Raw genomic sequence first — 57,671 nt, forward strand, 5'->3', positions numbered from 1 at the left:
TGTGGCAGCCTTCCGACTGCGTCGGGACCACCGGCACGCCAGCGACGTTGTTCAGGGTCCAGCAGTTGCGGCTCCAATCGGCGCCGCCATTGATGCCGAGATAGAAGCCGGCCCAGCTCGGCAGCGGCGTCACATAGGCCGGCGGCGGGGCCTTGTTGTAGGTGCGGGCCGCGAAGTCGGCAGCCGAGGCGTGTGCCACGCCAAGCGCGACAGCGCTGGCGGTCAAGATCAAGGTCGTCTTTTGCATGTGTCTCTCCCCAGTCCAAATCATCCCTTGCGCCGGATCCCTCCGATCCGGATCCACGCGGACGTGGCCTGGGGCTGGTTGTAGGGAAGACTGTTTTCTAAAAGTTGTGACCGCGGGCGTTGGCGCCACGGATCTGACGCAGATGCTTAAAAGTTGATTAAAAATGTCTTCATGCCCTCGCGCCGACGGCAACCGCCGTGCCCGCCAGAGACGGGTCTCCCGGCTTGTCAATAGGCTGTGTACTCAGGCGCTCAGTGCTTGGAGACGACCGGGCCGCCCCAGCGATAGTTGACGCGCACCGTGGCCATGTCGACGTCCTGGCCGACCTGGTCGGTCCGGCTCGGCGCGCCGCCGGGGACTCCCGAGAAGCCGAGGGTGCGGTTGCCCATGAACAGGTGCTCGTATTCGGCAGCCACCGACCAGTTCTTGGCGAAGCCGACCTCGACGCCGGTGCCGACGGCCGCGCCCCAGCGCGTGGCGCTGGACTGGTCGATCAGCGCACCGGTGGCGGTGCCCAGGCCGTTGTACTTCTCACCCGCGACCGCGGCGCCGCCCTTCACGTACCAGAGCACGTTGTTCCAGGTGTAGCCGATCTGGCCGGTGAACACGCCGATGCCGTTGATCTTGGTCTGGTTGGTCACGGCCGGGGCGAGCTGGCTGACATTGCTGCCCTTGAGGTTGGCCCAATTGCCCTGGGCCTCGACCCCGAACACCCAGCCGCCTGCCTGCCAGCGATAGCCGATCTGGCCACCGGCCAATGCTCCGGTCGCGTCGTGGCAACCCTCCGCGTTGGTGGCGGCCACGCCGCCGAAGGTGACGTTGTTGGTCCAGCAGGTGCGGGCGAAGCCGCCGCCGGCATTGAGGCCGACGTAGAAGCCGCTCCAATCATAGATCGCAGCGATCATCGCAGGCGCCTTGGTGAAGGTGCGCGCGGGCAAGTCGGCAGCGATGGCCGGCGCAAGCCCCAGCGCCAGCGAAGTTGTCGCCCCCAGCAACAGACTTCTCATCGCATTCCCCAAACCTAGTCCGACGCCCGCACGCACGCTCTCACCAACGCCCACCCGCGACGCCTTGATAGCCCCTCTGACCGGAAAAAGCCGTCACCCAAACGACACAGCCGGCTAGCAAGTGTCGGGACCAGCACACAAAAAAAGGCCGGCGCGAGGCCGGCCTTTCGACAAATTCAAGTTCAGGTTGCGATCAGTAGCGCGACAGGGCCGGGCCGCCGAAGTGATAGGAGATGCCAGCCTTGACGGTGTGGATGGTGTCGTTCCACTCCGAGCGGTTGGCGGCGACCGGCGGGTTGTTGTACTGCAGCGTGCTGCGGCCGAAGTCGATGTAATTGTACTCGACCTTGGCCGACCAGTTCGCCGCGAACATGTACTCGGCGCCAGCGCCGACGGTCCAACCCCAACGCCAATCGTTGACGGAGCCGCCGAACGCCGGTCCGAGCAGGCCACGGTCGTAGCGATGCTGGAAGTCTCCGACCGAGGCACCGCCGCTGACGAAGAGCAAAGCGGGGCCTGCAGCCCAGCCGAGACGGCCCTTGATGTCGCCGAAGCCGCGCAGGTGCGTGAAGTAGGAATCGCCGAAGCCGGCGTTGATCTCGGCCGAACGGCCGTTGATGTCGGCCCAGTGGTAGTCGCCTTCGAGGCCGAACACGATGTTGTCGACCTGCCAATTGTAGCCGACCACGCCGCCGACGAAGCCGCCGTTGAAGTCGTAACGCTGCGTCGGGGTGAAGCCGACGACGTTCGGTCCACCGAAGTAGGTCTCGTCGCTGCGGCCCCAGCCGCCGCCGCCCTGCACACCGAGATAGAAGCCGGTCCAGGTCGGGAGCGGCGCGGGCGCGGCCATCGGCGCCTTCGTGTAGGGGCGGGCGGCGAGATCAGCGGCGCTCGCGGGGGTCAGCGACCCCAACACCATCAAGCTGACTGCTCCAAGAAAAATTCGTTTCATCCCAAGGTTCATCCCAAGTCTCCCGCTTTGGCGTCTCCACAGGGTCCCCGGAGGCGCACATTCTGTGAGTGGGTGCGACCGCGGATGCGGCCTCAATCCATCCGAAAATATACGCGATTCAACCCCCAATACCGTCTCCCAAAAGCCACAGGAGGGGAGGAAGTGAGGCGATCTAAGTTTATGTAAGTTAAAGAATTTTTGACCATTCACGGGAACTTTTCAGGGTTCCATTTCTCGGCCGTCCGGTTCCATCGGGTTCCATGGAACTCCACGCATGGTTGCATACACAGTCGCGCGAACAAAACTGGAACAATCGGCGCTGGCCTGCTATATGTGGATAAGCGACGAGAAGGCAGGTGGCCGGCGCGGCAACCGTATAGGGTCCGCCGCGAGAGGAAGGGGTGAGCCACCGTGGGCCGAGAGGCCGGTGGGCCACAGCCGGCCCGGTGATCTGAAAACCGCGGGAGAGTGTGATGGCGGGTAGTGTGAACAAGGTGATTCTGGTCGGAAATCTGGGCAAGGACCCCGAGATCCGGCGGACGCAGGATGGGCGGCCGATCGCCAATCTGAGCATCGCGACGTCGGAGACGTGGCGCGACAAGAACACCGGCGAGCGCAAGGAAAAGACCGAGTGGCACCGGGTGGTGATCTTCAACGAAGGTCTCTGCAAGGTCGCCGAGCAGTATCTCAAGAAGGGCTCCACGGTGTACATCGAGGGCGCGCTGCAGACCCGCAAATGGACCGACCAGAGCGGCGTCGAGAAGTACTCGACCGAGGTGGTGCTGCAGGGCTTCAACTCGACCTTGACGATGCTCGGTGGCCGTGGCGGCGGAGGCGGGGGCAACTTCGCCGACGACACGGGCGGCGGTGATTTCGGCATGAGCAGCCCATCCTCCGCGCCTGCGCCGCGCCGCCCGATGGCAGCCGCCAGCCGCAACAGCGACATGGACGACGACATTCCGTTCTGAGGTGAAAACGCGCGCGGGAAACCCGGCTCCGGCCGGGCCGCGCGCGACGCCCGCGGCCACCGTCGACCGCAACGTAAGATCTCGTTAAGTCGCTGGAAATGCGGCTATAAAAACCTTCGCGCGGGAACGTGGAGGGGTGGCCTGCCGCGACGCGATGCGCTATATGATTCCAAGCGATTTTCGCGTGTCAAAACCGACCGGTATCCCCTTTGTCCGATAAAGAAGATGAGAAGCCCGGCGAGCCGGGCGGACCTTCCGACATTCGTCCCGTCTCCATCCTCGATGAGATGAAGCGCTCCTACCTCGATTACGCGATGAGCGTGATCGTAGCGCGGGCGCTGCCCGATGCGCGCGACGGCCTGAAGCCCGTGCACCGGCGCATCCTCTACGGCATGTACGAGAACGGCTTCGAGTGGAACAAGCCGTACCGCAAGTCGGCGCGCACCGTCGGCGACGTCATCGGTAAATACCATCCGCACGGCGACCAGTCGGTCTATGACGCGCTGGTGCGCATGGCGCAGGACTTCTCGATGCGCGTGCCGCTGATCGACGGTCAGGGCAATTTCGGCTCGGTCGACGGCGACATGCCGGCGGCGATGCGCTACACGGAATCGCGCCTGACCAAGATCGCGCAGTCGCTGCTCGACGATCTCGACAAGGACACCGTCGACTTCCAGCCGAACTACGACAATTCGGAACGCGAGCCGTCGGTGCTGCCGGCGAAGTTTCCGAACCTGCTCGTCAACGGCGCCGGCGGCATCGCCGTGGGCATGGCGACCAACATCCCGCCGCACAATCTCGGCGAGGTCATCGACGCCTGCATCGCGCTGACCGACAATCCGGCGCTGTCGATCGACGAGCTCAACCAGATCATCCCCGGACCGGACTTCCCGACCGGCGGCATCATCCTCGGCCGGGCCGGCATCCGCTCAGCCTATCACACCGGCCGCGGCTCGATCGTGATGCGCGGCAAGGTGACGATCGACACCATCCGCAAGGATCGCGAGGCGATCCTGATCACGGAGATCCCGTACCAGGTCAACAAGGCCTCGATGGTCGAGCGCATCGCCGAGCTGGTGCGCGAGAAGAAGATCGAGGGCATCTCGGACCTGCGCGACGAATCCGACCGCGACGGCTTCCGCGTCGTCGTCGAGCTCAAGCGCGACGCCGTGCCGGACGTGGTGCTGAACCAGCTCTACAAGTTCACGCCGCTGCAGACCAATTTCGGCGCCAACATGGTGGCGCTCGATGGTGGTCGTCCGCAGACGATGAACCTCAAGGATCTGCTGACCGTGTTCGTGGCGTTCCGCGAACAGGTGGTGACGCGGCGGACCAAGTTCCTGCTCAACAAGGCGCGCGACCGCGCCCACATCCTGGTCGGCCTCGCCATTGCGGTCGCCAATATCGACGAGATCATCCGCGTTATCAGAACCTCGCCCGATCCCAACACCGCGCGCGAAACCCTGATGTCGCGCGACTGGCCGGCGCAGGACGTGGCGGCAATGATCACCCTGATCGACGATCCGCGCCACCGCATCAATCCGGACGGCACCGCGCGGCTGTCGCTCGAGCAGGCCAAGGCCATTCTCGATCTGCGCCTGCAGCGCCTCACCGCGCTCGGCCGCGAGGAGATCTCCGACGAGCTCGACAAGCTCGCGCTGGAGATCGCCGACTATCTGGACATCCTGCGCTCGCGCGCCCGCGTCCAGGACATCGTCAAGACCGAGCTGTCGGCGATCAAGGCCGAGTTTGCCACCCCGCGCCGCACCGTCATCGCCGAGCAGGAAGGCGAGATGGAGGACGAGGACCTGATCCAGCGCGAGGACATGGTCGTGACCGTGTCGCACGCCGGCTACACCAAGCGCGTGCCGCTGTCGGCCTATCGTGCGCAGCGCCGCGGCGGCAAGGGCCGCACGGGCATGCAGACCCGCGAGGAGGATTTCGTCAGCCGGCTGTTCGTGGCCTCCACGCATACGCCGGTGCTGTTCTTCTCGTCGCGCGGCCAGGTCTACAAGGAGAAGGTCTGGCGGCTGCCGATCGCAGCCCCCAACGGCCGCGGCAAGGCGCTGATCAACATCCTGCCGCTCGAGCAGGGCGAGCGCATCACCACGATCATGCCGCTGCCGGAGGATGAATCCTCCTGGGCCAATCTCGACGTGATGTTCGCCACGACCGGCGGCAATGTCCGGCGCAACAAGCTGTCGGATTTCGTCGACGTGCGCCGCTCCGGCATTATCGCGATGAAGCTCGACGAGGGCGAGGAGATCGTCAACGTCCAGATCTGCACCGAGCGCGACGACGTGCTGCTGACGGCGGCCGGCGGCCAGTGCATCCGCTTCCCCGTCACCGACGTGCGCGTCTTCACGGGCCGCACCTCGATGGGCGTGCGCGGCATCGCGCTCGCCGAGGGCGACAAGGTGATCTCGCTGTGCATCCTGCGCCATGTCGAGACCACCTCGGACGAGCGCACGGCCTATTTGAAGATGCGCCGGGCGATGTCGGGCGAGGCGACCGCCGAGGAGCCGGCCGAGACCGAAAGCGAGGAGGCGGCCGCGGGTGCGATCCAGCTGTCGCAGGAGCGCTATGTCGAGATGTCGGCACAGGAGCAGGTGGTGCTCACCGTGTCGGTCAATGGCTATGGCAAGCGCACTTCGTCCTACGAGTACCGGACGACCGGTCGCGGCGGCAAAGGCATCGTCGCGATGTCCGTCAACAACCGCAACGGCAAGCTGGTCGCATCGTTCCCGGTCGAGGACAGCGACCAGATCATGCTGGTCACCGACAAGGGCCAGCTGATCCGCTGCCCGGTCGACGGCATCCGCATCGCCGGACGCTCCACCCAGGGCGTCATCGTGTTCAACACGGCTGACGATGAGCACGTCGTCTCGGTCGAGCACATCGGCGAGGAGACGGAGAACGGCAACGGGGCGGCTGAGCCGGCGAATGGCGAATGAGGTGCGAGTGGCGAATAGGGCGTAGCGAGTAGGGGACGAATCATTTCCCCGCCTATTCGCTATTCGCTATTCGCTATTCGCTATTCGCTATTCGCTATTCGCTTCACTGCGCCCGCTCGACGCCGACGACGCGGGCCTCGCGGATCGCGGTCTTGGTGCCGGCGGTGCGCAGGCAGGCGGCCTCGAAATTCGGCCAGGCCTGCTGCGAGCAGTCGCGGCCGATGGGGCGGATGTCCAGACGGTCAGCCTTGGCCAGCGGACGCGGCACGCTCGCTTCGACCTGCGGGGCAAAGCCCGGCAGGAGGGTGAGGGCGGCAGCCACGGAGCCGGCCGCTGCAATCGCAGAAAGCGCTTTGATCATGACGGTCCCCTGTCCTGGTCTCGATGTCGGGCCGTTCGCGGCCCGTCGTTCGTTAAGGATTTGATAACCATTCCGGGTTTCGGGATGCTTTCGCGCGCCGGCCGAAATGATTTCATGGCGCCGCGGCTGTGTTTCGCGGCCCAAGTTCCGACGAAACAATCGCGGTAAGCGGCTGCAGTTCCGGCCGGCCCGTGCGAGACGCTGCCGCGGCCATCACAGCTGCGCCAGCCGGCGGCCCGCGCAGCTTGCCCGGCTGTTCCGGCCGGTATAGGACGGACGCATGCAACGCATTGCGCTCTATCCAGGCTCGTTCGATCCCGTCACCAACGGCCATCTCGACGTGGTCCGGCAGGCCGTCCATCTCTGTGACAAGCTGATCGTCGCGGTCGGCGTGCACCACGGCAAGAAGCCGCTGTTCTCCACAGAAGAGCGGCTGGCCATGGCGCACGAGGTGTTCGGGCCGGTCGCCGCCGCCGCGGGCTGCGAATTCGAGGCCTCGACCTACGACAATCTCACGGTGACGGCGGCGCAGAAGACCGGCGCGATCCTGATGATCCGGGGCCTGCGCGACGTCAAAGATTTCGATTATGAGATGCAATTGGCGGGCATGAACCAGACCATGGCACCGTCGATCCAGACGGTGTTCGTGCCGGCCTCGGTATCGGTTCGCCCGATCAACGCCAGCCTCGTCCGTCAGATCGCCGCGATGGGCGGCGAGATCTCGCACTTCGTGCCGCCGTCGGTGGTGGCTCCCCTGAAAGCCAAGTTCGTCTGACGATCCGTCGGCCGGCGCCCGCCTATCTCGGGTTGTCGACTTTCGCGTTCCCCTCTCATCCTTTCGGAGTTTCCATGATCCGAGCTATCGCTTTCGTCTTCGCTCTCGTGTTCGCGCTGCCGGCGCTGGCGCAATCGCTGCCCGCCGGTCTCGATAAGCAGAACGCGCTGGTCATCGACACCACCAAGGGCCGCATCGTCATCAAGCTGCGCACCGACCTGGCGCCGCAGCACGCCGAGCGGCTGAAGACCTTGGCGCGCGAGGGCTACTACAACAACGTGCCGTTCCACCGGGTGATGGAAGGCTTCATGGCGCAGACCGGCGACGGCCAGAAATTCGACGGCACCGGCGGCTCGAAATATCCGAACCTGAAGCAGGAGTTTTCGCAGACGCCGTTCAAGCGCGGTACCGTCGGCATGGCCCGCCGCGGCGACAGCGTCGATTCCGCCAACTCGCAGTTCTTCATCTGCTTCGGCGATGCGTCCTTCCTGAACGGCCAGTACACGGTGATCGGCGAGGTCGTGCAGGGCATGGACGTGGTCGACAAGCTCAAGAAGGCGCCTCCGGGCTCGGCGGGCGGCGCCGTGACCGATCCGGACAAGATGGTCAAGGTCCAGGTCGCCTCGGATATCAAGTAACCGCCCTCGAGACGCGGGCGGAGCAGGGCACCCGGCGCTCACGGCCGGGTTCCCGCCGCTTAAGGAACCCTTTGCCACGCGCCGTCCACCGGGTCGACAGCCGGGGCGGCTTCAGCTTTAAGCGCGTTGGGTCTATTCTGGACCCGCATCGCCCGGGCCTCGTTGTGCTCGGATTGCCGTCAGGAGGGGTGGCGGCCGCACAAGAGAAGGCGCCGCGACATTTCAGACCCCCGGACCGGACTGTCCGTTGTCCTGCCCCCCTCATTAATTCAACCAGAACCTGAGAGACCAGAATGGCTGCGACCGAAAATACCTTGATCCTCGAAACCACCCAGGGCCCCGTCACCATCGAGATGCGTCCCGACCTCGCGCCCGGCCATGTCGCGCGCATCAAGGAGCTCGTCCGCGAGGGCTTCTATGACGGCATCGTGTTCCACCGCGTGATCGACGGCTTCATGGCGCAGACCGGCTGTCCGCAGGGCACCGGCACGGGCGGCTCCGGCAAGAAGCTGAAGGCCGAGTTCAACGCCGAGCCGCATGTCCGCGGCACCGCCTCGATGGCCCGCGCCGCCAGCCCGGATTCCGGCGACAGCCAGTTCTTCATCTGCTTCGACGACGCCCGCTTCCTCGACAAGCAGTACACCGTCTGGGGCAAGGTCACCGAGGGCATGGAGAACGTCGACAAGATCAAGCGCGGCGAGCCGGTGCAGAATCCGGACAAGATCGTGAAGGCCTACATGGCCGCCGACGCGGCATAGGCTTCGAGACGCTCGCCATGAACACGCCTCTCGGCGTGTTCATGGTCCCATCTGCAGCGTCGCTCGCGGCGCTCGACCCTCATGGTGAGGAGCGTGCGCAGCACGCGTCTCGAACCATGGGGCCAACAGTCGGGCCTTATCCTTCGAGACGCGTGCTCCGCACGCTCCTCAGGATGAGGGCCGATGGTCGTCCCAGAACGACGATGCGCACCGACCTCTTCGATTTCCATCTCCCCCCCGAGAACATCGCGCTGCGCCCGGCGAGCCCGCGCGAATCCGCGCGCATGCTGGTGGTGCAGGGCGACGGCGTGCTGCGTGACCGCACCGTCGGCGGTCTGCCCGATTGGCTCGAGCCGGGCGACCAGCTCGTCGTCAACGACACCAAGGTGATCGCAGCCCAGCTCTCCGGCCGCCGCATCAGCCGCGAGACCGAGGCCAAGATCGAGGCCACCCTGATCAAGCGGCTCGACGGCTCGCACTGGCAAGCGCTGGTGCGGCCCGCCAAGAAGCTCGCGCCCGGCGATACGATCCGCTTCGGCAATGAGGGCAAGGTCTGCCTGCTCGGCCATCTCGACGCCACCGTCGAGGCCAAGGGCGAGGAGGGCGAGGTGACGCTGGCCTTCGTGTTTCACGGCCCGGCGCTCGACCAGGCCATCGCCGATCTCGGCCGGCCGCCGCTGCCGCCCTACATCGCCGGCAAACGGCCCGCGGACGAGCAGGACGCGGCCGACTACCAGACCATGTTCGCGGCCAAGGAGGGCGCCGTGGCTGCGCCCACCGCCGGCCTGCATTTCACGCCGGCTCTGGAACAGCGCTTGCGCGACCGCGGCGTCGGGCTGCAGCGCGTGACCCTGCATGTCGGCGCCGGCACGTTTCTGCCGGTGAAGGTCGAGGACACCGAGGGCCACCGCATGCATGCGGAGTGGGGCAGCCTCACCGCCGAAACGGCTCACGCGTTGAACGAGGCCCGCGCCAATGGCGGCCGCATCGTCGCCGTCGGCACCACATCGATGCGTCTGCTGGAGAGCGCGGCGCTGCCGGACGGCACTCTCGCGCCGTTCGAGGCGGAGACCTCGATCTTCATCACGCCCGGCTACCGATTCCGCGCCGTCGATATCCTGATGACCAACTTCCACCTGCCGCGCTCGACCCTGTTCATGCTGGTCTCGGCCTTCGCCGGCCTGGAGACGATGCAGGCGGCGTACAAACATGCGATCGAGAGCGGCTACCGCTTCTATTCGTATGGCGATGCGTGCTTGTTGTTCCGGCAGCCGGACGAACGCATCGTCGAGCCGTAAAATCTATCAGCGTCATTCCGGGGCATCGCGCAGCGATGAGCCCGGAATCCATAACCACGAGCAGGCGTTGTCGCGAAGACAAGCGCCACATCGATCTCCCGTCCCATGACCGCCTGTGGCTATGGATTCCGGGCTCGCGCTACGCGCGCCCCGGAATGACGCGAGGAGAGAGGCGCATTGATGCTCGTGAGAGTCGGCCTGTCACGGCAACCTCCGCTGTGATTCCCCGCGAAGGCGGGGAATCCAGTACGCCGTGGCGGATCAGCTGATCACAGGTGCCAGTGAGTACTGGATCACCCGCTTTCGCGGGTGATGACAGCGTGGGTGGAGATGCGGCCGGGCTAACTCACGCCATCGCCCGCTCCGGCAAGAGCTCCGCGATCTGCACCGCGTTCAGCGCGGCGCCCTTCAGCAACTGATCAGCGGCGACGAACATCGCGATGGAGTGGCCGGAGGGATCCGACAGGTCCTTTCTGATGCGGCCGACCAGCACGTCGTCCTGGCCGGAGGCGTCGACCGGCATCGGGAAGTAGTTCTTGGCGCGGTCGTCGACGATGCGCACGCCCGGTGCGGTGGCGAGGATGCGGCGGACTTCATCTTCCGTGATCGGCTTTTCGCACTCGAAGGTGATGGCTTCGCAATGGGCGCGCAGCACCGGCACGCGGACACAGGTCACGCCGATCGCGATGCCCTCGTCCTCGAAGATCTTGCGGGTCTCGTTGATGACCTTGGTCTCTTCGTCATTGTAGCCGGTGTCGGGGTCGATGGCGGTGTTGTGGCTGAACAGGTTGAAGGCGAACGGGTGAGGCATCACCTTGGGCGCGTAGACCTGGCCGTTGAGGTTGGCGCGGGTCGACTGCACCAGCTCGTCCATCGCCGCCGCACCGGCGCCGCTGGCGGCCTGGTAGGTCGAGATGATCACGCGCTTGATGCGGTTCTGCTGGTGGATCGGCCACAGCGGCACCAGAGCCGTGATGGCGGCGCAATTCGGATTGGCGATGATGCCCTTGTGGTCGCGGATGCGGCGGGCGTTGATCTCGGGGATCACCAGCGGCACGTTCGGGTCCATGCGGAACGCCGAGGAATTGTCGACCACGACGGCGCCGGAGCGGACCGCGATCGGCGCGAACTTCTTGGAGATGCCGCTGCCGGCCGAGAACAGCGCGATGTCGACGCCCTCGAACGAGCGCTCGTTGAGCTCCTCGATCACGATCGTCTGGCCGCGAAAGCTGAGGGTCTGGCCGGCCGAGCGGGCGCTCGCCAGCGCCTTCAGCTTGCCGACACGGACATTGCGGCGGTCCAGGGTGGCAATGAACTCGGCGCCGACGGCGCCGGTGACGCCGACGATGGCAATGGTGGGATCGTGAGGCACGTGGGGAGTCTCCGGTTGAAACTTGGGCATAAAAAAAGCCCCGGACCTTCATCAGGCGGGGCTTCGGTTCGAAGATGGTCGCGATCGAGGTCGATTACGCGCGCACGCCTCCCGAGGCCCGCAAGGGCTTGGTGGTTTTCGTCGTGCGTTTGGTCGAGGTCGACATGATCAGGGACCATAGGGGCGGTAGGAACCGCCGTCAACGCCGTTATCGGCCGAACGCCGCCGATGGCGGTTGAATCGGGGGCCGTCCTGACGCAATAAGCCGGCCATGAGCTCCCCCGGCGATCCACTCCCCAACCATTTCGAACTGCTCGGCACGGACGGCGCGGCCCGCACCGGCCGGTTGACGACGCCGCATGGCGTGGTCCGCACCCCCGCCTTCATGCCGGTGGGAACGGCCGGCGCGATGAAGGGCATTCACTGGCGCGACGTACGCGAGGCCGGTGCCGATATCGTGCTCGGCAACACCTATCATCTGATGCTGCGTCCCACGGCGGAGCGGATCGCGGCGCTGGGCGGCCTGCAGCGCTTCACCGGCTGGGGCGGACCGATGCTGACGGATTCCGGCGGCTTCCAGGTGATGTCACTGTCGGCCCTGCGCAAGGTCACCGAGCAGGCCGTGACGTTCCGCTCGCATATCGACGGCGCCAAGATCGAGCTGTCGCCGGAGCGCGCCATCGAGGTGCAGCGCCTGCTCAACTCCGACATTGCGATGCAGCTCGACGAATGCGTGCGGCTGCCAGCGGAGCCCGCCGACATCGAGCGGGCAATGCGGCTGTCGCTGCGCTGGGCCGAGCGCTGCCGCCGCGCCTTCGAGAGTGCGCCTCCCGGCTACATGCTGTTTGGCATCGTCCAGGGCGGCGATCTCCCGGCGTTGCGCCAGGCGAGCGCGCAGGCGCTGGTCGACATCGGCTTCCATGGCTATGCGATCGGCGGACTTGCGGTGGGCGAGCCACAGGCGGTGATGCTGGAGATGATCGAGGCCACCGTGCCGGCGCTGCCGGCCGACCGGCCGCGCTATCTGATGGGCGTCGGAACGCCCGACGATCTGTTGGAGTCGGTGAAGCGCGGCGTCGACATGTTCGACTGCGTGCTGCCGACCCGCAACGGCCGCCACGGCGTCGCCTATACGCGCTTCGGGCCGGTCAATTTGCGCAACGCCCGTCACGCCGATGACCCGCGTCCGCTGGACGAGGAAAGCCCATGGCCGCCGGCGCGCGGCTACGCGCGCGCCTACCTGCATCACCTGATCAAGGCCGGCGAGGCGTTGGGGGCGACGCTGCTGTCGGAGATCAACATCGCTTATTTCCAGCAACTGATGGCCGGAATGCGCGAAGCCATTGCCCAAGGGCGGTTCACGGAGTTCTACGACCGCACCAAGGCGGATTGGGCGCGGGGTGACATCGCGCCGCGCGTCAATTGATGGCGTGGTCGTTCGGGAGCCATGACGGCGCGGGACAACTGGTAGGGGTGGGCCTTGCGGAAACACCTGACGGCGCTCCGGCGCGATGGCTGCGGCATCGCGCCCTGGAACGGTCCATCGCCGCCTCAGTTGCAGACGAAGCGGCTCTTGACGGAATGCTTGGTGACGAAGCCGTAGCCGCAGGTGTCGCAGGTCCAGAGATAGCTGATCGCGTTGTCGGCCAGATACGCGGACGCCTCCGCGGCAATCATGGAATCGGCGCAGACCGGGCATGTCGGCAAATCGCAGCCGCGCGGATTTGGGCGGGGCGATGCGGTCGACACGAGATCAGCGAGTGCTGACATAGTGACCTCCTGGGCGATCTCTTTGTTATGAGCTGCGTTTGAATGACGTCAGCTTCGCATGTGGCAACTTCGAACGAGTCAGGTCCGACAGGTCGAACGTCCGCGGATATCAGGTCCGTCACACAAAGAGTTTGTCTGGTGGTCTGTTGTTTTTGTCTATGACTGCAGCGCCGTTCGGTGCGAACGTTCTGCTTGTATCATTCCAAAGATGACATCTTGCTGATGCCGTCTATTGATGCGGTCTTGTGATGCCGTCGCGCCGATTCCGCTCAAGCCTCTGCCACCGCCGAATCAGTACCGTAAATCTTCGTCCTACTGAAGTCTAACCTACACCGCGTTCATTGACCTTGTCGCAACACAAATGCGTTGGTTTTGCGCAATTTTGCGACGACTTGTTGTGCAATGCCGCGATGGCGAGGTCGCGTAAACGTGCTTGCGCAGCGCAGCAGGCTCGCTGAAGATGGTCAGTGTCATTGTCGATATCGCGCGCCCGATGCGCGCAAGGAGTGATTTCATGGACTCGCAAGCTGCGACACAGCGTCCCGGACGCGGGCGTGTTTTCGATTCAATTGTCGAGGCTTTTGGCAATACGCCGATTGTGCGGTTGCGAAAGCTGCCTGAGCAGCATGGCGTGAAGGCGACCATCCTCGCCAAGTTGGAATATTTCAACCCGGCGGCGAGCGTGAAGGACCGCATCGGCGTCGGCATGATCCTGGCGATGGAGCAGGCCGGCGTGCTCAAGCCGGACTCCGTGCTCGTCGAGCCCACCTCGGGCAACACCGGCATCGCGCTGGCCTTCGTCGCGGCGGCCCGCGGCTACAAGCTGAAGCTGGTGATGCCGGAGTCGATGTCGGTGGAGCGGCGCAAGATGCTCGCCTTCCTCGGTGCGGAGATCGTGCTGACGCCGGCCGCGCAGGGCATGAAGGGCGCCATTGCGACCGCGGAGGAGCTGTTGCGGACAACGCCGAACGCGGTGATGCCGCACCAGTTCAAGAACCTCGCCAACCCCGACATCCATCGCCGCACCACGGCGGAGGAGATCTGGAACGACACGGCCGGCAATATCGACATCTTTGTCGCCGGCGTCGGCACCGGCGGCACCATCACCGGCGTGGGCCAGGTGCTCAAGTCGCGCAAGCCGGGCCTCAAGGTGGTTGCGGTCGAACCGGAGGAGAGTCCGGTCTTGTCGGGCGGCCAGCATTCGCCGCACAAGATCCAGGGCATCGGCGCCGGCTTCGTGCCCGATATTCTCGACCGCGCCGTGATCGACGAGATCGTCAAGATCAACAGCGCGACGGCGATCGAGACCTCGCGCGCGCTGGCGCGCAACGAGGGCATCCCCGGGGGCATCTCCTCCGGCGCGGCGATTGCGGCCGCGCTCGAACTCGGCAAGCGGCCGGAGAATGCGGGCAAGACGATCCTGGCGATCGTGCCGTCATTCTCCGAGCGCTATCTGTCCACGGCGCTGTTCGAGGGGATCTGATCATGGCCGATCAGCCGCGGCGTCCCCGCACCCTGGCCGACGCCCGCACCGAAGCGGAAGCGGCATTCAAGAAGGTCACCACCAAGCCGGTCGAGGCGCCGCCGAAGAAGGCGGCTATCCCGGGGGTGCGGGAGCAGGTGACGTTGCGGATCGATCAGGACGTGCTCGAGCATTTCCAATCCGAAGGTCCTGGCTGGCAGGACCGCATCAACGCGGCTTTGCGCAAGGCGGCGGGTCTGTAGCTGAACAACGATGTGCCGGGCCTGACGGCGGAGCGAGTCTCGGTCCGCGGGCTCGGCATTTGCCGAACTCATCGCTTGAATTTTTCGTTGCTGTCGACCGTGCTGTAAGCGCGGAGTCGTGCGTCGTCATCCCTGATTACCATTGACGTCGAGATGCCGCTGACGGTGTTTGCGAACCGTCCTTTCCCGTTGCGCAGTGGTAAATTGGCGCAGTGCACGTGATGATGGAACTTCTTCTTCTCATCGTCCCCATCCTGATCTATCGTCGCTGCAAATCGTCTTTCAAAGTTCTCTCGCGTTTCCCACCCGGCGAAGCGGCGATGTCGTGAAGAGCAGGCCTCTGCCGCGCGTCGTCTGACATGCTGGAATTGTCCCGACTGAGCCATTTCGACGCCTCTCCGGGAGCGTCTCATGAGTCCCGAGGCTGAGCTTCCAGTTCGTGTGCTGCTCGTTGAAAGTGGTCCGGCGAGCGGACAGATGATGCGGGATGCGATCACTGGCCACTTGATGATGGATGGCTGTGAATTGTTGTCCGTTGCAACAATTGCCGAAGCGCAGGTCATGATGGCGCAGCAGCCGATCGATGTGGTCGTGCTGGATCTGGGCGAGTCCGACGCGCACGGCGTCCTCGATGTCCAGGATCTCAGAGCGGCCGGTCAGGACATCCCGATCATTGTCGTCAATGGAGCGTCCGATATCGAGGCCATGAGAGCCTATGTGCAGGCTGGCGCGCGCGACTACCTCCCGACGGCGGACGCCGGACCTTCGTCGTTGCGGCGCGCAGTGATCCATGCCACCGGGCGGCGCCGCCAGGATCGCATCGACGACAACCGGCGCTCGCTTGCCAACGATCGAGGCATGTCATCGGCCGGCCGCGCCACCAGCGTCACGGCGCAGTTCGCCGGACACGGTTCGATCCGGGAGCGCAACCCGCGAGCCTTCGACAGCCTGGTCGAGCAATATCTGGCGCTGTTCAAGGAGTATCTGGACCCGCGTGCCGACCACCATGTCCGTCCGCTGCCCACGATGGAGAGGCTTGCGACAGGGATCGGCGATGAAGGCGGTGGTCCGCGCGATCTGCTCGACCTCCACGTCGTCGCACTCGAGAAGGCGATCGGCGGGACGACGGTCGAGCGAACGAGCACGCTGGTGTTCGAAGGCCGGTTGCTCGCCATCGAGATGATGGGGCTGCTCGTCGACTACTACCGGCTCGGACACCGACGTCGCATTGCACCGGGAGATAGGGGATGACCCTGCAGCTCGGATTGTTCGTGACCGGCCAGACCTCGAATTCGCTGCGGGCGATGGAGAACCTGCGCAGAATCGTTCAGCAGGAGCTGAACATCCCTTGCGAGATCGACATCATCGATGTGCTGGAACATCCGCAGATCGCCGAAGACGAGAAGATCGTTGCGACACCCACGCTGGTGAAGCGCCATCCGGGTCCGGTGCGAAAAATCATCGGCGATCTCAGCGACACCAGGAAGGTCCTGCTGGGACTCGGGATCCTCCAGAATTCGTCGACGGTGCAGCTTGGAAAGGAGGAGGGGACAAGGAATGAGCGGGGGTAAGGCTGTCGAACTCGAGAAGTTGCGGACGGGAATTGCCGGATTCGACCAGATTTCGAACGGTGGACTACCGCTCAATCGAAGCACATTGATCGCCGGCACGGCCGGCAGCGGAAAAACCGTGCTTGCGCTGCAGTTTCTCGTCATGGGCGTGAGGACCTGCGGCGAGCATGGCGTCTGTGTCACCTTCGAGGAGGCTCCGGAAGACCTGATGCGCAACGTCGCGTCGTTCGGCTGGGATTTCGAGAAGATGAACCGCGACGGCCAGATCGCGATCGTCGATGCCACCCCGGAGCAGGGCGAAGAGGTGCTCGAGGCTGGCAACTACGACCTCTCGGCGCTGATGGCGCGGATCGAGAATGCGATCCGCAGGGTCAACGCCAAGCGGGTGGTGTTCGATTCCGTCGGGGCGCTGTTTCCTCAGTTCTCGGACTCCAACGTCGTGCGTCGAGAACTGCACCGGATCGCCAGCGCGCTGCGACTTCTTGGCGTCACCACCATCATCACCATGGAGCGTCTCAACGAGGACGGCGGGCTGGGGCGTTTTGGCGTCGAGGAGTTCGTCGCCGACAACGTTCTGCTGCTGCGCAACCGGCTCGAGCAGGAGAAGCGCCGGCGGACGATCGAGATCCTCAAATTCCGCGGCGCTACCCATCAGAAGGGCGAATATCCGTTCACGGTCGACCACGCCGAGGGAGTCGCGATCATTCCGCTGTCGTCGATCGAGTTGAAACAGCGTTCGAGCGACCTCCGGGTGTCCTCCGGCGTGCCCGAGCTGGATCAGATGTGCGGCGGCGGCTTCTATCGCGATTCCATCATCCTGGTGAGCGGTGCCACCGGCACCGGCAAGACATTGATGGTCACGCACTATCTCAAGGCCGCCATCGAACGCGGAGAGCGTGCGTTGCTGATCGCGGCCGAGGAGAGCCGCGAGCAGTTGACGCGCAATGCCTCCAACTGGAACGTCGACTTCGATTCAGCCGAGAAGGAAGGCCTTCTCCGCATCATCGCAAGATATCCCGAGACCATGGGGCTGGAGGATCACCAGCTCTACATCCAGCGGGAGATCAACGAGTTTCAGCCGAGCCGGCTGGCGGTCGACAGCCTGTCGGCGTTCGAACGTGCAGGCTCGCCGAAGTCCTACAGGGAATTCGTCATCGCTCTGACGAGCCATATCAAGAAGGTCGGCATCACCGGTCTCTTCACCAACACGACATCGATGCTGATGGGCGGCGAGTCGATCACGGAGACCCATATTTCGACCATCACCGACATGATCTTGCTGCTGCGCTACGTCGAGCTCTACGGCATGATGCGGAGGGGACTGGCGATCTTGAAGATGCGCGGCACGCAGCATGACAAGGACATCCGCGAATATGTCATCGACGGCCACGGCATGCATCTGGTCGCAACCTTCCGCGATGTGCATGGCATTCTGACCGGGGCTCCCACCTACATGTTCACGCGGGAGCGCGACCATCTTGCTGAGATGTTTGCCAGCCCGCAACGTGAGTCCTAGGCAGGGACGTTCCTCATGCACGCATCACACTACCGAGTGCTGGTGATTGGTGGCGAGTCCGCGCCAGTCTTGCCCGCGTCGGTAGGAGGTGATGGCGAGAACGGATCCGTGATCGACATGAGCCGGGTGGCGACGATCGCGGAGGCGCGTCGCAGGCTCGAGACCACCTCCTACGACACCATCCTGATGAACCTGGCCTTCGCGCAGGCGATCGATGCTCTCCCGGACGATCTGCAAGCCCTGGCCTCCGCGAGCCCAGTCCTGCTCTACAATCAGCCCGCGGATGCGCGCGCCGGCGGCCCGGCGGAGCTCGGGTTGCCACTCATCGGGTCGGCGAAGCAGGCCTTGCCGCGCGACTACCGCCACTTCGGCCAGTTGTTGGAGGCCGTGCCGGACGCGCTGATCGTCACCAATCAGGACAACGAAGTCGCGTTCGTCAACCGGGCGGCCCGCGAGCTGTTCGGCAAGGCGCGTGACGACTTCATCGGTGAGAGAGTGAGCTTTGCGGTCCGAGAAGGTGAGATCTCGGAGATCGAGGTCTATCGCGGCAAGGTCGTCCGGCGCTGCGAGCTGCGCGCGTCGCGTTGCACATGGGAGGGGGCGCCGGCCCAGCTCCATCTCATTCAGGACGTGACCGAGCAGAAGCGGCTCAACGAAGAGCTTCGACAGTCTCAAAAGATGGAGGCGGTTGGCGTGCTGGCGGGCGGGATCGCGCACGACTTCAACAACCTTCTGGTCGTGATGATGGTCTATGCGGAGATGCTGCGCGAGGAATGTCAGGGCGACGACCCCCGCCTGCCGGACGTGATGGAGCTGATCAAGGCGGTCGATCGCGGGCGAGATCTGACGCGGCAACTGCTCGCGTTCTCGCGCAAGCAGCCGGCAACGCTCGCGCTCGTCGATCTCGGCGCCACCCTGTCGGATCTGCAGAAGATGTTCAGCCGGCTTCTGCCGAGCAACATCGACATCAGCACCGAGGTCGAGCAGCAGTGCTGGCCGGTGATCGCGGACCGCGTGCAGATCGAGCAGCTCATTATGAATCTTGCCCTCAATGCCCGCGATGCGATGCCCTCGGGCGGCCAGCTGACGATCGCGGTGGCCAACACGACCATCCAGCGCAGCGACGAGGGTGTCGAGCCTGGTGACTATGTCATGATGACGGTGAGGGACACCGGCATCGGCATTCCTGCCGATGATCTCGAGCGCATCTTCGATCCGTTCTTCACGACCAAGGTGCGCGGCGGCGGCACCGGCCTTGGGCTTGCGACCTGCTACGGCATCGTCAAGCAGGCGGGCGGCAGTATCGCCGTCAGGAGTGTGGTCGGCGAGGGGACCAGCTTCGTCGTGCTGTTGCCGCGCGCGAACGGAACGATCCAGACCGAGGCCGCGCCGGCTCCCTTGGTTCGGGAGACCCGGGGCGGCGAGCGGATCCTGCTGGTCGAGGACAATTCTCTCGCCCAACGCGCGACGGCCTCGATGCTGCAGCGCGCCGGATACTCGGTACAGTCCATGGCCAATGGCGAAGAGGCACTGCGTTTTCTTCGCGATCACGCCGATGCCGTTGACCTGGTCCTGAGCGACGTGGTCATGCCGCAGCTCAGCGGGCCGGAACTCGCCCGGCAGCTCTCGCTGTCTCATCCTGATCTGCCGGTCGTTTTCATGACAGGTTACTCGAACGATCCGATCATCGCCGATGCCGGCGAGAATCGGATCGGCGGCCGGCCGACGATCATGAAGCCGTTCAAGCGCGAGGAACTGCTCGCGTTCATCGGCGACGCCATCGAACGCAAGCGCCGCGTCGAGGACCGCCGCCTCGACCGACCGATCAACGGGCCCCCGACCGCAGGAGCTCCATCGTAGCGGGCGCTCTCAGCAAAGAGGATGTCATCCGGCGCCATGATGTCGCGGCTGGATGACGCGCCGATCGGCGTGGATCAGATCGGCTGTCGCGGCCGACCGGTGTCTTCTCACAGGCAGCAAAAAGCCCGTGCCTCGCGGCACGGGCTGACATGCAAGGTCGGGCGATCAGCGGCGCAGTGCGCTGCCGAGAACTCCGCCCATCATGCCGCCGATGAAGGCCGCGCCTGCGGCGTTGCCGGCGTTGTCCTGGGGCGGAGGATTGCGATAGACCGGCGCTCCCTGCGGCGGCGGGCTGCCGGCGGCGACATTGCCGGCCGGCTTTTGGCGGCGGGGCTTGGCTTCATCGCCCACGGCCGCGGTGGCCGGCGCCGGCTGCGGTTCGGCCAGCAGGGCCTTGTGCTGCAGCTTGGTGAGGAAGCCGGTCGACGGATAGCCGCGAGCGGCCTGCCAGCGCTTCATGACGCTGCGGGTCTCGTCGTCGAACACGCCCGTCATCTTGGTGTCGAAGCCCAGGCCCGTCAGGCGGCGCTGCACGTCGCGGCGCTTGGTCTTGTCGAGGCCGATCTGATCCTCGCTGACCTGGGTGCCTTCCTCGGTAAAGGTGGCGGGATCGACGCCCTTGCCGACATTGCGGGTCGCGGTGTTCACGGCGCCGCTTTCGATCGAGGCAATGCGGGCCATCGCCAGCGACTTGAACTGACCGTTCGGATAGGTCGCGAGATAGGCGTTGAGCTCCTCCGGCTTGTTGGAGTCCTTCACCGAGCGCCAGAACTCGAGCTCAGCCTCGCCAGAGCTCTGGCCGGCCGCCGCGGCCACCGGCGTGGTGCCGGCGGTAGCCGCCGTCGCGGCAGGCGCGGCCGCTGGATTGAGATAGACCGCGCCGATCAGGTTGGTGTGACCCCAGGGCAGCTGGCCCTTGCTGGTCTCCTCATTGACCTGGGCGCGGACCGCCGTCATCGCCTGCTGGATCTCGATGCCGGGCTGGGCGATGTGCGAGATCAGCGCGCGGGTGAACGGGCTGTTGCCGCCGGCGTCGCCGTCGAGCGCGGTCTGTCCGGGACCGGTCGCAAACGCGATCAACGTGCCTTCGCCGGATTTCATTTCGGCAAGGCCCGTCTGCACGGAGACGCTGCGCGTCGGCGAGTTCGACTTGATCTTGGCGGCAAACGGGTTGTCGCGGCAGGCGTCCAGGAACACCAGCTTGACCTTCGCATCGCCCATGGTCTGGTCGAGCGTGACATCGATGTTGATCGCCGAGCCGAGTTTGACGTCCATTTCGGACTTGAGGTCGGCGTCGACCGGCAACAGGTAGTTGGTACCGGCGATCGCGATGCCATGGCCGGCGTAATAGAACACCGCGATGTCGGCACCTTGCGCCTTGCGACCGAAATCCAGCAGCTTCTCGGTCATCTTGTCGCGCGTGAGGTTGGTGCCTTCGACGACGTCGAAGCCGACATTTCGCAGGGTTGCCGCCATGGCCTTGGCATCGACCGGCGGGTTCGGCAATTGGGCCACGCTCTTATAGGCGCCGTTGCCGACGACGAAGGCGACGCGGCGGTCGGCCTTGGCGGCTTGGGCGGTCAGCACCACGCAGAGCAGGGACAGGGCGATGGTGAAGTAGCGCATCAGGAGATCCCCCAACGATCAGGCGAAGCGTTCACTGCAGCATTTGTCGCTCAATGGCGCGAAAAGTCTTGTTCCCAAAGAAAAAATCACCGTTCTGCCACAAACGAGTTCGCGAGTGTTGCGCCTCACCCACGCCGATCGCGTGTAGGCCCTCGTGGTTCGTGACCTCGGTCACGCCCGAACGGTATCTATCGGCGCTCAGCGCCCCGCCGAACTGCCGACCGCGACGGGTCTAGTCTGCGGTGGCCGCAGGTTGACGAGGTTTGCCGCCAGAATCAGGGCGGCCCCGACCAGGGTCAATGCGTCCAGCCGTTCCGAGTACACCAGCCAGCCCACGGTCGCCGTCAACGGCACGCGCAGGAAATCCATCGGGATCACGATCGTCGCGTCGGCATAGAGCAGCGCGCGCGCCATGCAGAAGTGCGAGAACGTGCCGCACAGGGCGACCAGGACGATCCAGCCCCACGCCGTGGCGGACGGCCAGGTCCACAGCAGCAGCGTCGGAACCAGGCCAGCGACGGATTGCACGGCGAGCATCCAGAAGATGATCGAGACGGTCGGCTCGGTGCGTGTGAGGTATTTGACCAGCGCGATCGAGATGCCAAAGCCGACGGCGGCAGCCAGCGCGATGAGCTGGCCCGGATTGATCGCGCCCGTGTCGGGACGAACGATGACGACGACGCCGACCAGGCCCAGCACGATTGCCAGCAGCTTGAATAGCGTCAGGCGTTCGCCGAGAAAGGCGGCTGCGAGCAGCGCCGTCCAGATCGGCATCGTGAACTCGATGGCGACGACCTGGCCGATCGGGATCAATGTAAGCGCGAAGAACCAGCCGAGCTGCGCGCCGTAGTGCACGAGGTTGCGGCCGGCATGGAGCTTCAGCCGGGTCGTGCGCAAGGTCGCAAAACCGCCGCTCAGCGCGATCACGGGCCAGAGCATCACGAGGCCGATGAGGCAGCGCAGCTCCATCAGCTCGAAGACGTTCATCTCGCGCATGGCTTCGCGGCCGGCCACCGCCATCACCAGCATGAGGCTGAGCCATCCCGTCATCCACAGCGCGGCCATCAGTTTCGAAGCGGGACGGTGCATTAGCTCGCTGTCAGGAAGGGCTGGTAATGCCGGGCTGTATCACCTCGGCTGTCCGACATTGCAAACGAATTGAATGCCGCGCTGCATCAAGGCGCGCAGCGGAACTTGGCCGTCCGCAGCTTAGAAAATCGTGGAGTGTGGGCGCGTTTCGTCCTAAAGCCGCCGCCTCGAAACAACCAGGGCAGAGCTTCCGACATGACCGAACGCGCCGCTTCAGCCGACTTCGTCACCGCTTTCGCCACCGGCTGGCCGGAGCGCGAACCGCATCTCATGGTGCTGTCGCTGACCACTCACAAGGGCGTGCAGGACTTTGCGATGACCCGGGAACAGGCGCTTCTGGTCGCCAAGACGATCAAGCGGACCGCCGCGCAGTTGGCGCCGGCGCCCAACGCCGGTGCCAAGCGCGCCTGAGCGGGCCGCTATCGCGACAGCGAGATATTGGCGGCGCGGAACTGGCTGTCGGCCCGGATCGAAACCGACTGCTTGTTGCCGCGGGTGCTGAGCGCGATGTTGGCGTTGAAGCCCGCGGTGGTCGCGAGCAACTGGAAATTGCCGCCGCCGCCGCGGCCCTGCAGCACACCGCTGACGCCGCGGCTGGTCTCGGTCCAGCTGCCGGAGATGGCAGACCCTTCCGCGAGAACGTCGGCCTGCAGCCCGAACTTGTAGGCGTCGCTCGCGCAGGTCAGGACCAGGGTCATGCGCGCGCCGGATACGCCGTAGGTGGCCCGGCAGCGAATTCGCTCGGTCGATCCATCCTCGAGCGCCACGGTGCCGCTGCCGCCCCAGGTCCCGGCCAGGCCGGTGAACGGGCCGGGATCGGCCCGACCAGGCGAGGCGGCGAAAACGCCGGTTAAAACGAAGGCGGCGGCCATCAGCCGCCGCGCCATTCCCGAAGAAATGAAGTTGTCTTCAGAGCCGGGACGCCTGCCAGCGGCCGCTGCAGGGGATGCCTGCCGACGCGCCGTTCCACTTGCCCGAACCAGAATTGCCGTTGAGCTGCCCATTTGCATATGCGCCATTGATCGAGACCTTCACGAGGCCCTCGCGCCCGATCGATCCTGACACGTTGGCCCCCGCCGCGGAGATCTTACCGTCTGCCACGATCAGGGTCGAGCTAGCCGTCGGCTCGCAGCTGCCGCTATTCGTCACGATCGTGACTTGCCACTGGCCGTCATAGGGTGACTGAGCGAATGCGGGGGCGGCCGAGCTGCCCACCAGGATCGACGCGGCCAAGGCCATTCCAATGCGATCGAGACCCATGTCTCTTTGTCCCTCAATGTCTGTGATGCAAAGCTTATTTGGACGAATTGTGACGAAAATTTGCCGCGTCGCCGCAATGGATTTTTATTGAGGAGTTTCAGCTTGTTAAGGATTAATGCGGAACCCGGCCTTGAGTCATTCGGGCGGCCGTGTGGACGTTTTGTGCCTTCGCGTGCCGCATGAACATACCGCTGTCACAGCCTTGTGCCGACAGCGCTCAGGCGCGATTTCGCCCGCGCATACGTTGTGAGACCGTTCGAAAAGCGGGCCTCGGCGGCGTCGAGGATGTGATGCGAGGCCGCGATCGGCCGCTCAGTGCGGCGTCAGGCTGGGCGCCTTGGTGGCGAACTGCTCGTCCTGCGGCTTGGCCGGAATCGTCCCGGTCGCCTTGGCTGATTCGACGACGTCGCCGAGCAGCTTGAGGCCGAGCGGCGCCAGCGCGCGCTCCCACAGCTCACGCGCGGTTTCGCCCTTCTTGACGAAGCACCAATCCTGGGCGGCGATGGCGCCGGCGTCCATGCGGTCGGCCAGATGGTAGATCGTGCCGCCGGCGATCGCGTCGCCTTCCTTGATCGTCCACTCCACCGCCGCGATGCCGCGGTGGCGCGGCAGCAGCGACGGATGGTAGCCGATGCCGCCCAGCCGGGCGGCCGCAACCGCCTCCTGGGTGACGCGGGCATGGCTGTGCGCCGTGACGATCAGGTCCGTGCCGGGAGCGATCTCGCTGGCCGGGACGACCTTCGGATTGGCCTGGACCACCACCTCGATCCCGGCCGCGCGCGCTGCGGCTGCAAGCCGGTCCTCGCCGTCATGCACCACCACGCGGGCGATCTCGATGTCTCTCTCGCGCAGCATGTTCAGTGTGGCGACACCGAAATGGCGGGAGCCGACGAGGGTGATGCGCATGGCCAGGGATCTTCCACGGTTTGGGGCAGGGTCGTGCCGGTTGGGGGCACCAGACCGGCGACAATCGGGTCAAACCAAGCCTTGGCGTCCAGGTCAAGCACCTGCTGACGCTTCATCACAGCCCTGCTTTCCCGGCCCGATGGCAACGCCTCGATGCCGCGCGATCGCCGGTTCCCGCTGCGGTAGGCATGGAGAGGGCGACGAGACAAGGCCCGGTCCGAACCAGGGCGTTGTCGAAGATTGACCGAGCGCGCTGCAATCCCCGGGTTCCGTATGGCATCGTTTGGCCGGATGGTCAGGAGGCGAACGCGCATCACAAGGAGTGCGGTCAGGCGCCATGTCGGCGGGAGGCGCGGACAGCTCACGCCGAACTAACGAGACGAACTATCTGCTGATGAGAAGGGGGCGAGGTGGTTCGCTCGAAGCGCGATGTGCGTTTGGGCGAACTGCGAACGAGAATCGCCCAAAGACACCCGCTCTGCCATATAATCAACCTATGATTGTGTAATTAGTTTGTCGTCTGCGTAGTAAAACCGAGGCGACGGCATATGACGAAGATAATTTCTTAAAGAGCCTGACGCACAATGATCGAGCCGCTCCGCCGCGCGGCCGGATAGCCGGGTGCCGCGCCTGTCACCGATCCCTGGGCAACAGCACCCGGTTATTTGCCGGCGGTCATGCGCTCTCCGGCGCCGGCGTAGAGGCATCGAGTCCGAGCGCCTCGCGCAGCGGTCCGAGATGTTTCTCGTAGCGCCGCCAGCTGCCGATGGAGCGGCGATAGATCGGCTCACGGACCTGCATCAGGCTCGCGGTGCGCACGGTCCGCTCGGTCCGGTGGAAATCCAGGCAGGACTCCTCCCAGTCGAGCCCGCAATGCGCGAGCACGCGGCGGGAGACGCCTTCGAGGTCATCGACGAGATCCTCGTACTGGACGTCCATCAGGATTCCCGGCGGCAGCACCTTGTGCCAGTGCTCCATCACGCCCTCATAGCCCCGGAAGTAGTGACCGAGCTCGGTGAGGTCATAGGCGAAGGGCTGGGCGCCGGTGAACAGCAGCTGATAGCATGAGATGCAATTGTCCAGCGGGTCGCGCCTTGTGTTGATGATCCTGGCGCGCGGGAACGCGGCATGGATCAGGCCGACGAACAGGAAGTTCAGCGGCATCTTGTCGACGATATGCTGGGCCTCGGGCGCCAGCGGACGCACGCGGGCGGTGTACTGCTGTCCCAGCCGCGTCATCTCCTCCGGCGGCAGGAGTGCGATCAGATCGGGGTACTCCGGAGCCACCTTCTGCCGGCCGGCGCATTCGCCGACCAGTTCCTTGAAGGTCTCGAGCTCGCCCGCGCCGAAAACCTTGGAATGGCTCGCCAGCACCTGTTCCATCAGCGTGGTTCCGGAGCGCGGCATGCCGACGATGAAGATCGGCGCCCAGGAGTCGTCACCCTGACCGGCAACGGACCGGAAAAACTCGGGGGTGAAGCGCGCGGCGACGTTCTTCATCATGCCGAGCCGCTGATGGGAGTCGTAGTCGAAGCTCTTGCGCTTGAGCGTGTTCGCCTGCTGCAGATGCGAAAAGGCGGCGTCGTAGTCCTTCAGATCGGACAGCGCCTTGCCCATCGCGAAGTGCGCCGCAATCTGCTTCTCCTGGTCGAGCTGGTCGATGCGCTCGATCAGTCCCCGCAAGCCGGTCAGCCTGGGATCATCGGGCTTGAACTTGTTCATGTTCGCCAGGTTGAGATGGATCGAGGCGTCGTCGGGCGCCAGCTCGAGCGCCTTGGCGAACGCCGCGGTCGCCTCCTCGAAGCGCCCGAGCGCCTGATAGGCGACGCCGAGATTGTTGTAGGAGCCGAACCGCTCCGGCTTGATCTTGATGGCCAGGAGGTTCTGCTCGATCGACTCCTCCAGCCGGTTGAGCTCGAGGAAGGCGTTGCCGAGATTGCCATAGGCGTCGGCGTAGTCGGGCCGGCTCGCGATCGCGCGCTGGTAGTGCTCGACCGCGCGCTCGCGATGGCCCTGGCGCAGCAGCACGTTGGCGATGTTGTTGTGGGTCTCGGCGTGCTCGGGGCTGACGTCGAGAACCTTGAGATAATGCCGCGCGGCCTCGATGTCCTTACCTGCCGTGTAGAGCAGGTTGCCGAGCGCGAAATGCGCATCGAGGTGCTGCGGCTTGTTGTCGATTGCGCGGCGGAGCAGGGCCATCGCTTCATCGACGAGACCCTGGCTCTGCCGGACCATCGCAAAGGCATAGAGAATGCCGGGATGACTCGGCGACAGCGCGAGGGCCGTCTCGTAGTGCTGCACCGCAACGTCATAGCGGCCGGCGGAGGCCTCGACGGCGCCGATGCTGCCATGGGCCTCGGCGGACTTGTCGTTGACCGCGACCGCGCGCTCGAAAAGCTCCTTGGCCTCATCCAGGCGATTGGCAGTGGTGCAGATCATGCCGAGGCCTATCAACGCGCCGAAATGGTTCGGCTGGCCTGCGCGGATCAACCGGAAGATTGCTTCGGCATCCTTGTGGTCGCCACGGCCCTGGAGCTTCTTGGCGACGACAGCGGCGTCATCTGCGAGCGATTGCTGCGTTCCGGTTGTCTCGAACGACAGAGGCGGGGCCTCCGCAGGCGACGTCACCACGGGCGGGGCCGCCTTTGCCGGCTGAGACTGCGTCGTCCCGGCAATGGCCTCCGCGATTGCTGGCCGCAGAGCCTCGGTTCCGAGCGCGTCGAGCAAAGGCCGCAGTCCATCGCCATACATCCGCCAGCGGCCCACCGATCCGGTGAACAGCGGTTTGCGGACCTGGACGAGGCTCGCGGTGTTGACCGGACGCTTGGTCTGATGGAACGACAGGCAGGCCTCGTTCCATTCGAGCCCGCTATGGGCCACGATCTTGCGCGCGTGCGGCTCGAAGTCGCGCACGACATCCTCGTACGTGACTTCGAGCATGACGCCGTCCGGCAAGACATCGCGCCAGTGCTTCATCAGCGCCTCGTAGGCCCGGTAGTAGCGTCCGAGCTCGGCGAGGTCATAGGCGAAGGGCTGCGGTTCGGCGAAAAGCTGAGTGTAGCAGGACAGGCAGGTGTCGATCGGATTGCGCCGGACGTGAATGATGCGTGCGTTCGGCAACGCGAGATGGATCAGCCCGGCAAACAGGAAGTTCGACGGCATTTTGTCGACGATGCGCTGCGTCTCGGCCGGAAGGTTTTGAAACCGGTCGAGATAGGCGCGCGCAAGCGTCGAGATGTCAGCATCTGCGAGCTTGGCGAGCATCTCCGGGAAGTCGCCACGGGTGCGGTCGCTAAAGAGCGCCGCGGCGGCCGCGAAGAAATTGATCTCGCCGGCGCCATGGACCGCCGGATGGCTGGCGAGGATCTGCTCGATCAGGCTGGTGCCCGAGCGCGGCATGCCGATCACGAAGACCGGTGCCTGCGATGCATCGCCGTGGCCGGCGCGCGCCCTTATCGCGTCCTTGGAGAACACCGCCCGAATGCGCTCGATCTGGCGGAGCGCCTGGTTCTCATCGTAGTTGATGCGGCGGCGCTCGAGGCCGTTGCCGGCATTGAGGTGCAGAAGGGATCGTTCGCCGTCCCTGACGTCGGCGTAGGCGCGGCCAAGGGTGAAGTGTAGCGCGATGCGGGCGTCTTCGGTGAGCGTCTCCGCGCTCGATGCCAGGTCCTGCAGCGCCGGCCAGCGTGGATCGTCGACGGCGAACGGCTTGACCACGCTGTAGTTGAGGTGCGTGCCGATGCTGCGCGGGTTGACGGCGAGGGCGGTTTCGTAGGTGCGCGCTGCGTCCTCGATCCGGCCGACGATCGTCAGGACGCCCGCGAGATGGTTCATCGTCGTGGTGTCGCGGGGATCGTGCGCGAGAGCGGCCTGATATCCGGCGATGGCCTCGTCGTACCGCTGCGCGTTGCGCAGCGAGTCGGCGCGATTGCGGTGGGCCACGGCATAGTCCGGTCGCAGCCGCAACGCTTCGTCATAGTGGGACAAGGCACCCTCGTGCCGGCCAGACGACTCCAGGGCATTGGCGAGATTGTTATGCGCTTCGGGAAAGTCCGGTCGCAGAGCGATCGCGCGCTCGTAGTGGAAAATCGCCGCCGGCCAGCTCTTAGTATCGAGGTGAATATTGCCGAGATTGTAATGCGCCTCGGCAAGTTGCGGGCTCAATGCGAGCGCCCTCTGCAAGTGGCGAATGGCGGCATCGCGTTCGCCAAGCGCCTGATGACAGCCGCCGAGATTGAGCAGGACCGTCGGCATGTTGGAGTCGATCGCGAGAGCGCGAGTGTAATGAGTGATCGCGTCCGCATGCCGGCCGAGCTGCCGGCAGGCATCACCGAGACTGCTGGCGGCCGCCGCGAATTGCGGCCTTGCCGCAAGCGCCGCGGCGTGATGCGCCGCCGCCTTCTCGAACTGGCCGAGCCGCTGCAGCGCAAGGCCGAGCGCCTGGTGCAGATCCGGGTTCGCATCGTCGATGGACAGCGCCCCTTCGAGATGCTGGACGGCCGCCGCGGGATCCCCCAGGCCGTAGAGCGCGCCGCCGAGCAGCAGGCGGGGTTCGACCGACGAGTCGTCCAGCGCGGCGGCGCGCGCGAAATGCGATGTCGCCTTGGCGAGGTCGCCCAATGCCGCGAACGCCTTTCCTACGGTCAACTGCAGGTCTGCCGACTCGCCCGCCACGTCCGCGGCCCGGTCCAGCAGCGTTCGGGCCTCCCGGGCGTCACCGAGTTGGAGACGGACAGTGGCAAGACCGCACAGGGTGCGGAAATGCGTCGGCTGAAGCGCGAGCACCTTGCGGTAGGCCTCCTCGGCAACCTGCAGGGCGCGATCGTCGATCGGGGACGGATGTAGCCTGCTGGCGTCGGTCGATGCCGGCACGAGTCGAGGACGGAAGGCGAGGGCTGGCTCGTTCATGATCACAACTTACGAAGTGTTCGACAGAAGGAGTTGTCGTGGTGGAATGAAGCGAAACGGAGGCTCGGCGGAGCCGATCGCGGCCGCGTCACTTGCAGTTCGCGAAAGCATCTTGCGGACAATCGCAGGATCTCGCGGGACGCACCGAAGCCGGCGCGGACCGAGGGGGTCTGCGCCGGCTTGGATAGGTCGCCGTGGTTGGGACGTCAGGCCCACATGTGATGCATCGCATGATGATGCGACATATCGGGCGCCGCCGTTGCAGCCGCCGCCGTACTAGCCGTTGCGGCCGCTGCCGTGTGGTGGCTGCTATGGCAATGGTGGTGGTGCATGTTGTTGGTGTTGCCGCCAGTGGTCGGCGGTGGCGTCGTGGGGGCCGGAGTCGTCGGAGCAGGCGTCGTCGGAGCAGGGGTGGTCGGCGTCGGTGTCGTGGGCGCCGGGGTGGTCGGAGCAGCGGCCGCACCGCCGGTGCCGTTGGCGATGTTCGGGTTGGCGCCCGCCGGCATACCGGTGCCCTGGGCAATGCCGTTCACCGCAGTGGCCGTCACGAAGCTCGTTGCCGAGGTGACATAGTCCGATCCGCCGATCGCGATGTTGTTGCCGGCGATGTCGCCGGCGTTGCCGATGTAGTTCGCAGCGGCAGCCTTCAGCATCGCCTGATCGGTCGCCAGGGCGGCACCCGTGTCGCCGTTCATGATGCCCATCAGGGCCTTCGTGGCCATGATGGTGTCGGACTGCAGAGCTCCGGCGACGAGCTCGTCGTCGAACCGGCCCTTGAACACCGCCCCCTGCGCCATGTCGAACGCGGCGCCGAAGTTCTGGTAGTTCGTGATCTGGTCGATCAGGGCCTGCGATGCCGTCCCTGTTCCATTGGCGACCGCGACGAGCTTCGCACCCAGCGTGTTACCCTCGGCGAGGAAGTTGGCCCAGAAATTGGTCTGCGCCTGATTGTCCTGGAAGCGCGTGACGGTTCCGGTCAGGCCGCCCGGCATTTCCGAGAAGCCGCCGATGTGCCCCGGTGCGCCGGTGCCGCCCGCCGCTTTGTTGAGCGCCTCGTCGTTCTGGAACACGTCGATCATGTCGACGATATTGTCAGCGGAGCCGCGCAGAGCCGTCGGATTGGCCATCGTCTCGGCGACGTTGTAGTTGTTCAGCTGCAGGTTTGCCTGGCTGAGCAGCGTCATGAGATGAAGCGTCGTCGTCTGCGCCGCAACGGAGGTCTGGCCGGCTTCGATCGCGGCGAGCTTCGCCGGATCGTTCAGGATCGCCTGAAGGCCCTGCGTGATCGCCGTGAAGTCGGCCTGCACCTGGTTGATGTTGTTGGCGCTCATGCCGCCCAGCGAGAGGTCGGCGACCGCATTGAACACCGTGCCGATGGCGGTCAGGTCGCCGGCTGCGGCCGCGGCAAGACTGGTCGCGCTGTCGTTGCCGGCAGGAAGGCTCTGAAACGCCACGTCCATGGCACCGGTGTTGGCCAGGAACTGAACGTTGTTAAGCGCCGATGCCAGATGCGCATCACCCTGGATCTGCGCCAGGATCTGCATCTGCACGTTGTGAATGGTCTGGTCGGCCTCGGCCAGCGTCGCCGGGTTGGTCGTCAGCGGCGCCGCGTTGATCAGCGTCGTGATCTCGTTCGAGACCTGGGTGAGCACCGCGGTGTCGGTGGCGTTCAGGGTGAACGACTTGCCGCCGATCGTGACGTCGCCGGGATTGGCCAACATCGCGTTGATGTCGTTCTGCACGGCATGCAGGTCGGTGGTGTAGCTGCCGAGGAACGGGTTGGAGTTGCCACTGTTCTGCGGCGTCGACCACAGGCCGGTCGAAATACGAACCGCGTCGTTGAACACGACGCCGGCCTGGACGAGGTCGGTCGACAGGTTGAGCGCCGAGGCGCGCACCAGAAGATTGGACGTGCCATTCGCCAGCGCCGTCGGGTTGAATGTATTGGCTGCCATCAGAACTATCTCCCCAAGTTTCAACCCGGCGTCAGCTGCTTGGCGTCGTCACAGCACGCGGGCGTTGATCGGGCGGCGACGTCTCGTTCACTCCTTCGCAGAGCGGGCGAAATGTCGCAGCCTCAAAGCACCTGGGAATTATTTGCTCCAATGGGGCCAAAAGAAGCGTCGCGGAGTCCTCAAATATGATGTTGTTCGGGCATGCGTCCGCTGTCGCACCGAGGTCACGGCAGCGCGTAGAAGCGTTCTAACCCGTTGATTTTAGTCGTGGCATCTCCGCAACATTGGCTGCGCGCGACGTTACGACACACGGTCCGGACAAGAAGTTGCCCCGATGTGACGAGGGTTCCGCGGACGCTCCTTGGAATTATTCCAACACGAGCCGACTCGGGCTCGTGCGGAATGATGTGTGCATCCGAAGCCGCGGATGTGGGCGAGGCGTGCCATCCGTGACGGCCCTCAGTGCCACATGTGATAGAGCGCGTGATGCTGCGACATATCGGGCGCTGCGGCCGCGGCCTGGCTCGTATGGGCTCCTGCGCTGTGATCATGATGATGCTGATGCTCACAGGAATGCGCGGCAGCGCTGCCGTTGTTTGCTGCGGTGGTGCCGCCCGACGACGCGCCAGCCGTGCCACCTGCAGCCGAGCCGCCATGTCCGGTCGCAGCACCTCCTCCCGCGCTTCCAGCCGTGCTGGTGCCTGCTGCCGCGGTGCCGCCGGTGCCATTTGCGAGGTTCGGTGTGGCCGTGACGGGGATCGTGCCTTGCGCGGTGCCCTTGATCGACGTCGCCGTTGAGACCGTCGTTGCGGTGCCGACATAGGTGCCGCCATTGACGGGGATGTTGTTGCCGGACACATCCATCGCGTCGGCCGCGAAGCCTTGGCCGGCTGCCGCGATCATCGCCTTGTCGGCGGCAAGCGCCGCGCCAGTGTCGCCGTTGAGGATGCCTTGCAGACCCTTCACCGCCGCCGCCGTGTCGGCCTCGAGCGTGCCGCTGAGCAGCTCATTGTCGAAGCGGCCCTGGAAGACGGCGCCCTGCGCGGCATCGAAATTGGCGCCGAACTGCTGGTAGTTCTGGATCTGCGTGATCAGCGCGGCACTGGCCTGGGCCCCGCCGGTCGAGATCTTCTGCAGTGTGGCGTTGATGGTGTTGGCCTCCGCCAGGAAGGCCGCCCAGAAGTTCGTCTGCGCCTGGTTGTCCTGGAACCTGGTCACGGTCCCGGTCAATCCACCGGGATCCTCGGCGAAACCGCCGGCATGACCCGCATTGCCGTTGCCGCCTGCAGCCATGTTGAGGTTGGTGTCGCCCTGAACGATGTCGATGATGTCGAGCAGATTGTCGGCGGTGCCGCGGAGAGCGGCCTGATTCCCGGTGGTCGCCGCCTGATCATATTTGTTGAGCTGCAGGTTGATCTGTCCGAGCGCCGTCTGCAGATGGATCGTCGTCAGCGCCGCTGCGTTCGCGGTTTCGCCGGCCTCGATCTGCGCGAGCTGAGTCTGGTTGTTGAGGATGGCCGTCAGGCCGCTTGCGACCGCCGTGAGGTCGGTGTGAACCTCCTGGACATTCCCGGTGTTGATGCCGCCGGACGCGAGCTCGACAGCCTTGTTGAACACGAGCCCGACATCCTTCAGGCTGTTGCCGGCCGTCGCGGCTGCAAGGCTTGCCGGATCGTCTGCGCCCGCCGGCGACGTCTGGAACGCGACGTCCTGGCCGCCGGTATTGGCGAGGAAGGGCACGTTGTTGAGTGCGTTGGCCAGATGCGCATCGTTGTGGATCTCACCAAGGATCTCCTGTTGCAGGGCATGGATCGTCTGGCTTGCGGCGGAATGCGTGGTCGCGTTGGCGAATTGACCCGCGGCCTGGAGCAGGGTGCCGAGCTGGCCCTCGACATTGGTGAGAACCGCCGTGTCGGTGGCGTTGAGCGCAAACGTCTTGCCGCCGAGGGTGACCTGGCCGGGATTGGCGAGCATCGCCGCGATGTCGGTCTGCACCGCCGTGATGTCGGCCTGATAGCTCGTCAGGAAAGCGGGTGAGTTGCCGCTGTTGGCGAGGCTGAACAGACCGAGCGAGGCGCGCACCGCATCGTTGAAGACAACGCCAGCCTGCACCAGATCGGTCGAATGCTGGATCGCCGTGGCGCGGGTCAAGAGGTTCGAGGTGCCGTTGGCGAGCGCGGTGGGGCTGAAGTTCACCGGTGTGGTGTGCATTCCGCCGGTGCCCGTCCCTCCGCCGCCCGTGCTCGGTGGCGTCGTTGTGGTTCCGCCCGTGCCATTGGCGATGTTGGGCGTCGCCGTCACCGGGATCGTGCCCTGGGCAAGGCCGTGCACGGAGGTGGCCGTCGACACCGTCGTTGCCGAGCCGACATAGGTCGCGCCGCCGATGGCGATGTTGTTGCCTGAGACATCCATGGCGTCGGCCGCAAAGCCTTGGCCAGCCGCTGCGAGCATCGCCTTGTCGGCCGCGAGGGCCGCGCCCGTGTCGCCGTTCAAGATGCCCTGCAGGCCTTTCACCGCGGCCGCCGAGTCGGCCTCGAGCGTGCCGCTCAGCAACTCATTGTCGAAGCGGCCGCGGAACACGGCCCCCTGCGCCGCATCGAAATTGGCGCCGAACTGCTGATAGTTCTGTATCTGCGAGACCAGTGCCGCGCTGGCTTGCGCGCCGCCGGTCGAGATCTTCTGCAGCGTCGCATTGATGGTGTTGGCCTCCGCCAGGAAGGCTGCCCAGAAGTTCGTTTGCGCCTGGTTGTCCTGGAACTTGGTGACCGTCCCGGTCAGCCCGCCCGGATCCTCGGCGAAGCCGCCGGCATGGCCCGGCGTGCCGTTGCCGCCCGCGGCCATGTTCAGATTGGTGTCACCCTGGATGATGTCGATGGAGTCCAGCAGATTGTCCGCGGTGCCGCGCAACGCCGCCTGATTGCCGGTGGTCTCGGCCTTGGCATATTGGGTGAGCTCGAGATTGACCTGTCCGAGCACCGTCTGCAGATGGATCGTGGTCAGCGCCGCCGCATTCGCGGTCTCGCCATTCTCGATCTGCGCAAGCTGGGTCTTGTTGTTCAGGATGTTGGTCAGCCCCTGCGAGATCGCGGTGAGGTCCGTGGTGATCTCCTGCAGGTTGCCGGTGTGGATGCCGCCGGAGGCGAGATCGACCACCTTGTTGAAGACGAGGCCGACGTCCTTGAGCGTGTTGCCGGCCGTCGCAGCCGCCAGCGTGGCCGCATCATCAGCTCCGGCCGGCGCGTTCTGGAAGGCGACGTCCTGGCCGCCGGTGTTGGCAAGGAAATTGACTCCGTTCAGCGCGCCCGAGAGATGCGCATCGCCATTGATCTCCTGCAGGATCTCCTGCTGCACGGCGTGCAGCGTCTGGTCCGCGGCCGTGATCGTCGCCGCGTTGGTGGTCTGCCCGGCGGCCGTGATCAGCGTCGAGAGCTGCGCCTGCACGTTGGTGAGCACGGCCGTGTCGGTCGCGTTCAGCGTGAACGTCTGGCCGCCCAGCGTCACCTGCCCGGGATTGGCGAGCATCGCGGCAATGTCGTTCTGCACGGCGTGCAGATCGGTGGTGTAGCTGCCGAGGAAGGGATTGGAGTTGCCGCTGCCCGCCTGGGTGAACAGTCCGAGCGAGGCGCGGACGGCATCGTTGAACACCACGCCGGCCTGGACGAGGTCCGTCGACATGTTGAGCGCGGATGCGCGCACCAGCAGGTTCGACGTTCCGTTGGCCAGCGCCGTCGGATTGAAGGTGTTGTTCGCCATCGATCATCTCTCCCCAAGTTCATCCGGCGCCCCGCCGAGGGGCCGTTACCGAAACTGGCCGGGCGATGCGGATGCATCGGCCCCGCCGCAGCACGCCGCGCGGTCGACTTGCGCTTGCGCGAATGCGCCAAGCTGTCGCGCGCTGCTTTGTCGCAGCTGCGCTATTTGGTCGCAGCAATCGGGCCAAAACTGGCGTGGGGGAGTCCGCAATTATGTTGTTGTTCGGGCATCGCGAAGCTGTGAACGCTTCGCCATCCGAGCTGCCAAGTGATTGAATTTCAGTGGCAAGCAACAAATGCAGGTGCGGCCATCTGACGCGAATTGCATCTTCTCGTCAACATGCCGCCGCGATCCCGCCAGCGCCGGGGCTTTCCTGCGAATGGGTTGCAGGGGATGCGGCGTGCGTTCGAAAACGCGTCAGGAGATTTGGCTGACGTTCGGTTCGACCCGCTCTCCGAGAGACTAGACCCACGCTCCGAAAGAAACGTGTCCGGGTACGGAAGGCCGAAGTCGCCCGGAAGAACGCGCCGGCCGACTGCTCAGGACTGCGGAGCGGCCTGGCGCTGCGCAATCAGCGCGGCACGGATCTTCTGGAGCAGGCTGGTGTACAACTGGTTCCAGCCAGGATCCTGCGTGTTGGCGTCGAGCCCGCGCTTGGTGAGGCCGAGGCTGATGCGGTAGACGGCGAGCGCGCCATCGATATTGCCGAGAGGAACGAAGGCATCTCCGAGGCTCTGGTAGGACGTGGCCAGCGCCTGCGGCAGCGACGGATCGTTGGCTGCGATGTTGGACAGATGGGTCATCAGCGCGGTGTTGGCGCGTCGCTGCTCGAAGGCCTCGGCATGGCGGCCCTGGGCGGCGAGCACGTCGGCCAACAGAGCATGGCCCCAGGCAAGATCGCGGTGAAAGATGAGATTGCCGCGATGCGCGGCCGTGAGCTTCCGGATGATCGCCAGGCTCGCGGAGTAGGCGGCATGTGCGGCCTCGAGATTTCGCTGAACGAACAAGACAGCGCCGATCCTGTTCAAGGCAACCGACAGGTTGCGTTGAAAGCCGGCATTGTCAGGATCGGCTGTTGTCAGATGCCTGACGATCGCGATGCTGTCCTTGTAGTTCTCCAGCGCCGTCGGGAGATCACCGGCGGTGGCTGCCTGGTCTCCTGCCGCGATCCGAGCAGTCGCCTGGTCCAACAACCGGCCGGCGGCGACCGTCACGCCGACGGCGAGGCCGCCGCTTGGCACGTCGCCGGTTCGGCGCGCCAGCAGGGACGACAAGGCGATCGGCTGGTCATGCTCCGGCCGCCCGTCTGGAAACTCAGGGGGCTGACGCGGCTCGGCGGCCGCCGGATGGGAAGACGCTTCCGTTTGGGGCGGCAGTCCTTCTCCGAAGCCGGGAATCCGCCGCAGCACGCCTTCGACATGGTCAGCGGTGATCAGGCGGGTGCATTCGAACTGTCGGGGCGTGCCCTTCCAGCGCGGGCACCAGAAGAAGTCCTGATGGTCGAAGCGATGACGGCCGTCATTCCAGCAGCCATTGCAAACATGATGGTTGATGACGCGGTAGGGCGTTGCGAATTCGTTGATCGGATGGGTGAAGCCGCTGATCAGCGCCACCGGCGTGCCGACCGCCCAGGCGAGCCACGACAGGCCGGAGGAGAGGCCGACGAAGAACGCGGCATGCTTGAGCCAGCGCGCGCGCTCGGGCAGCGGCCGGTCACCGGTCTGATCCTCGGCCTCGGCGGGAATCTGTGTCCGGAACGCACCGTGGTGGCGGCTGGCGTGCTGGTCGATGCAAACCACGCGATAGCCGGTCTGCTTGAGGAAGGAGACGATTCGGTCCCAGCCGCCGGGATTGTTCCAGTGCTTGCAGCCGGTCGTGGCCTGCACGGCGATACAGACATAGGGCGCTTCGATCGGCCGGCTGTCGTCGTCGAGCGCCACGCGCGGCGGCCGTTCGGCCGGATCGACGCCGAGGATATAGGCGGCCGTGCGATGCAGGCCGACCTGCCGGAAATCGCAGGGCTGGTAGACCGACTGGGCGTCGTCGAAGAACAGGGCGACGGAGTAGGTGGCGTAGTATCGCTCGGCCTGGATTGCATCGGGCGCAATGAAGGTGATGTCCGGATAGGCGGCAGCGAACAGCGGGATCAACGCTTCGCCCAGCGCGCAGCTGAGGCGGCAGGAGTGCTGCTCCTTGAACTTCACCGCGTAGCTCATCCAGCCGATCACGTCGCCGATGGTGCCGACCGGAAACTGGATCAGCACGTCACGGTCGGTGGCGTCGTAATCGTGGCACAGCAGGCGTTCGGATCCGGACCAGACCTCCAGCCTGAACGGAATGAAATAGCGCTTGGCACTGTTGACGTGCCCGGACCGCAGGTCGATGTCGAACAGCAGGTTGGCCGTCTCGAGATCGCTCATCCGCACGCGCCAGGGCTGTCCGTTGTCCGGCAGCATGACGCGGCAGCCATCATTGAAGTCGAAGCGAAGCCCCCGTGGCCCCTCCTGGGTCGGCAGCGCCGAAGGCGGCGATAGCCGGGGCTTTTCCAGGCGATCGACAGCCTCGCGCGTGACGCTTGGCTCGGCGTCCGGCGCTCGCGCAGCCAGGGGCACCATCGCGGGATCGGAGGTGCGGGGAAAGCTTGCGACGTTCATGCTGATATCGCGGCTGCGGTCTGCGCTTTGCGTTGAAGATCTCGCAGACCGCGATGTGTCGAACCTCCTACTCCACGAAGGCGCGGCGCCATTGATCGAGTACCGGCTTCATCAGATAGCTGAGCATCGTACGGCTACCGGTCTGGACGAAGACCTCGGCCTGCATGCCCGGCATCAGATTGAGGTTGCCGAGCCGCTTCCGCTCCTCGTCTGACAACGTGATCCGGACCGTGTAGTAGGTCGAGCCAGACCGCTGGTCGTTGGTGATGTCGGGTGACACGAACGACACCTGGCCATTGAGCTGCGGCGTGGTGCGCTGGTTGAACGCATTGAAGCGGACCATCGCATCCTGGCCGTTGTGGACATGGTCGATGTCCTTGGGCTGGACATGCGCCTCGACCTGCAACTCGTCGGAGTCGGGCACCAGCTCCATCACCGTCTCGCCCGGCTTGATGACGCCACCGATGGTGTGAACGGCGAGCTGGTGGATGGTGCCGGAATTGGGCGCACGCATCTCGATGCGGTCGAGCTGATCGCGTGCGGCGACGCCCTTCTCGACGAGATCGCCTTCCTTGGCTTGGGCTTCGCCGAGATCCTTGACGACCTCGCTGCGGAAGTCCTGATCGATCTTGACGGTCTGCAACTCGGCTTCGCTGATCTTGGACCTGGTCTCGGCGACGCTGGACACGAGCTGGCCGCGTTCGCCGTCGATGCGCGCGGCCTCGCGCTGCAGCGTCGTCAGTCGCGTCAACGGCACGAGGCGCTTGTCGTAGAGATCCTGCACGCCGGCGAGTTCGCCCTTGATCAGGTCGATCTGCTTGTTCTTCGACTCCAGCTGGGACTCCATGCCGCTGATCTCGTTGTTAAGCTGGACGATGCGTCCCTGCAGCAGGTCCTTCTGGCTCTTGCGCGTGATCGCACGGGCCTTGAACAGCGCGTTTTCCGAGGCAATCACCGCGCGGACATGGGGATCGTCGGGACGTGACGTCAGCGTGGCCGGATACTCCGGCTGCTCCAGACCATCGCGCTCGGCGGACAGCCGGGCGATCTTGGCGCGCTGCTCGTTCAGCTGCTTGGTGATCGACTGCAGCTGGGCCTGGCTTTGGGTCGCGTCGAGCCGCACGAGAAGATCACCGGCGGCGACGCGCTTGCCGTTGTCGACCTTGATCTCCGCGACGATGCCGCCGGTCGGATGCTGGATCGCCTTCACGTTGGACTGCACCACGAGATTGCCGGGCACGACGATCGCGCCCGCGAGCGGCACCAGCGTCAGCCAGCCGCCGACGAGCACGCCGAACACGAGCAGCACGCGCAGGCCGAGGCGCAGTTCGTTCTCGAACATGCGGCCGACGCGTGGAACGAGCGACTCGTCCGAATCGTCGTCGAGATCGGCCGCCGTTCCCTGGGCGGCGATGAACGTCATTCCGGTGGTGAGCGCGGTGCCGGCCGTGTTCACCAGCCGCCCGGTCCGGGTCTGCGGCACGACAGGCGCATTCATCATGCGGGCGGGGAGGTTCTGTTGTCCCATCGTCCGTGCTGTCGCGCCGCCGAAGTCGGGATCCCGGCGTGCGTCTCTGAGATCCAGAACCGGTGCATTATGGGCTGGCAGCCGTCCGGCAGGCTGCCGTGAAGGTGGCGACAACTCCGGCTCGTAGGAGCGCGTCGGTGCGGGCGACTGCCACTCCATCTCGCGAATGCCCTCGCCGCGCCGCGCTCGGGGAGGGGGCGCGCCGAGGCCGAACAGCGAGAGCGACGCGTCGAGCGCGCGCCCCATCGTGCTGCCCTTTTTCTTGCGCGGCTTGGCGCGCGTCTGCTGCGGCGGCGTACGCCGACGCTTCTTTGCGCCGTCACGCGCATTGCGGCGATCACGCGGATCCGCCTCCGAGCCGTCATCGAACGCGCCCTGCAGCCGCTGCAGCTCGAGAATCAGCGCATCACCCTGCGGGCCGACGGCGCGGGTCTTCGGCCGCACATAGTTCTGGTCATCGAAGGGCCTGAAGTCGTTGATGTGTTTCATTGATCAAGCGCTTTCTGCTGGGGCCGCGCGACGAAGCATTCGGGCGTTCGGATTTTGTGCCGCTGCTGGAGCGGCAACCCTGGGCGCCGCGGCGGCGTGCGCAACGGCGGGGCCGGCCGGAGGCTTGACGCCGGCGACACGGGCGAAGATCTCCTGGCAGGGGCCGAATGCGATCGCCTTGCCCTCATAGAGGACGAGCGCCATGTTGAGCGCGTTCAGCGCGCTCGGGCGATGCGAGATCACGATGACGATGCTCTGGTTCTGCTGCCGCATGATCTGAATGGCGCGGCTCAGCGCGTTTTCGCCGTCGGTGTCCAGATTCGCGTTGGGTTCGTCGAGCACGATGAGGAAGGGGTCGCCGTATACGGCACGCGCCAGACCGACCCGCTGACGCTGACCGGCCGACAACGACATGCCGCCCTGACCGATTCGCGTCGCGTAGCCCTCCGGCAGCCGCAGGATGATGTCGTGCACGCCGGCGATCTGCGCAGCCTTCAGAATGGCATCGGAATTGGCATTCTCGTCGAAGCGGCAGATGTTGTCGGCAATGCTGCCGTCGAACAGCGCGACGTCCTGCGGCAGATAGCCGATGTGGCGGCCGAGATCCTCGTTGCTCCATTGATCGAGCGCCGCACCATCGAGGCGAACGGTGCCCTGCAGCGCGGGCCAGATTCCGACCAGCGCCTTCGACAACGACGTCTTGCCCGAGGCGCTCGCGCCGAGCAACGCGAGGCCCGTGCCTGCCTTGATCGAGAACGACACGTTCTGAACGATCGGCCGATCCGTGCCGGGGGCCGCGACCGTGAGCTCCTGCACGGTCAGTTCGCGGTACGGACGTGGCAAGGCGACCGGCGGCGCTTCGGGCTTTGCGGTCGCCCGGCAGATGTCGCGCAGGCGCGTGATGCCCTGGCGCGCGGCGACCAGTTGCTTCCAGCTGCCGAGCGCGATCTCGATCGGCGCGAGGGCGCGGCCCATGAGGATCGACGAAGCCATCATGACGCCGCCGGAGGCCTGCTCGGAGACGACCAGGGCCGCGCCGATTCCGAGCATGCCTGACTGAAGGATGAAGCGCAGGACCTTCGCAGCGGCGCCGAGATTGGCATAGACGTCGCTCGCGCGGATGTTGTCCTTCAGATACTTCTCGTTGACGGCATTCCAGCGCGCCGAAAAGCGGTCGAGCATGCCGAGCGCGCGAATCACCTCGGCATTGCGCTGCGTGGCATCGGCGAGAACCTGGCGCGCGGCGCTGGTGTCGCTCGCCGATCTGCTGGCCTGACGCGCCAGGCGATCGGTCACCAGGGTCATGCCGATGATCGCCACCGTGCCGATGATCGCGGTGATGCCGATCAATGGATGGAACAGGAACATGCCGATCAGGAAGATCGGGATCCAGGGCATGTCGAGGAAAGCCGTCGGTCCCATGCTGGACATGAAGGCGCGCAACTGATCGAGATCGCGCAGCGGCTGCTGCATCATCATCGGCTTGGTTCCGCGCAGGGGCAGCGTGGCCAAGGCGTGATGAATGGCGTCTTGCAGGCTCGCATCGAACACGGTTGCAACCCGGCACAGCATGCGGGTGCGCAGCGCGTCGAAATAGCCCTGGATCAGGTAGACGACGAGAATCATCACGGAGAGGCCGATGAGCGTCGCCAGGTTTTTGCTCGGGACGACGCGGTCGTTGACCTGCATCATGTAGACGGAACCCGAGAGCATCAGGACGTTGATGACACCGCTGAACACGCCGATGCCCGCCATGCGCTTCACGGCCTGGCGCAATCCGCGCGTCACCGGGTCATCGCTTCCCGAGAGAAGGTCAGTGATGGCAGCCGCGGCTTTCATTCTCGGGCGGTCTTGAGCCAGACTCATCCAGGCGCGTCTCCCAAAGGCAGTGCTTCACCAAGCGCTCTTGACAGCCGATGCCGACGATTTTCCGGCAACAATGCGACGCATGGGCAAATCTGTCGCAGCAGCGCGGGTGGTTACGCCATCATCTGCCAGATGCAACTAACTCGCGGGAAGAGATTGCGGCATTGCTCGGCGCGATCAGCTCCGCGGCAAATCCGATCGCGATCATCGATAGTTGCAGCGGCAAGACGAACACGCATGCAGCGCGCGCGTCACACATTCGTCTGTCTATCACCTTCGTTCCGCACTCATTGGTCGTCGTCCGGGCCGAATGACGCCACGAAGCCGAATAAATCTTCCTGCGGTGCAACGCACAGGCATTGTCATCTCGATCGATGCAGGACTCGATAGCGGTGCGGAGGACGATCATGATGGATGCGGCAACACTGGAAAGGCGTGTTCCGCGCGCCATCAAGTCGGTTGCAATTAGTTCGATGTGCATCGGGGGTCAGCGGCGTGTTCTGTCAACGAACGTTCGGCCGCCCTGGATCCGGCAGACGGTCTGAAGACCACGTTCGAACAAGAGCAGGGAGGAACAAGAGGGCCAGTTCGCGTGCGATCCGAGCAACTCGTCACCGGCTCGGCCCGCAACAACTGATCAGAGCGTGGCGTGATCCAACCGATCACTCCCAAACGTAGCGGGGCAACGACCACCAAGCCGAGGGGCGCAGTCGGCATAAATCAGATGAAGTTGCTCACAGTAAGAGTATCCGGGGGACGACAAGTTGCTGGACTACATCACCACCACGACGCGTGATGCGGGAATGAAATCGGGTCGAGGAACGGTCTGCAGGGGGGCGTCTGCGACGATCCTGCGCCGAACGGCCCCGCTGAAGCGAAATCTGGTCGCCGGATCGGCGGTGTATCGCGCCGATAGCGTGCGCGCAGCTCTGGAGGCGCACGCATGAAGATTCGAAAGACCGACTATGGAACGATCATCCTGCACTGGACCCTGGTCGCCGCCACGGTGATCGCGTTCCTGACCGGCCTGCGCATGGCGACCGAAGCGCCCGGCCACGCCTGGATCGCCAACAATCTCGACTGGCTGTTGCCGCGGCACCGGACCTGGACCTGGCACATGCCGGCCGGCGTGGTGCTCGCAAGCGTTGCTGTCGCCTATATGATCTACATCGCCAAATCCGGCCTCGGCCGCCGTGTCACCATCGACAAGATGCGATTCAAGGGCCTGCTGGGTAAGCGTCCGGCGCGGCTCGGATCGATCAGCGTGATGCTGCACTGGATTCTCTTCATCTCCATGGCAACGCTCATCGTCACCGGCGGCATGCTGTTCTTCGGCGTCGCCTCCGGCTACGTCACCATGATGATCCACTGGTACGCGACATGGGTGATCCCGGCCTTCGTCGTGCTGCACGTCCTGGTTCATTTCAGCATCGGCGGAAAGATGCAGCTCTATCGCGTCTTCCGGCCGGCGCCGTTGCCGCCGCCGCCACCGAAGCTCGATCCCGTCGAACTGCTCACCTTGCTGGTCGAGCAGTCTGAGAAGCTGGAGGAGGCCGAGGCGCCACCGAAGAAGCCTGCACCTGCTGCGCGACCGCCTGGGCGTGAACCGATGCCGGCACCGCGCCGCATGGAAGAGCCGATGCGGGCACGACCCGAGCCGCGCATGCCGCCGCCAGGCCGCATGCGTCCGCCGGCAAAGGGCAATACGCGGCGCCGAAATCCGAGCTTTCAGGCCAACCCGTTCATGGTCGCGACGGCTGCCGCCATCGTGATCGGCTCTGCGATGTTCGCCGCGGACTATTATGCCGAGGACTCCGTGACGGTCTATCGGATCGCGAGTTCGGACGCGCCGACGCTGGACGGCGATTCATCCGATCGCGTCTGGCGCAACATCCAGCCGCACATGGTCACCACCAATCAGGGTGACAATTTCGACGGAACCGGCGAATCGCGCGTCTGGATCAAGGCGGCGCATGACGGCACCTGGGTCTACTTCCTCGTGATCTGGGAAGACCCGACGCGCTCGTTGAAGCAGCTGCCGCTGATCAAGAAGGCCGACGGCTGGCACCTGCTGCACAACGGCTTCGAGAAGGGCGACGAGAACGACTACAACGAAGACAAGTTCTCATTGCTGTTCACGACCCTGCCGATCACTCTGGCCGCTGACCGAACATTCCACATGAGCTCACAGCCGATGCCGGACAAGCCGGCGACGTTGTCGGGGCGCGGCATTCACTACACGCCTGCGCCGAATCTCTACGCCGATGCGTGGCTGTGGAAGGCGACCAGCGGCGGTCCGACGGGATGGATGGACGACAATCATTTCGGCCCGCCGGCCGAGCCGACGCCGGATCAGATCAAGGGTCTCGCGCCTTACAAGGGGGGATTCGCCGCCGATCCCGGCACGGCGAACTACACGGATAATTTCGTGCTCGACAGGGAGGCGGCCCGGCTCGGAAATCGCGGCGTCAGGCCGAAGCGTCTGCCGAAGGACGTGGCCGCGATGACCGCGGCAATGGGCGAGATCAATCTCGATCCCAACATCGGCGAGAGCGAGGGATCGCGCTGGTTCATGACGGAGGCGGAATCGGTGCCTTATTCCGCGGAAGCCGACGCGCAGACGCCGATCGGGACGGTCGTGCCGGGTGTGCTCGTCAGTGGCGAGTTCACAGGAGATCGTGCCGACATCCGTTGTGCGGCGCGTTGGGCGGCGGGCCATTGGACTCTGGAGATTGCCCGCAAATTGGACACGAAAAGCAAGTACGACGTCCCGATCAAGAACGGTGTCTTCATGCGAGTCGCTGCGTTCGACCACACCCAGATCCGACATACGAGGCAGATCCGGCCGATGCGACTTGAGGTGCAGTGATGGGTAAGATTTGCAAGATCCAGTACAACAGGGAAACGTTCTACGCGAATGTGGGCGATATCCTGCTCGACGGCGCCATCAATAGCGGCGTGGATCTGCCTCATGACTGCCGCAGCGGAATCTGTGGCTCGTGCAAGGTGACGGTCGTCGACGGCAAGCTGTTCGGCGGAATGGAAGGCGACATGGCGCATGCGTGCCAGGCGCGCGTGGTGTCCGATCTCAAGATCATCACCGAGCCGGTGCCGGACACCGTGACGATGAACTGCGAGGTCGGCGATCTCGTGCGGCTGGCGCCCGACGTCGTCGGCGTCACCATCGAGATGCCGAAGCCGCTGCGCTTCTTCCCGGGTCAATATGCCAAGGTGCAGTATCGCGGCTTCCCGACACGCTGCTACAGCCCGACCTATCCGATGGTCGGCGCGCCCGACAGCCACCTGCTGTATCTGCACATCCGCATCCTGAAGGACGGCTTGGTGTCGTCGGCGCTCGGCCGCGACATCCAGGTCGGCCATCGCGTCAAGCTGACGGCGCCGCTGGGCACCGCGTTCTTCCGGCAGAAGCATCGCGGCCGCATCATCCTGGTTGCGAGCGGCACCGGCTTTGCGCCGATGTGGGCGATCGCGGTTGCCGCGATCACGGAGAATCCGAAGCGCGAGATCGTCTTCATCGTTGTGTCGCGGACTTTGCAGTCGTTCTACATGCACCAGGCGCTGTGCCGGCTGGCGCGCTTTCCGAACGTGAAGATCATCCCGATCGTCTCGGAGCCGCAGAACGTGTCGCCGGCGATTCGCAGCGGCCGTCCCACTGAGCACATGCCGGAGCTGACGCCGAACGACGTCGTCTACACCTGCGGTGCGCCGGCGATGACGGAGGCGGTGGCGAAAATGTCGCGCGCAGCGGGCGCGAAGTGCCATTGCGATCCGTTCGTGTCGTCGGCGCAGCCGTCGGAGTCGAGCGGCGGGCTGATGGATAAACTGGTGGGCTGGCTCGATAGCCAGCGCGGCCGGCCGGCGATGTTCCAGCCGGCCGAGTGACGTCGCGGCCGCGATGGGCGCGGCCGCGAGTTTTCAAACGTTTTAGCCGGCCACGAAGGCGAGCAGCGTTCCCGTCGCGGATGCCGGCGGCACGACGATGCTCGCGCCGCTGCGCACGCCCGCCGTGCCGAGCGCTGTCTCAGTCTTCGCCAGATCATGCGAGGCCAGCACGAGGCCGGCGCCGCCGCGCTCAGGCAGGCCGGCGAGCGACACGCTGGGATAGCGCGCCGCCAGTTGGTCCCGGGTCAGGAACACGAAATCCGCGCGGTCGCCCCCAGAGGCGACGGTCACGGCGCCGTCCGTCTCGCTGCGGCCGTCACGGTCGATCAGGCGCGACAGGTGCTCGGCGTCCTTGACCGGGTCGGGCGTGACGATCAGCGCCTGCTTGAGCTGCTTGGCGCCGTTGGCATGCGTCATCAGTTCCGGAATCCAGACTGTCTCGCGCGTCTTGTGCTGGCAGGCGAAGATGCGCAGGCCGCCGGGCGCCTCGGCGACCGGCCACTGAAAGACGCGGAATTTCGCGGCCGAGATCGTGCCGTCGGGCAGCGGCACCGGGCGCTCGAAGTCGATCGGGCCGATCGGCTCGAAACCCTTGGCGCGGATCTCTTCGGCGCCCGCCGCCGAATCGACGGCCGTGAAAGCGATACGCTCGATGCCTTCGCCGCGCTGGGCGATGAAGTTGCGGGTCGGCACGTTGTGATCGGTCTCGGCGAGGATGCCGAGCAGCTCGATGTAATCGGGATCAAGCATGATGGTATAGTTGCCCGAGCCCATCTTGGCGCTGTGGGTGCCGCGGGGCGACAGCGTGAAGCCGAGCCGCTTCCAGGTCTCGGCGGCCGCGTCGAGCTCCTTCACCACGACGACAGCATGATCGATACCGATGACGTTCTTCAGGGCCACGCGTTTGTCTCCTTGCAGCGAACTTGGCATATTGGCGGCCGAACTATGCCCAATCGACCCATGCGCCGCAACCGGCGCAGGCGGGCGGAAGATGCAAGGCAAGATCGATCTCCACGCAGGGTATCGATCAGCAGAAATGAGCTGTCGCGATGAGCACGACCACCGATCACGTTCAATGGCCTCCGTCGCTGTGGGCGGCCCAGACTCCGCCCGGGCCGGATCTGCCGATGCTGCAGGGCAGCCAACAGGCTGACGTCGTCATCATCGGCGGTGGCTTTACCGGCCTGTCGACGGCGCTGCATCTGCGCGAGGGGGGCGTCGATGTTGCGATCGTCGAGGCGATGGAGCCAGGCTGGGGCGCCTCGGGCCGCAACAACGGCCAGGTGATCCCGACGCTGTCGCGGCCCGATCCCGAGGATCTGATCGCGCGTCACGGGGCGGCCGGCGAGCGCTTCGTCGCCATGCTGCGCGACAGCGCGTCGACGCTGTTCGAGACCGTCAGGCGCTACAACATCGACGCCGAGCACGAGCAGGCCGGCTGGGTGCAGCCGGTGCATACGCCCGGGCGCATCAAGATCGCCGAGCGACGCTTCAAGCAGTGGTCGAAGTTCGGCGCCCAAGTCGAGCTGCTGTCGCGCGATCAGGCGCGCGAGATGCTCGGCTCGGACGCCTGGCATGGCGGTTTCTGGAACAAGACCGGCGGGCACATCAATCCATTGGCCTTGGTGCGTGGCCTCGCGCGGACGGTACTCAGCCTTGGTGGTCGCATCTACGCGCGCTCGCCCGTGATTGATTTCAAACGCCAGGGTGACCGCTGGGTAGTCCGCACGGCGCAAGGCGAGCTGTCAGCGCGCGCGCTGGTGCTCGCGAGCAATGCCTATAGCGGCGAGTTCTCCAAGGCGCTGGCGCCTGACATCGCGCATGAGGTGATGCCGGTGCTGTCGTGGCAGATGGCGACGCAGCCGCTGTCGGACAATGTGCGCAAGACGATCATTCCCGATCGGCAGGCGATGTCGGACACGCATGGCGAGCTGTATTTCGCCCGCTACGACGCGCGCAATCGCCTGGTCACCGGTGGCGCCGTGATCGGTCCGGGCAACAAGGCGGAGCGGCTGAAGGCGCGCGTCGCCGAGCGCCTGCAGCGGCTGTGGCCGCAGATCGGCGAGGTCAGGTTCGACTATGTCTGGAACGGTTATGTCGGCATGACCACCGACTACATGCCGCGCATTCATCGGCTCGGTCCCGACGCCTATGGCTGGACCGGCTGCAACGGCCGCGCCGTCGCCTTGACGATTCCGCTCGGAGCTGAGCTCGCCAAGGCCGTGCACGGCGTGCCGGCAAGCGAACTGGCGCTGCCGTTCACCGAGCCGGTGACGATCCCCGCGCATGCGCTGTTGCGGCCGTTCGCGCCGCTGATGCTGTTCCTGTACCGCTATCGCGACGCGCGGGAGATCGCCTAGCTCGCGGCTGTCCGGGCGAAGTCGCCGCCCGGAATAGCCTCGAGAAGCGCCTGAGTATACGGGTGCTGGGGGTGACCGAACACGTCGCGCGTCAAGCCGTGCTCGACGACGACGCCGTCCTTCATGACAGCGACGAGATCGCAGATCTGCGCGGCGACGCGCAGGTCATGGGTGATGAAGACGATCGACAGACCGAGCCGTTCGCGCAAGTCCGTGAGCAGCTTCAGCACCTGCGCCTGTACGGACACGTCGAGCGCGGAGACCGGCTCGTCGGCCACCAGCACCGCCGGCTTCAGCGCCAGCGCGCGCGCCAGGCCGATGCGCTGGCGCTGACCGCCGGAGAATTCGTGCGGGAAGCGATCGGCCGCTGACGGATCGAGGCCAACCAGACTGAACAGCTCGCGCGCCTCGCGCAGGGCCTGGTCGCGCGACGTGCCGTGGATGATCGGTCCCTGCGCGACCAGATCGACTGCCTTGCGCCGCGGGTTCAGCGAAGCGAACGGGTCCTGGAACACCATCTGCATCTGCTGGGTCCGCTGCCTGATGTCGCTACGAGACAGCTTGGCCCAATCCTCGCCTTGCAGCAGGATCGATCCCGCATCGGGATCGATCAGGCGAATGATGCAGCGGGCGAGGGTGGATTTGCCCGAGCCGGACTCGCCGACGATGCCGAGCGTGGCTCCCTTGGGCAGCATGAGCGAGACATCCTTGACCGCGTGAGTCACACGCACGCCGCGGCCGAGGAAGCCGCCCGTACGATAGGTCTTGGCGACGCCGGAGAGTGCGAGAATGGTCTCGTCCGAGAGCTGGCGCGCCGGTGGCGCGGCCACCGGCGGCACGGCGGCGATCAGCTGCTGCGTGTAGGCGTGTTGGGGGTTGCGCAGCACGTATCGCGCGGGACCCTGTTCGACCACGACGCCATGCTGCATCACCACCACGCGGTCGGCGATCTCGGCGACGACGCCGAAATCGTGGGTGATGAACAGCACCGCGGTCTTGCGCCGCTGCTGCAACTCGCGGATCAGCTTCAGGATCTGCGCCTGCGTCGTCACGTCGAGCGCGGTGGTCGGCTCGTCGGCAATCAGGAGCTTCGGGTCGAGCGCGAGCGCCATCGCGATCATGGCGCGCTGGCGCTGGCCACCCGACAGCTCGTGCGGATAGGCCTTGGCGGCGCGCGGCGGATCGGGGATGTGAACGTCTGTCAGGAGCGCCAGCACGCGCGACTTGATCTCGGCCTTGGACAGATCGGTGTGAATCTCAAGGACCTCGCCGATCTGATCACCGATGGTGCGCAGCGGATTGAGCGCCGTCATCGGCTCCTGGAAAACCATGGCGATCTCGGCGCCGCGGATCCGGCGCATGTCGGCGGCTGGGGTCGTGCAGAGATCGCGTCCGGCGAACAGGATGCGGCCGCCGTCGATGCTGACGTTGTTCGGCAGCAGCCGCATGACGGCATTGGCCATCATCGACTTGCCGGAGCCGGACTCGCCGACGATGCAGACGATCTCGTTCTCGGCGACCGAGAGCGACAGCTCGGAGATCGCATGCGTGCGATCGGCACCTTTGGGCAGACGAACGCTGAGGCGATCGACGGTGAGGATGGTTTCGCTCATCGCTGCTTCAGCCGCGGGTTCAAGGCATCGTTGAGGCCCTGGCCGACGAGCGACACCGCGAGCACTGTGATCAGGATGGCGACGCCGGGAATGGCCGAGACGTACCACTGTACGCGCAGCACGTCCCGCCCGAGCCCGATCAGATTGCCCCACGACGCGACATTGGCATCGGAGAGACGGAGAAACGCGAGCGCGCTTTCGAGCAGGATCGCGACCGCCATCACGACGCCGGCATAGACGATCACGGGCGGCAGCGCGTTCGGCAGGATCTCGCGCAGGATCAGCTGCGTGTCCCGCATGCCGAGCGTACGGCCGGCCTGGACAAATTCGCGGCCGCGCAACGACAGGAACTCGGCCCGCGTCAGTCGCGCCGGGGCCGGCCAGGAGACGATGCCAACCGCGACTGTCACCGTCGTCAGGGTCGAGCCGAACACGGCGACCAGCACCAGCAGCAGCACGAAGTTCGGCAGCGTCTGGAACGCCTCGGTGATGCGCATCAGGATGTTGTCGACCCATCCGCCATAGTAGCCCGCGAGCGCTCCGACCATGACGCCGATCACCACGGCGATCAGGGTGGCGACGCCGCCGATCAGGAGCGAGATGCGAGCGCCATGGAAGATCTGCGCGGCGATGTCGCGGCCGGAATTGTCGGTGCCGAGCAGGAAGCGTGGATTGGCGAACGGCCACACCAGAGGGCGGCCGGCGAGCGCGAGCGGATCGCGCGGATAGAAATAGCCGGCGCTGATGGCCATGCCGATGACGATCAGCAGCAGGATCAGGCCGAGCACAGCCGGAGGGCTGCGGAAGTAGCGTTTGACGGCATCCATGCTCAGCTCTCCGCCGCGATGCGCGGATCGAGCCGGGCATAGAGCAGGTCGGTGATGAAATTGACGAGGATCACGAGCAGCGCCGAGACGAAGACGATCCCGAGCAGCGTGTTCAGATCGCGCTGCACGACGGACTCATAGGCAAGTCGGCCGAGGCCGGGCAGCGAGAACACCGTTTCGACCACGACCGAGCCGCCGAGCATCGTGCCCGCCTGCAATCCGATCAGCGTGACCATCGGCAGCAAGGCGTTACGCAGCACGTGGCGAGTGATGATACGCGTCTCGTCGAGTCCCTTGGCGCGCGCGGTGCGGACGAAGTCGAGATTGAGGACCTCGAGCATCGAGGCCCGCATGATGCGCAGATAGATCGCGAGGAAGATCAGGCCGAGCGTCAAAGACGGCAGCACCAGATGACTGGCGATGTCGAGCACGCGCCAGATCCCGGTGCCGACCGCGCCGATGTCCTCGAAGCCGCCGGCCGGCAGCCATTGCAGGTAGATCGAGAACACGACGATCGCCATAAGGCCGAACCAGAACGACGGCGTGGCGTAGAAGATCAGTCCCACCGTCGAGATCAGCGTGTCCGGCCAGCGGTTGACGTTGCGCGCGGCGATCACGCCGAAGACGAGGCCGAAGAAGAATGCGAACGACAGGGCCGACACCATCAGCAACAGCGTCGGCGGCAGCCGCTCCAGGATCACGGCCGCGACCGGCTTGCCGTAGATCGCGGAGAAGCCGAGATCGAGCCGCACCAGCCGCCACAGATAATTGGCGAGCTGCATCGGCACCGACAGATCCAGGCCGTAGAACCGGCGCAGCTCGCGCGCAGTCGCCGCGTCGCCGCCGCCCATCTGGGCCATCATGGCGTCGACCGTATCGCCCGGCGCGAGCTGCAGCAGCAGGAAGACGCCGATCAGGATGAGGAACAGGGTCGGGATCGAGGCGACGAGTCGCCGCCCCGCTAGGCTCAGGATGCGCATGGCCTCATTCTGACCGAGTTCGGCTCACGCGGAAAGCCAGAGATCGTGCCAGCTCGACGATCCCCAGCGCGGCGTGTTGGAGTGGTTGCGCGCCTTCGCCGTGATCACCGTGACGAAGATCTGCTCGATCGGCATCCATACCGGCAGTTCGGTATTGGCTTCGCGCACGAAGTCGGCATAGAGCGCCTTGCGCTTGGCCGGATCGACCTCGGTCGCGGCGTCGTCGATGATCTTGTCGATCTTGGCGTCGTCCCAGCCCCATTGATTGGTCCACGGCGCACCCTTGGGCTGGCCGGAGCGGTACCACACCGTTGTCGAAACCGCCGGGTCGTTGCGGTACTGGTGCCAGCCGGTGGCGAGGTCGAAGGCGTGCTCGTCATAGACCTGCTTGAGGAAGCCGCCGCCGTCATTGCGCACGATCTCGACCTGAATGCCGACTTCGCCCAGGGATTGCTGGATGAAGGTCGCCCACAGCGAGATGTCCTCGCCCCACGGCGCGGGCAACAGCCGCAGCGAGAACCGGTTGCCGCCGGCGGCGGGCTTGAAACCGGCCTCGTCGAGCAGCGCCTTCGCCTTGGCCTTGTCGTAGGGATATTGCGGGGTATCCGCGCCCGGATAGAAGTCGGTCGAGGTCGACGGAATCGGGCCCGTGCCGAGCTTGGCGAAATCGCCGAGGAAGTTCTCGATGAAGAACGGCACGTTGATCGCGTGCGCGATGGCGCGGCGGACCTTGATGTCAGCAAGCTCCTTGCGGCGAACGTTGAACTCCAGCGTGTTGGTACGGGCGTTGCCCTCATTGCCCTTGGTCGAGACGATGAAGCGCTTGTCCTTGCCGAGGCGGGCCATGTCGGAAATCGTCAGCCCAGAGAACGGGCTGTAGTGCAGCTCGCCCGCTTCCATCTGCGCGGCCGCCGCGGCGCGATCGGTGATCACCTTCCAGACGATGCGGTCGAGATAGGGTGCGTTCGGGCGCCAGTAATCGGCGTTGCGGTCGGCGATGATGTACTGGCCGCGCTCGTACTTCACGAACTTGAACGGACCGGTGCCGACGGGCGCGAGGTTCGTCGGGTTCTGCCGGATGTCGCCGTTCTCATAGATGTGCTTGGCCGAGACATAGCCGAGATCGGGCAGGGCGCGCAGCAGCAGGTTGAGCGGCATCGGCCGCTCGTAGCGGAAGATCGCGGTCTGCGGATCCGGCGTGTCCACCGCGGTGAGGAACAGCTGCAGGGTCGATCCGTAGTTGAGGATCTTCTTCCACATGTTCATCGCGGTGAAGGCGACATCCTCCGACGTGAACGGCTTGCCGTCGTGCCAGGTCACGCCCTTGCGCAGCTTGAAGGTGACCGTCTTGCCGTCGGGTGTCGCTTCCCAGCTCTCCGCGAGGACGCCGACCGGCTGCCCGTTGGCATCGAGATCGACGAGGTTCTCCTGGATCTTGCCGCCGATGATGTAGACGCCGGTCGAGGCCTGCAGGCTCGGATTGAGCTGGCGCTGCTCGGCGCCGTAGTGGACGTTGAACACGCCGCCCTTGCGCGGGGTTTCCTGGGCGAAAGCCCGCAGAGGATTAACCACGTTCGCGGCGATGGCGGCGGAGGTCAACAGGGCAGTCCGGCGGCTGATCTCGAAACGGCTCGAAGTCATCAAGGTCTCCCGAAAGGCCAATGGAACGCTGGCCGATGGTGCAATCGCGCCGGAGATTACGCGGATCGCGCGCGCGAGTCATTTGCGAATTGCGCAGCCGATCTGCGGCATCCTGGTCCGGCGCGCGCGACGGGCGGCCTCTTGGCACAAATTGCTCGTATACAAACGATCGTGAGAACGTCGCCGCTGCCAGCCCCGGGATTGGGATGGGGATTGGCGGTCGCCATCCGAGGCGCCGGAGCAACTTCAGGATCGCAGGCAGCCAGCGGCGCCATCTCAGATAGATGTTCCGCGATCACCGGCCAGCGGCAGCCGCAATTCGAACGCGACCCCCGTCTCGGGAGACAGCAGCAGGATCTCTCCGCCGTGGCTTGCGAGGATGGCCCGTACGATGGCCAGCCCCATGCCGGTGCCGCCGCTGTCCCGCCGGGTCGTAAAGAACGCATCGAAGATGCGGTCGCGATTGTCGGGCGAGATGGGATCGCCGTCGTTGCCGGCAATGACGACCAGTTGACCGTCACGATCCACGGCATCGAACCGGACCCGCCGCGCCCCCTGGCGGACCGCGTTGTCGACCAGATGCGTGAGCACGATCAGGACCGTTTCGCTCGAGAGTGAGGTCTTGCGGTCGACCGGACCGGACGCCTCGATCGTGGTCGCCGGGAAGCGCTGCCGCAGCATGGCGACCGCCTCCGCCACGCCGCCGGGGTCGATCGTCGACATGGTCTCCGCCCGCGCCAGCTCGCGCAGGCGCTGGGCCAGCGCCGTCAGGCGATCCGCGTCGGCAAGAATGTTGGTGAGGAATTTCTCCTGCTCCGCGCGTGTCAGCGCGCCGGAGCGGCTGGCAAGGGAATCGAGCAACAGCTCTGCGGCGCCCTTGATCGAGGTCAGCGGTGATTTGAGTTCGTGGGTCAGGTGCGCCGAAAAGCTTCGGATGTAGTTGGAGCGCTGCGCCAGCTGCTCGGCCATGGCGAAGAAGTGCTCTGCCAGCTCGGCGAAGTCGCGCGTGCCGTAATGGGCGAGGGGGCGAAAGCCCGCGGGGTCGTTGCGGCCGATCCGGCCGGCGCGATCGACGAGCTCGCGCATCGGCCGCGTGATCGTCCGCGACACGATGAGGCCGACCAGCAGCGTCGTCAGGACGATGGTCGACCCGGCGGCGATGAACTTGCCGCGCTCCTGATAGAGATGCTCGAAAATGTTCCGTGGCGTGCGCGAGGTGTAGATGACCCCCGCAACGTGATCGTTGACGATCACGGGCATCGCCGAGAATACGTGCACACCGACGCCGCGGCTGATCGAATAGATCGGCGGTGGCGCCTTGTCGGGAATGCGGATGCGGAGCGCGGCACTGTAGCGGCCCTGCAGGGCGCTCGCGACCTCGTCGATGTGGGCCAGCGACTTGCCCATCTCGTCGCGGCCGGCGATCACGACGCCTTGCGGGTCAAGCACGCGAAAGCCCGCCAGCGTGACCTTCTGCGTCTCCTTGATGATCGGCAGCAGCCGCGCACCGATGGCCACATAGGCCGGATCGGCCGGATGGATCGCCTCGCGCGCATCGGGACGGCGCACGAACAGATCGTTGGCCAGCAGATCGAGCAGAGGGCGGATCGGCGTGACCTCGTCTGCCGCATCGGGGCGCGCCTCAAGCGGGATTTCGAAGCCCAGAGGAATGCCTGAGGCCAGGCGCGCGGCGACCTCCTCGGCGAAGACGGCCGCCAGCACCCGGCTCTGCGCGATCAGCTCGGCCTGGGTCTGCCGGATCAGCTGATTGTCGTAGATGCGGAAGAAGAACAGCCCGACGAAGGGCAGGGTGCCGACGAGCGCCAGCACGCCGAACACGATCTGTCCCAGTGACGGCCGCCATTTCCGCTTCGGCTTCGGCGCGATCATGGCGCGCCGCAGCGGCCCAGCCGGAAGCCGACGCCGTGGACGGTCTCGATGGCGTCCTCGCAATGCGCGGCCGCGAGCTTGGCCCTGATGTTGCGGATGTGGCTGTCGATGGTGCGGTCGGAGACCTGGATGTTGAGCTGATAGGCCGCGCTCATGATCTGCTCGCGGCTGAAGACGACGGCCGGACGCGTCATCAGCGTCCGCAGGATGCTGAATTCGAGCGCCGTCAATGTCAGGGGGGTGTCGCCGAAGCGCGCCGCATGCTGCTGCGGGTCGAGACGAAGCCGGCCGTGTGCCAGCTCCTCCGCCTCGGTCGCGCGATCGGCACCGCCCGAGGTGACGCGACGCAGGATCACATTGACACGAGCGACGAGTTCGCGCGGGCTGAACGGCTTGGTGACGTAGTCGTCTCCTCCGATCTCGAGGCCGAGAATGCGATCAATCTCCTCGTCCCGGGCGGAAAGAAACAGGATCGGGACCTGCGAGGTCCGGCGGATGCGCCGGCAGACTTCCAGGCCGTCGAACTCCGGCATGCCGACGTCGAGCACGATCAGGTCCGGTCTATCATCTGCGAACTTCGCGAGGGCGGCCCGGCCGTCGGCGGCTTCCGTCACGGCCATGCCGGCCTTGCTCAGGGCGACGCGCACGACCTCGCGGATGTGCGGATCATCGTCGACGATGAGAATTCGGGGAGACAAGCGGCGCTCCATGGCAAGTGTCAGCTTGGCGTCTGCGTTGCGGTATGTGTATCGAGATCACGCTGCAAGCGCCAGCCGCGAAAGCTCCAGGTTCGCCATGACGCCCTGTCCCTGGCCTGGTCCGCCAGCAGGTTGTCATGGATGCGTGCCAGCTCCGACGCCTGAGGCGACAGCAACATGGCCCGCCGGATCGCCGGCAGGGCTTGCGGCCCCAGTCGCGCTAGATAGGAATGATCGAGGGCGACGCCGCCCCGCCCGGCCTCGCGGCTGTGGGCCACGTTGTAGTCGGCGATGAATTTGTCGAAATTGACCAGGGAGCACCCGTAAAGGGTGGCTGCCAGCACGACAAGATTCACGTGGATCAACCAGCGCGTCGGACGGTCCTGAGCGATACGGATTACGATCAGGATCAACCCCACGGCGACCAGCGCCATCCAGATCAACGCCGCGATCCGCCAGCCGGTGAGCAGATAAGTTTCGATGTAGAGATGCACCCGCTGGATCGAGGACATGACGAGCATCACGTTCTGTCCAACCCAGAGATATACCAGCGGTCGGACGAGCCTCGACTGATCGGCTGCTTGTGGACGGATGGCGACGACGACAAAGGCGGCCGCCAGAAGCGCGGTCGCAATCAGCGGATAGGCGCCGCGATGAGCATACGCCGCGTAGCTCATGCCGTCCGGAAGCGCCAGATGTCCCCAGAGGTAGAGCCCATCAAGCACGGTCTGCAGCGCAAACAGCACGTTGAACATGAGCAGCGAGCGGAGGATGACCCGCGGACCAAGCACGGAGTCCAGCGGCGATCGCACGTCCTGCGCAACGGCATCCGGTGCGGCCGGACCCGGTTTGTGCTGGCGCCAGCGCAAATGCATGAACGGCCAGATCAGAGACAGTGCGATGAGCCAGAAGACGACCCTGGCCACGCTGACATCAGACACGACGTGGTCGGGGCGGAAGCGATTGAGCCATTGCTCGATCACCGGATTGGCCGCCGCGAACAGGAAGATGAAGATGGCGTACAGCGCCAGCGGAATGCTCCACGCCAGCAGGAAACGGGTCAGGACGTTGGTTTGGAGGATGGCGATGGTGTCCGCAATCAGCCTGAACGGTCCGGCGAGGAGCAGCTGCCGTGCGGCCGTCAGCGGCACCCGCAGTCCGGCCGCGCTCGGATCGGTCAACACCGCGACGGCCGATATCGTTGTGAGCACGAGGATCGCGAACGACAGCATATCCAGGGCTTCGAGGCCCGGAGCGAGACCGGCGACGAAGATGCCGGCCGCCACGATCCAGCGGCGGCTGTCGATCTTGTCGCAATTGACGAGGACGCAGCCTGCGAACAAGGCGATTGCAAACAGCACGACGCAGAGGCCGATGGGCTGGTTGTAGAACATGATGTCGGCGAGCCACAGCAGGCCGAGAGCGCAGACGAATTTGAGCCACTTGGCCTGGCCGGCGGTGGGCGTGCCGGTCAGCTCAGCGGAGCTGCTCATTGCGAAGATCCTCGTTTCAGTCGTTACGGCTGGGCTGCCGCGATCCTGGGATTTCAACATGAGGCTCGCGCGTGCAGTCGGTCGCGAGACTGTCTGCAGCATCTCAGGATTTGTTTGCAGAATTCGTGCAGACGCGCTTCTCCGGCTGGCGCACCCCAATTGTCGTTGTTACGCAATCACCGTCTTCATTCGTGTGGATCGGCTTGTCGAACATGTTCGGACGTATCAGGACCGTGATCCTCTGGATCCTTGCGGCGCTCCTTGTTTTCATCACGCTGAACAGCAACGAACCCTATTTGGTCCGGCTGCGCGGCCCCGGTCACGTCGCCTTGCTGGTGATCGGGTTGGCTGTTCCGCTCCTTCTGGTGCTGAGCGGAAGCTGGCGACGCGGCATCGCCGCGCGAGCCCTGCTGCTGGTCTGGTGCGTTCCGCTCATCGCGTTGACGGCGACCCAGTTCAT

At 65.2% G+C, this 57,671-nt stretch carries 46 protein-coding genes (2 of these 46 only partly in view); 20 read left to right on the forward strand and 26 right to left on the reverse strand.

Features of this window, described 5'->3' with window-relative positions; all coding sequences use genetic code 11:
• The 3 genes from ACQR1Y_RS11240 to ACQR1Y_RS11250 form a co-directional block, all read right to left on the reverse strand.
• On the reverse strand, positions 1 to 247 hold the 5' portion of the coding sequence (locus ACQR1Y_RS11240) for an outer membrane protein (protein WP_434877242.1). It extends 539 nt beyond the left edge of the window; 247 of the gene's 786 nt are visible here — the first part of the coding sequence; the start codon lies at positions 245 to 247; its stop codon lies beyond the left edge, outside the window.
• 251 nt (positions 248 to 498) lie between these two features.
• On the reverse strand, positions 499 to 1,254 hold the full coding sequence (locus ACQR1Y_RS11245; protein WP_434859007.1) for an outer membrane protein: 756 nt from the start codon (positions 1,252 to 1,254) through the stop codon (positions 499 to 501).
• A 193-nt stretch (positions 1,255 to 1,447) separates the two neighbouring features.
• Complete coding sequence (locus ACQR1Y_RS11250) at positions 1,448 to 2,206, reverse strand: outer membrane protein (protein ID WP_434877243.1); 759 nt, start codon at positions 2,204 to 2,206, stop codon at positions 1,448 to 1,450.
• 473 nt (positions 2,207 to 2,679) lie between these two features.
• On the opposite strand from ACQR1Y_RS11250, the gene ACQR1Y_RS11255 reads away from it, so the two are divergent.
• Positions 2,680 to 3,174 (forward strand): single-stranded DNA-binding protein, encoded by a 495-nt coding sequence (locus tag ACQR1Y_RS11255; protein WP_434859005.1) that lies wholly within the window; start codon positions 2,680 to 2,682, stop codon positions 3,172 to 3,174.
• Between the two features lie 209 nt (positions 3,175 to 3,383).
• Positions 3,384 to 6,128 carry a DNA gyrase subunit A gene (gyrA, locus tag ACQR1Y_RS11260; protein ID WP_434877244.1) on the forward strand — a complete coding sequence of 915 codons (2,745 nt, stop codon included), beginning with the start codon at positions 3,384 to 3,386 and terminating at the stop codon, positions 6,126 to 6,128.
• Positions 6,129 to 6,231: 103 nt separating this feature from the next.
• On the opposite strand, the gene ACQR1Y_RS11265 is transcribed toward gyrA, so the two are convergent.
• Positions 6,232 to 6,489, reverse strand: a complete 258-nt coding sequence (locus tag ACQR1Y_RS11265; protein ID WP_434859003.1) for a hypothetical protein — start codon at positions 6,487 to 6,489, stop codon at positions 6,232 to 6,234.
• A 280-nt stretch (positions 6,490 to 6,769) separates the two neighbouring features.
• Here ACQR1Y_RS11265 and coaD point away from each other — a divergent pair, with 280 nt between their 5' ends.
• The 4 genes from coaD (at position 6,770) to queA (ending at position 9,958) form a co-directional block, all read left to right on the forward strand.
• On the forward strand, positions 6,770 to 7,264 hold the full coding sequence (gene coaD, locus ACQR1Y_RS11270) for a pantetheine-phosphate adenylyltransferase (RefSeq protein WP_434877245.1): 495 nt from the start codon (positions 6,770 to 6,772) through the stop codon (positions 7,262 to 7,264).
• A gap of 74 nt (positions 7,265 to 7,338) precedes the next feature.
• Entirely contained in the window at positions 7,339 to 7,902 is a 564-nt protein-coding gene (locus tag ACQR1Y_RS11275) for a peptidylprolyl isomerase (RefSeq protein ID WP_434859001.1), read from the forward strand.
• A gap of 293 nt (positions 7,903 to 8,195) precedes the next feature.
• Positions 8,196 to 8,660, forward strand: a complete 465-nt coding sequence (locus tag ACQR1Y_RS11280) for a peptidylprolyl isomerase (protein WP_434859000.1) — start codon at positions 8,196 to 8,198, stop codon at positions 8,658 to 8,660.
• 203 nt (positions 8,661 to 8,863) lie between these two features.
• On the forward strand, positions 8,864 to 9,958 hold the full coding sequence (queA, locus tag ACQR1Y_RS11285) for a tRNA preQ1(34) S-adenosylmethionine ribosyltransferase-isomerase QueA (protein ID WP_434877246.1): 1,095 nt from the start codon (positions 8,864 to 8,866) through the stop codon (positions 9,956 to 9,958).
• Positions 9,959 to 10,304: 346 nt separating this feature from the next.
• On the opposite strand, the gene ACQR1Y_RS11290 is transcribed toward queA, so the two are convergent.
• Positions 10,305 to 11,330 carry an aspartate-semialdehyde dehydrogenase gene (locus ACQR1Y_RS11290; RefSeq protein WP_434877247.1) on the reverse strand — a complete coding sequence of 342 codons (1,026 nt, stop codon included), beginning with the start codon at positions 11,328 to 11,330 and terminating at the stop codon, positions 10,305 to 10,307.
• Positions 11,331 to 11,601: 271 nt separating this feature from the next.
• On the opposite strand from ACQR1Y_RS11290, the gene tgt reads away from it, so the two are divergent.
• Entirely contained in the window at positions 11,602 to 12,756 is a 1,155-nt protein-coding gene (gene tgt, locus ACQR1Y_RS11295) for a tRNA guanosine(34) transglycosylase Tgt (protein WP_434877248.1), read from the forward strand.
• Positions 12,757 to 12,881: 125 nt separating this feature from the next.
• Here tgt and ACQR1Y_RS11300 read toward each other — a convergent pair whose 3' ends face one another.
• Positions 12,882 to 13,100, reverse strand: coding sequence for a hypothetical protein (locus tag ACQR1Y_RS11300; protein WP_434858995.1), 219 nt, complete (start codon positions 13,098 to 13,100; stop codon positions 12,882 to 12,884).
• Between the two features lie 514 nt (positions 13,101 to 13,614).
• On the opposite strand from ACQR1Y_RS11300, the gene cysK reads away from it, so the two are divergent.
• A complete protein-coding gene (gene cysK / locus ACQR1Y_RS11305) occupies positions 13,615 to 14,583 on the forward strand; it encodes a cysteine synthase A (protein ID WP_434877249.1) in 969 nt (322 codons plus the stop codon).
• Between the two features lie 2 nt (positions 14,584 to 14,585).
• On the forward strand, positions 14,586 to 14,825 hold the full coding sequence (locus ACQR1Y_RS11310) for a BrnA antitoxin family protein (protein WP_434877250.1): 240 nt from the start codon (positions 14,586 to 14,588) through the stop codon (positions 14,823 to 14,825).
• Between the two features lie 68 nt (positions 14,826 to 14,893).
• Here the strand turns inward: ACQR1Y_RS11310 and ACQR1Y_RS11315 are convergent, their stop codons facing one another.
• The gene (locus ACQR1Y_RS11315; RefSeq protein ID WP_434877251.1) at positions 14,894 to 15,211 is read right to left on the reverse strand and encodes a hypothetical protein; all 318 of its coding nucleotides are present in this window, start codon (positions 15,209 to 15,211) and stop codon (positions 14,894 to 14,896) included.
• Between the two features lie 25 nt (positions 15,212 to 15,236).
• On the opposite strand from ACQR1Y_RS11315, the gene ACQR1Y_RS11320 reads away from it, so the two are divergent.
• The 4 genes from ACQR1Y_RS11320 (at position 15,237) to ACQR1Y_RS11335 (ending at position 19,772) form a co-directional block, all read left to right on the forward strand.
• The gene (locus ACQR1Y_RS11320) at positions 15,237 to 16,076 is read left to right on the forward strand and encodes a response regulator (RefSeq protein ID WP_434877252.1); all 840 of its coding nucleotides are present in this window, start codon (positions 15,237 to 15,239) and stop codon (positions 16,074 to 16,076) included.
• Positions 16,073 to 16,396, forward strand: a complete 324-nt coding sequence (locus ACQR1Y_RS11325) for a circadian clock KaiB family protein (RefSeq protein WP_434858990.1) — start codon at positions 16,073 to 16,075, stop codon at positions 16,394 to 16,396. The genes ACQR1Y_RS11320 and ACQR1Y_RS11325 overlap by 4 nt, the downstream gene beginning before the upstream one ends.
• Positions 16,383 to 17,912, forward strand: coding sequence for a circadian clock protein KaiC (gene kaiC / locus ACQR1Y_RS11330; protein WP_434877253.1), 1,530 nt, complete (start codon positions 16,383 to 16,385; stop codon positions 17,910 to 17,912). Before ACQR1Y_RS11325 ends, kaiC begins: the two co-directional genes overlap by 14 nt.
• A 117-nt stretch (positions 17,913 to 18,029) precedes the next feature.
• Positions 18,030 to 19,772, forward strand: a complete 1,743-nt coding sequence (locus ACQR1Y_RS11335) for an ATP-binding protein (protein ID WP_434877467.1) — start codon at positions 18,030 to 18,032, stop codon at positions 19,770 to 19,772.
• A 165-nt stretch (positions 19,773 to 19,937) separates the two neighbouring features.
• Here ACQR1Y_RS11335 and ACQR1Y_RS11340 read toward each other — a convergent pair whose 3' ends face one another.
• Both ACQR1Y_RS11340 and ACQR1Y_RS11345 read right to left on the reverse strand, forming a co-directional pair.
• On the reverse strand, positions 19,938 to 21,398 hold the full coding sequence (locus ACQR1Y_RS11340) for a caspase family protein (protein WP_434858988.1): 1,461 nt from the start codon (positions 21,396 to 21,398) through the stop codon (positions 19,938 to 19,940).
• 198 nt (positions 21,399 to 21,596) lie between these two features.
• A complete protein-coding gene (locus ACQR1Y_RS11345) occupies positions 21,597 to 22,487 on the reverse strand; it encodes a DMT family transporter (protein WP_434877254.1) in 891 nt (296 codons plus the stop codon).
• A gap of 195 nt (positions 22,488 to 22,682) precedes the next feature.
• Between ACQR1Y_RS11345 and ACQR1Y_RS11350 the strand changes: the two genes are divergently transcribed.
• On the forward strand, positions 22,683 to 22,898 hold the full coding sequence (locus tag ACQR1Y_RS11350; protein WP_434858986.1) for a hypothetical protein: 216 nt from the start codon (positions 22,683 to 22,685) through the stop codon (positions 22,896 to 22,898).
• Positions 22,899 to 22,906: 8 nt separating this feature from the next.
• On the opposite strand, the gene ACQR1Y_RS11355 is transcribed toward ACQR1Y_RS11350, so the two are convergent.
• From ACQR1Y_RS11355 to ACQR1Y_RS11395, 9 genes are all read right to left on the reverse strand, one after another.
• On the reverse strand, positions 22,907 to 23,374 hold the full coding sequence (locus ACQR1Y_RS11355) for a hypothetical protein (RefSeq protein ID WP_434858985.1): 468 nt from the start codon (positions 23,372 to 23,374) through the stop codon (positions 22,907 to 22,909).
• Between the two features lie 22 nt (positions 23,375 to 23,396).
• Entirely contained in the window at positions 23,397 to 23,747 is a 351-nt protein-coding gene (locus tag ACQR1Y_RS11360) for a hypothetical protein (protein ID WP_434858984.1), read from the reverse strand.
• Positions 23,748 to 24,059: 312 nt separating this feature from the next.
• Positions 24,060 to 24,653: a formyltransferase family protein gene (locus tag ACQR1Y_RS11365; RefSeq protein ID WP_434858983.1), complete on the reverse strand. Its 594-nt coding sequence runs from the start codon at positions 24,651 to 24,653 to the stop codon at positions 24,060 to 24,062.
• A 675-nt stretch (positions 24,654 to 25,328) separates the two neighbouring features.
• On the reverse strand, positions 25,329 to 29,561 hold the full coding sequence (locus ACQR1Y_RS11370) for a sulfotransferase (protein ID WP_434877255.1): 4,233 nt from the start codon (positions 29,559 to 29,561) through the stop codon (positions 25,329 to 25,331).
• 206 nt (positions 29,562 to 29,767) lie between these two features.
• Entirely contained in the window at positions 29,768 to 31,516 is a 1,749-nt protein-coding gene (locus ACQR1Y_RS11375) for a hypothetical protein (protein ID WP_434858981.1), read from the reverse strand.
• A gap of 459 nt (positions 31,517 to 31,975) precedes the next feature.
• The gene (locus ACQR1Y_RS11380; RefSeq protein WP_434877256.1) at positions 31,976 to 35,269 is read right to left on the reverse strand and encodes a beta strand repeat-containing protein; all 3,294 of its coding nucleotides are present in this window, start codon (positions 35,267 to 35,269) and stop codon (positions 31,976 to 31,978) included.
• A gap of 539 nt (positions 35,270 to 35,808) precedes the next feature.
• Positions 35,809 to 37,923: an autotransporter strand-loop-strand O-heptosyltransferase gene (locus ACQR1Y_RS11385; protein WP_434877257.1), complete on the reverse strand. Its 2,115-nt coding sequence runs from the start codon at positions 37,921 to 37,923 to the stop codon at positions 35,809 to 35,811.
• Positions 37,924 to 37,990: 67 nt separating this feature from the next.
• On the reverse strand, positions 37,991 to 39,940 hold the full coding sequence (locus ACQR1Y_RS11390; RefSeq protein ID WP_434877258.1) for an HlyD family type I secretion periplasmic adaptor subunit: 1,950 nt from the start codon (positions 39,938 to 39,940) through the stop codon (positions 37,991 to 37,993).
• A gap of 3 nt (positions 39,941 to 39,943) precedes the next feature.
• Positions 39,944 to 41,695, reverse strand: coding sequence for a type I secretion system permease/ATPase (locus tag ACQR1Y_RS11395; protein WP_434859246.1), 1,752 nt, complete (start codon positions 41,693 to 41,695; stop codon positions 39,944 to 39,946).
• A 161-nt stretch (positions 41,696 to 41,856) separates the two neighbouring features.
• Between ACQR1Y_RS11395 and ACQR1Y_RS11400 the strand changes: the two genes are divergently transcribed.
• The 4 genes from ACQR1Y_RS11400 (at position 41,857) to ACQR1Y_RS11415 (ending at position 45,709) form a co-directional block, all read left to right on the forward strand.
• A complete protein-coding gene (locus ACQR1Y_RS11400) occupies positions 41,857 to 42,120 on the forward strand; it encodes a hypothetical protein (protein ID WP_434877259.1) in 264 nt (87 codons plus the stop codon).
• 450 nt (positions 42,121 to 42,570) lie between these two features.
• Positions 42,571 to 42,753 (forward strand): hypothetical protein, encoded by a 183-nt coding sequence (locus ACQR1Y_RS11405; protein ID WP_434858976.1) that lies wholly within the window; start codon positions 42,571 to 42,573, stop codon positions 42,751 to 42,753.
• Positions 42,750 to 44,675, forward strand: coding sequence for an ethylbenzene dehydrogenase-related protein (locus ACQR1Y_RS11410; protein WP_434858975.1), 1,926 nt, complete (start codon positions 42,750 to 42,752; stop codon positions 44,673 to 44,675). Before ACQR1Y_RS11405 ends, ACQR1Y_RS11410 begins: the two co-directional genes overlap by 4 nt.
• Positions 44,675 to 45,709 (forward strand): 2Fe-2S iron-sulfur cluster-binding protein, encoded by a 1,035-nt coding sequence (locus tag ACQR1Y_RS11415; RefSeq protein ID WP_434858974.1) that lies wholly within the window; start codon positions 44,675 to 44,677, stop codon positions 45,707 to 45,709. Before ACQR1Y_RS11410 ends, ACQR1Y_RS11415 begins: the two co-directional genes overlap by 1 nt.
• Before the next feature lie 42 nt (positions 45,710 to 45,751).
• Here the strand turns inward: ACQR1Y_RS11415 and ACQR1Y_RS11420 are convergent, their stop codons facing one another.
• The gene (locus tag ACQR1Y_RS11420) at positions 45,752 to 46,609 is read right to left on the reverse strand and encodes a VOC family protein (protein WP_434877260.1); all 858 of its coding nucleotides are present in this window, start codon (positions 46,607 to 46,609) and stop codon (positions 45,752 to 45,754) included.
• A 149-nt stretch (positions 46,610 to 46,758) separates the two neighbouring features.
• On the opposite strand from ACQR1Y_RS11420, the gene ACQR1Y_RS11425 reads away from it, so the two are divergent.
• Positions 46,759 to 48,069: an NAD(P)/FAD-dependent oxidoreductase gene (locus ACQR1Y_RS11425; RefSeq protein ID WP_434877261.1), complete on the forward strand. Its 1,311-nt coding sequence runs from the start codon at positions 46,759 to 46,761 to the stop codon at positions 48,067 to 48,069.
• On the opposite strand, the gene ACQR1Y_RS11430 is transcribed toward ACQR1Y_RS11425, so the two are convergent.
• From ACQR1Y_RS11430 to ACQR1Y_RS11460, 7 genes are all read right to left on the reverse strand, one after another.
• The gene (locus ACQR1Y_RS11430) at positions 48,066 to 49,682 is read right to left on the reverse strand and encodes an ABC transporter ATP-binding protein (protein ID WP_434877262.1); all 1,617 of its coding nucleotides are present in this window, start codon (positions 49,680 to 49,682) and stop codon (positions 48,066 to 48,068) included. The two genes, ACQR1Y_RS11425 and ACQR1Y_RS11430, sit on opposite strands and share 4 nt — an antisense overlap.
• Positions 49,679 to 50,509, reverse strand: coding sequence for an ABC transporter permease (locus ACQR1Y_RS11435; protein ID WP_434877263.1), 831 nt, complete (start codon positions 50,507 to 50,509; stop codon positions 49,679 to 49,681). Before ACQR1Y_RS11435 ends, ACQR1Y_RS11430 begins: the two co-directional genes overlap by 4 nt.
• A 2-nt stretch (positions 50,510 to 50,511) precedes the next feature.
• Positions 50,512 to 51,489, reverse strand: a complete 978-nt coding sequence (locus tag ACQR1Y_RS11440; protein WP_434877264.1) for an ABC transporter permease — start codon at positions 51,487 to 51,489, stop codon at positions 50,512 to 50,514.
• Between the two features lie 24 nt (positions 51,490 to 51,513).
• Positions 51,514 to 53,130 carry an ABC transporter substrate-binding protein gene (locus ACQR1Y_RS11445; RefSeq protein ID WP_434877265.1) on the reverse strand — a complete coding sequence of 539 codons (1,617 nt, stop codon included), beginning with the start codon at positions 53,128 to 53,130 and terminating at the stop codon, positions 51,514 to 51,516.
• A gap of 276 nt (positions 53,131 to 53,406) precedes the next feature.
• The gene (locus ACQR1Y_RS11450; protein ID WP_434877266.1) at positions 53,407 to 55,020 is read right to left on the reverse strand and encodes an ATP-binding protein; all 1,614 of its coding nucleotides are present in this window, start codon (positions 55,018 to 55,020) and stop codon (positions 53,407 to 53,409) included.
• On the reverse strand, positions 55,017 to 55,718 hold the full coding sequence (locus tag ACQR1Y_RS11455) for a response regulator (protein WP_434877267.1): 702 nt from the start codon (positions 55,716 to 55,718) through the stop codon (positions 55,017 to 55,019). The genes ACQR1Y_RS11450 and ACQR1Y_RS11455 overlap by 4 nt, the downstream gene beginning before the upstream one ends.
• A 20-nt stretch (positions 55,719 to 55,738) precedes the next feature.
• Positions 55,739 to 57,211, reverse strand: coding sequence for a DUF4153 domain-containing protein (locus ACQR1Y_RS11460; protein WP_434877268.1), 1,473 nt, complete (start codon positions 57,209 to 57,211; stop codon positions 55,739 to 55,741).
• A 212-nt stretch (positions 57,212 to 57,423) separates the two neighbouring features.
• On the opposite strand from ACQR1Y_RS11460, the gene ACQR1Y_RS11465 reads away from it, so the two are divergent.
• Positions 57,424 to 57,671, forward strand: the 5' portion of a protein-coding gene (locus tag ACQR1Y_RS11465) for a glycoside hydrolase family 3 N-terminal domain-containing protein (protein ID WP_434877468.1). Its footprint extends 1,117 nt past the window's final position; only the first 248 of its 1,365 coding nucleotides appear in the window; its start codon is at positions 57,424 to 57,426; the stop codon falls past the right edge of the window.

The organism is Bradyrhizobium sp. HKCCYLRH3099 (assembly GCF_051167855.1).
In the GTDB taxonomy this organism is placed as follows: Bacteria; Pseudomonadota; Alphaproteobacteria; order Rhizobiales; family Xanthobacteraceae; genus Bradyrhizobium.

Excerpts from the sequence above, each read along its gene's own strand:
- ACQR1Y_RS11245 (WP_434859007.1), bottom strand. The coding sequence starts at position 1,254 with ATGAGAAGTCTGTTGCTGGGGGCGACAACTTCGCTGGCGCTGGGGCTT.
- ACQR1Y_RS11250 (WP_434877243.1), bottom strand. The coding sequence starts at position 2,206 with ATGAAACGAATTTTTCTTGGAGCAGTCAGCTTGATGGTGTTGGGGTCG.
- ACQR1Y_RS11255 (WP_434859005.1), top strand. The coding sequence starts at position 2,680 with ATGGCGGGTAGTGTGAACAAGGTGATTCTGGTCGGAAATCTGGGCAAG.
- ACQR1Y_RS11265 (WP_434859003.1), bottom strand. The coding sequence starts at position 6,489 with ATGATCAAAGCGCTTTCTGCGATTGCAGCGGCCGGCTCCGTGGCTGCC.
- coaD (WP_434877245.1), top strand. The coding sequence starts at position 6,770 with ATGCAACGCATTGCGCTCTATCCAGGCTCGTTCGATCCCGTCACCAAC.
- ACQR1Y_RS11275 (WP_434859001.1), top strand. The coding sequence starts at position 7,339 with ATGATCCGAGCTATCGCTTTCGTCTTCGCTCTCGTGTTCGCGCTGCCG.
- ACQR1Y_RS11280 (WP_434859000.1), top strand. The coding sequence starts at position 8,196 with ATGGCTGCGACCGAAAATACCTTGATCCTCGAAACCACCCAGGGCCCC.
- queA (WP_434877246.1), top strand. The coding sequence starts at position 8,864 with ATGCGCACCGACCTCTTCGATTTCCATCTCCCCCCCGAGAACATCGCG.
- tgt (WP_434877248.1), top strand. The coding sequence starts at position 11,602 with ATGAGCTCCCCCGGCGATCCACTCCCCAACCATTTCGAACTGCTCGGC.
- ACQR1Y_RS11300 (WP_434858995.1), bottom strand. The coding sequence starts at position 13,100 with ATGTCAGCACTCGCTGATCTCGTGTCGACCGCATCGCCCCGCCCAAAT.
- cysK (WP_434877249.1), top strand. The coding sequence starts at position 13,615 with ATGGACTCGCAAGCTGCGACACAGCGTCCCGGACGCGGGCGTGTTTTC.
- ACQR1Y_RS11310 (WP_434877250.1), top strand. The coding sequence starts at position 14,586 with ATGGCCGATCAGCCGCGGCGTCCCCGCACCCTGGCCGACGCCCGCACC.
- ACQR1Y_RS11315 (WP_434877251.1), bottom strand. The coding sequence starts at position 15,211 with ATGGCTCAGTCGGGACAATTCCAGCATGTCAGACGACGCGCGGCAGAG.
- ACQR1Y_RS11320 (WP_434877252.1), top strand. The coding sequence starts at position 15,237 with ATGAGTCCCGAGGCTGAGCTTCCAGTTCGTGTGCTGCTCGTTGAAAGT.
- ACQR1Y_RS11325 (WP_434858990.1), top strand. The coding sequence starts at position 16,073 with ATGACCCTGCAGCTCGGATTGTTCGTGACCGGCCAGACCTCGAATTCG.
- kaiC (WP_434877253.1), top strand. The coding sequence starts at position 16,383 with ATGAGCGGGGGTAAGGCTGTCGAACTCGAGAAGTTGCGGACGGGAATT.
- ACQR1Y_RS11335 (WP_434877467.1), top strand. The coding sequence starts at position 18,030 with ATGAGCCGGGTGGCGACGATCGCGGAGGCGCGTCGCAGGCTCGAGACC.
- ACQR1Y_RS11340 (WP_434858988.1), bottom strand. The coding sequence starts at position 21,398 with ATGCGCTACTTCACCATCGCCCTGTCCCTGCTCTGCGTGGTGCTGACC.
- ACQR1Y_RS11345 (WP_434877254.1), bottom strand. The coding sequence starts at position 22,487 with ATGCACCGTCCCGCTTCGAAACTGATGGCCGCGCTGTGGATGACGGGA.
- ACQR1Y_RS11350 (WP_434858986.1), top strand. The coding sequence starts at position 22,683 with ATGACCGAACGCGCCGCTTCAGCCGACTTCGTCACCGCTTTCGCCACC.
- ACQR1Y_RS11355 (WP_434858985.1), bottom strand. The coding sequence starts at position 23,374 with ATGGCGCGGCGGCTGATGGCCGCCGCCTTCGTTTTAACCGGCGTTTTC.
- ACQR1Y_RS11360 (WP_434858984.1), bottom strand. The coding sequence starts at position 23,747 with ATGGGTCTCGATCGCATTGGAATGGCCTTGGCCGCGTCGATCCTGGTG.
- ACQR1Y_RS11365 (WP_434858983.1), bottom strand. The coding sequence starts at position 24,653 with ATGCGCATCACCCTCGTCGGCTCCCGCCATTTCGGTGTCGCCACACTG.
- ACQR1Y_RS11370 (WP_434877255.1), bottom strand. The coding sequence starts at position 29,561 with ATGAACGAGCCAGCCCTCGCCTTCCGTCCTCGACTCGTGCCGGCATCG.
- ACQR1Y_RS11375 (WP_434858981.1), bottom strand. The coding sequence starts at position 31,516 with ATGGCAGCCAATACATTCAACCCGACGGCGCTGGCGAATGGCACGTCC.
- ACQR1Y_RS11380 (WP_434877256.1), bottom strand. The coding sequence starts at position 35,269 with ATGGCGAACAACACCTTCAATCCGACGGCGCTGGCCAACGGAACGTCG.
- ACQR1Y_RS11385 (WP_434877257.1), bottom strand. The coding sequence starts at position 37,923 with ATGAACGTCGCAAGCTTTCCCCGCACCTCCGATCCCGCGATGGTGCCC.
- ACQR1Y_RS11390 (WP_434877258.1), bottom strand. The coding sequence starts at position 39,940 with ATGAAACACATCAACGACTTCAGGCCCTTCGATGACCAGAACTATGTG.
- ACQR1Y_RS11395 (WP_434859246.1), bottom strand. The coding sequence starts at position 41,695 with ATGGCGGGCATCGGCGTGTTCAGCGGTGTCATCAACGTCCTGATGCTC.
- ACQR1Y_RS11400 (WP_434877259.1), top strand. The coding sequence starts at position 41,857 with ATGCCGACGATTTTCCGGCAACAATGCGACGCATGGGCAAATCTGTCG.
- ACQR1Y_RS11410 (WP_434858975.1), top strand. The coding sequence starts at position 42,750 with ATGAAGATTCGAAAGACCGACTATGGAACGATCATCCTGCACTGGACC.
- ACQR1Y_RS11415 (WP_434858974.1), top strand. The coding sequence starts at position 44,675 with ATGGGTAAGATTTGCAAGATCCAGTACAACAGGGAAACGTTCTACGCG.
- ACQR1Y_RS11425 (WP_434877261.1), top strand. The coding sequence starts at position 46,759 with ATGAGCACGACCACCGATCACGTTCAATGGCCTCCGTCGCTGTGGGCG.
- ACQR1Y_RS11430 (WP_434877262.1), bottom strand. The coding sequence starts at position 49,682 with ATGAGCGAAACCATCCTCACCGTCGATCGCCTCAGCGTTCGTCTGCCC.
- ACQR1Y_RS11435 (WP_434877263.1), bottom strand. The coding sequence starts at position 50,509 with ATGGATGCCGTCAAACGCTACTTCCGCAGCCCTCCGGCTGTGCTCGGC.
- ACQR1Y_RS11440 (WP_434877264.1), bottom strand. The coding sequence starts at position 51,489 with ATGCGCATCCTGAGCCTAGCGGGGCGGCGACTCGTCGCCTCGATCCCG.
- ACQR1Y_RS11445 (WP_434877265.1), bottom strand. The coding sequence starts at position 53,130 with ATGACTTCGAGCCGTTTCGAGATCAGCCGCCGGACTGCCCTGTTGACC.
- ACQR1Y_RS11450 (WP_434877266.1), bottom strand. The coding sequence starts at position 55,020 with ATGATCGCGCCGAAGCCGAAGCGGAAATGGCGGCCGTCACTGGGACAG.
- ACQR1Y_RS11460 (WP_434877268.1), bottom strand. The coding sequence starts at position 57,211 with ATGAGCAGCTCCGCTGAGCTGACCGGCACGCCCACCGCCGGCCAGGCC.